The organism is Arthrobacter sp. NPDC080031 (assembly GCF_040702485.1).
In the GTDB taxonomy this organism is placed as follows: Bacteria; Actinomycetota; Actinomycetes; order Actinomycetales; family Micrococcaceae; genus Arthrobacter.
Genome location: NZ_JBFBLA010000013.1, coordinates 57,672 through 113,433, shown reverse-complemented (window position 1 = coordinate 113,433; position 55,762 = coordinate 57,672). Strand labels below are relative to the sequence as shown.

57 protein-coding genes, 1 tRNA gene and 1 pseudogene (2 of these 59 only partly in view) are annotated in these 55,762 nt (G+C 62.4%); 32 read left to right on the top strand and 27 right to left on the bottom strand.

Annotated features, from left to right (window positions below; translation table 11 throughout):
- The 3 genes in view from AB0323_RS13010 to AB0323_RS13000 are tightly spaced (at most 34 nt apart) and all read left to right on the top strand, a layout consistent with a single transcriptional unit that may run on beyond the window.
- Positions 1–282, top strand: the 3' portion of a protein-coding gene (locus AB0323_RS13010) for an SCP2 sterol-binding domain-containing protein (protein WP_366177695.1). Its footprint begins 129 nt before the window's first position; 282 of the gene's 411 nt are visible here — the last part of the coding sequence; its start codon lies off the left edge, out of view; the stop codon is at positions 280–282.
- A 34-nt stretch (positions 283–316) separates the two neighbouring features.
- Positions 317–640 (top strand): 2Fe-2S iron-sulfur cluster-binding protein, encoded by a 324-nt coding sequence (locus AB0323_RS13005; protein WP_366177694.1) that lies wholly within the window; start codon positions 317–319, stop codon positions 638–640.
- Positions 637–1,878 (top strand): FAD-dependent oxidoreductase, encoded by a 1,242-nt coding sequence (locus AB0323_RS13000; RefSeq protein WP_366177693.1) that lies wholly within the window; start codon positions 637–639, stop codon positions 1,876–1,878. Before AB0323_RS13005 ends, AB0323_RS13000 begins: the two co-directional genes overlap by 4 nt.
- A 149-nt stretch (positions 1,879–2,027) precedes the next feature.
- Here AB0323_RS13000 and AB0323_RS12995 read toward each other — a convergent pair whose 3' ends face one another.
- Positions 2,028–2,495: a MarR family transcriptional regulator gene (locus AB0323_RS12995; RefSeq protein WP_364537342.1), complete on the bottom strand. Its 468-nt coding sequence runs from the start codon at positions 2,493–2,495 to the stop codon at positions 2,028–2,030.
- Between the two features lie 373 nt (positions 2,496–2,868).
- Between AB0323_RS12995 and AB0323_RS12990 the strand changes: the two genes are divergently transcribed.
- The 4 genes from AB0323_RS12990 to AB0323_RS12975 all read left to right on the top strand — a co-directional run bounded on the left by AB0323_RS12990 (position 2,869) and on the right by AB0323_RS12975 (position 8,249).
- Positions 2,869–3,894: an AraC family transcriptional regulator gene (locus AB0323_RS12990; RefSeq protein WP_366177692.1), complete on the top strand. Its 1,026-nt coding sequence runs from the start codon at positions 2,869–2,871 to the stop codon at positions 3,892–3,894.
- A gap of 134 nt (positions 3,895–4,028) precedes the next feature.
- Positions 4,029–5,618: an FAD-binding oxidoreductase gene (locus AB0323_RS12985; protein ID WP_366177691.1), complete on the top strand. Its 1,590-nt coding sequence runs from the start codon at positions 4,029–4,031 to the stop codon at positions 5,616–5,618.
- A 31-nt stretch (positions 5,619–5,649) separates the two neighbouring features.
- Positions 5,650–7,134, top strand: coding sequence for an aldehyde dehydrogenase family protein (locus tag AB0323_RS12980; RefSeq protein ID WP_366177690.1), 1,485 nt, complete (start codon positions 5,650–5,652; stop codon positions 7,132–7,134).
- Between the two features lie 8 nt (positions 7,135–7,142).
- A complete protein-coding gene (locus tag AB0323_RS12975; RefSeq protein ID WP_366177689.1) occupies positions 7,143–8,249 on the top strand; it encodes an NAD(P)-dependent alcohol dehydrogenase in 1,107 nt (368 codons plus the stop codon).
- Between the two features lie 244 nt (positions 8,250–8,493).
- Here AB0323_RS12975 and AB0323_RS12970 read toward each other — a convergent pair whose 3' ends face one another.
- Both AB0323_RS12970 and AB0323_RS12965 read right to left on the bottom strand, forming a co-directional pair.
- Complete coding sequence (locus AB0323_RS12970) at positions 8,494–8,709, bottom strand: hypothetical protein (protein WP_366177688.1); 216 nt, start codon at positions 8,707–8,709, stop codon at positions 8,494–8,496.
- Between the two features lie 61 nt (positions 8,710–8,770).
- Positions 8,771–9,109: a carboxymuconolactone decarboxylase family protein gene (locus AB0323_RS12965; RefSeq protein ID WP_366177687.1), complete on the bottom strand. Its 339-nt coding sequence runs from the start codon at positions 9,107–9,109 to the stop codon at positions 8,771–8,773.
- A gap of 130 nt (positions 9,110–9,239) precedes the next feature.
- Between AB0323_RS12965 and AB0323_RS12960 the strand changes: the two genes are divergently transcribed.
- The 4 genes from AB0323_RS12960 to AB0323_RS12945 are packed head-to-tail and all read left to right on the top strand — an operon-like array spanning position 9,240 to position 11,757.
- Entirely contained in the window at positions 9,240–10,136 is an 897-nt protein-coding gene (locus AB0323_RS12960; protein ID WP_366177686.1) for a helix-turn-helix transcriptional regulator, read from the top strand.
- A 2-nt stretch (positions 10,137–10,138) separates the two neighbouring features.
- The gene (locus AB0323_RS12955; RefSeq protein WP_366177685.1) at positions 10,139–11,125 is read left to right on the top strand and encodes an aldo/keto reductase; all 987 of its coding nucleotides are present in this window, start codon (positions 10,139–10,141) and stop codon (positions 11,123–11,125) included.
- Positions 11,126–11,146: 21 nt separating this feature from the next.
- Positions 11,147–11,581, top strand: coding sequence for a cupin domain-containing protein (locus AB0323_RS12950; RefSeq protein ID WP_366177684.1), 435 nt, complete (start codon positions 11,147–11,149; stop codon positions 11,579–11,581).
- Positions 11,578–11,757 carry a hypothetical protein gene (locus tag AB0323_RS12945; RefSeq protein WP_366177683.1) on the top strand — a complete coding sequence of 60 codons (180 nt, stop codon included), beginning with the start codon at positions 11,578–11,580 and terminating at the stop codon, positions 11,755–11,757. Before AB0323_RS12950 ends, AB0323_RS12945 begins: the two co-directional genes overlap by 4 nt.
- 204 nt (positions 11,758–11,961) lie before the next feature.
- On the opposite strand, the gene AB0323_RS12940 is transcribed toward AB0323_RS12945, so the two are convergent.
- Positions 11,962–13,686, bottom strand: coding sequence for a BTAD domain-containing putative transcriptional regulator (locus tag AB0323_RS12940; RefSeq protein WP_366177682.1), 1,725 nt, complete (start codon positions 13,684–13,686; stop codon positions 11,962–11,964).
- A 107-nt stretch (positions 13,687–13,793) separates the two neighbouring features.
- On the opposite strand from AB0323_RS12940, the gene AB0323_RS12935 reads away from it, so the two are divergent.
- The gene (locus AB0323_RS12935) at positions 13,794–14,450 is read left to right on the top strand and encodes a peroxiredoxin (RefSeq protein WP_366177681.1); all 657 of its coding nucleotides are present in this window, start codon (positions 13,794–13,796) and stop codon (positions 14,448–14,450) included.
- A gap of 226 nt (positions 14,451–14,676) precedes the next feature.
- Here AB0323_RS12935 and AB0323_RS12930 read toward each other — a convergent pair whose 3' ends face one another.
- From AB0323_RS12930 to AB0323_RS12910, 5 genes are all read right to left on the bottom strand, one after another.
- Positions 14,677–15,426, bottom strand: coding sequence for a dienelactone hydrolase family protein (locus AB0323_RS12930; RefSeq protein WP_366177680.1), 750 nt, complete (start codon positions 15,424–15,426; stop codon positions 14,677–14,679).
- A gap of 114 nt (positions 15,427–15,540) precedes the next feature.
- The gene (locus AB0323_RS12925) at positions 15,541–15,894 is read right to left on the bottom strand and encodes a TraR/DksA C4-type zinc finger protein (protein WP_366177679.1); all 354 of its coding nucleotides are present in this window, start codon (positions 15,892–15,894) and stop codon (positions 15,541–15,543) included.
- Between the two features lie 165 nt (positions 15,895–16,059).
- On the bottom strand, positions 16,060–17,118 hold the full coding sequence (locus tag AB0323_RS12920; RefSeq protein WP_366177678.1) for an LLM class flavin-dependent oxidoreductase: 1,059 nt from the start codon (positions 17,116–17,118) through the stop codon (positions 16,060–16,062).
- Positions 17,119–17,363: 245 nt separating this feature from the next.
- Positions 17,364–17,831, bottom strand: coding sequence for a DUF6036 family nucleotidyltransferase (locus tag AB0323_RS12915; RefSeq protein ID WP_366177677.1), 468 nt, complete (start codon positions 17,829–17,831; stop codon positions 17,364–17,366).
- The gene (locus AB0323_RS12910) at positions 17,828–18,439 is read right to left on the bottom strand and encodes a type II toxin-antitoxin system Y4mF family antitoxin (RefSeq protein ID WP_366177676.1); all 612 of its coding nucleotides are present in this window, start codon (positions 18,437–18,439) and stop codon (positions 17,828–17,830) included. The genes AB0323_RS12915 and AB0323_RS12910 overlap by 4 nt, the downstream gene beginning before the upstream one ends.
- A gap of 370 nt (positions 18,440–18,809) precedes the next feature.
- On the opposite strand from AB0323_RS12910, the gene AB0323_RS12905 reads away from it, so the two are divergent.
- Positions 18,810–19,022: a helix-turn-helix transcriptional regulator gene (locus tag AB0323_RS12905; protein WP_366177675.1), complete on the top strand. Its 213-nt coding sequence runs from the start codon at positions 18,810–18,812 to the stop codon at positions 19,020–19,022.
- Positions 19,023–19,248: 226 nt separating this feature from the next.
- On the opposite strand, the gene AB0323_RS12900 is transcribed toward AB0323_RS12905, so the two are convergent.
- Positions 19,249–19,782 (bottom strand): hypothetical protein, encoded by a 534-nt coding sequence (locus AB0323_RS12900; protein WP_366177674.1) that lies wholly within the window; start codon positions 19,780–19,782, stop codon positions 19,249–19,251.
- Positions 19,783–20,111: 329 nt separating this feature from the next.
- Here AB0323_RS12900 and fdh point away from each other — a divergent pair, with 329 nt between their 5' ends.
- From fdh to nrfD, 3 genes are all read left to right on the top strand, one after another.
- Positions 20,112–23,447: a formate dehydrogenase gene (gene fdh / locus AB0323_RS12895; RefSeq protein ID WP_366177673.1), complete on the top strand. Its 3,336-nt coding sequence runs from the start codon at positions 20,112–20,114 to the stop codon at positions 23,445–23,447.
- A gap of 104 nt (positions 23,448–23,551) precedes the next feature.
- The gene (locus AB0323_RS12890; protein WP_366177672.1) at positions 23,552–24,562 is read left to right on the top strand and encodes a 4Fe-4S dicluster domain-containing protein; all 1,011 of its coding nucleotides are present in this window, start codon (positions 23,552–23,554) and stop codon (positions 24,560–24,562) included.
- Entirely contained in the window at positions 24,559–25,650 is a 1,092-nt protein-coding gene (gene nrfD, locus AB0323_RS12885; RefSeq protein ID WP_366177671.1) for an NrfD/PsrC family molybdoenzyme membrane anchor subunit, read from the top strand. Before AB0323_RS12890 ends, nrfD begins: the two co-directional genes overlap by 4 nt.
- A 15-nt stretch (positions 25,651–25,665) precedes the next feature.
- On the opposite strand, the gene selD is transcribed toward nrfD, so the two are convergent.
- A complete protein-coding gene (gene selD / locus AB0323_RS12880) occupies positions 25,666–26,679 on the bottom strand; it encodes a selenide, water dikinase SelD (protein ID WP_366177670.1) in 1,014 nt (337 codons plus the stop codon).
- Positions 26,680–26,723: 44 nt separating this feature from the next.
- Here selD and AB0323_RS12875 point away from each other — a divergent pair.
- From AB0323_RS12875 to AB0323_RS12860, 4 genes are all read left to right on the top strand, one after another.
- A tRNA-Sec gene (locus AB0323_RS12875) sits at positions 26,724–26,818 on the top strand.
- Between the two features lie 35 nt (positions 26,819–26,853).
- Positions 26,854–28,185, top strand: a complete 1,332-nt coding sequence (selA, locus tag AB0323_RS12870; protein ID WP_366177669.1) for an L-seryl-tRNA(Sec) selenium transferase — start codon at positions 26,854–26,856, stop codon at positions 28,183–28,185.
- 3 nt (positions 28,186–28,188) lie between these two features.
- Complete coding sequence (gene selB / locus AB0323_RS12865; RefSeq protein ID WP_366177668.1) at positions 28,189–29,985, top strand: selenocysteine-specific translation elongation factor; 1,797 nt, start codon at positions 28,189–28,191, stop codon at positions 29,983–29,985.
- Between the two features lie 122 nt (positions 29,986–30,107).
- A complete protein-coding gene (locus AB0323_RS12860; RefSeq protein WP_366177667.1) occupies positions 30,108–30,353 on the top strand; it encodes a DUF6480 family protein in 246 nt (81 codons plus the stop codon).
- 133 nt (positions 30,354–30,486) lie between these two features.
- On the opposite strand, the gene AB0323_RS12855 is transcribed toward AB0323_RS12860, so the two are convergent.
- The 6 genes from AB0323_RS12855 to AB0323_RS12830 form a co-directional block, all read right to left on the bottom strand.
- Complete coding sequence (locus AB0323_RS12855) at positions 30,487–31,614, bottom strand: Gfo/Idh/MocA family oxidoreductase (protein WP_366177719.1); 1,128 nt, start codon at positions 31,612–31,614, stop codon at positions 30,487–30,489.
- Positions 31,615–31,767: 153 nt separating this feature from the next.
- Positions 31,768–32,694, bottom strand: a complete 927-nt coding sequence (locus AB0323_RS12850) for a sugar phosphate isomerase/epimerase (protein ID WP_366177666.1) — start codon at positions 32,692–32,694, stop codon at positions 31,768–31,770.
- An 81-nt stretch (positions 32,695–32,775) separates the two neighbouring features.
- Complete coding sequence (locus AB0323_RS12845) at positions 32,776–33,696, bottom strand: ABC transporter substrate-binding protein (protein WP_366177665.1); 921 nt, start codon at positions 33,694–33,696, stop codon at positions 32,776–32,778.
- Between the two features lie 7 nt (positions 33,697–33,703).
- On the bottom strand, positions 33,704–34,465 hold the full coding sequence (locus AB0323_RS12840; RefSeq protein WP_366177664.1) for an ABC transporter permease: 762 nt from the start codon (positions 34,463–34,465) through the stop codon (positions 33,704–33,706).
- The gene (locus AB0323_RS12835; protein WP_366177663.1) at positions 34,462–35,082 is read right to left on the bottom strand and encodes an ABC transporter permease subunit; all 621 of its coding nucleotides are present in this window, start codon (positions 35,080–35,082) and stop codon (positions 34,462–34,464) included. The genes AB0323_RS12840 and AB0323_RS12835 overlap by 4 nt, the downstream gene beginning before the upstream one ends.
- A gap of 162 nt (positions 35,083–35,244) precedes the next feature.
- Positions 35,245–36,171: an ATP-binding cassette domain-containing protein gene (locus AB0323_RS12830; RefSeq protein WP_366177662.1), complete on the bottom strand. Its 927-nt coding sequence runs from the start codon at positions 36,169–36,171 to the stop codon at positions 35,245–35,247.
- Positions 36,172–36,654: 483 nt separating this feature from the next.
- Between AB0323_RS12830 and AB0323_RS12825 the strand changes: the two genes are divergently transcribed.
- Positions 36,655–37,830: an ROK family protein gene (locus AB0323_RS12825; protein WP_366177661.1), complete on the top strand. Its 1,176-nt coding sequence runs from the start codon at positions 36,655–36,657 to the stop codon at positions 37,828–37,830.
- An 8-nt stretch (positions 37,831–37,838) separates the two neighbouring features.
- Here AB0323_RS12825 and AB0323_RS12820 read toward each other — a convergent pair whose 3' ends face one another.
- Complete coding sequence (locus AB0323_RS12820) at positions 37,839–38,213, bottom strand: glycoside hydrolase family 2 TIM barrel-domain containing protein (protein ID WP_366177718.1); 375 nt, start codon at positions 38,211–38,213, stop codon at positions 37,839–37,841.
- On the opposite strand from AB0323_RS12820, the gene AB0323_RS12815 reads away from it, so the two are divergent.
- On the top strand, positions 38,142–38,471 hold the full coding sequence (locus tag AB0323_RS12815; RefSeq protein ID WP_366177660.1) for a hypothetical protein: 330 nt from the start codon (positions 38,142–38,144) through the stop codon (positions 38,469–38,471). The genes AB0323_RS12820 and AB0323_RS12815 overlap by 72 nt on opposite strands.
- 63 nt (positions 38,472–38,534) lie before the next feature.
- On the top strand, positions 38,535–38,837 hold the full coding sequence (locus tag AB0323_RS12810; RefSeq protein WP_366177659.1) for a hypothetical protein: 303 nt from the start codon (positions 38,535–38,537) through the stop codon (positions 38,835–38,837).
- A 597-nt stretch (positions 38,838–39,434) separates the two neighbouring features.
- Here the strand turns inward: AB0323_RS12810 and AB0323_RS12805 are convergent.
- From AB0323_RS12805 to eda, 6 genes and pseudogenes are all read right to left on the bottom strand, one after another.
- A pseudogene (locus AB0323_RS12805) lies at positions 39,435–39,637 on the bottom strand (transposase); the annotation flags it as partial.
- A gap of 92 nt (positions 39,638–39,729) precedes the next feature.
- Complete coding sequence (locus tag AB0323_RS12800; RefSeq protein WP_366177658.1) at positions 39,730–40,521, bottom strand: SDR family oxidoreductase; 792 nt, start codon at positions 40,519–40,521, stop codon at positions 39,730–39,732.
- Between the two features lie 173 nt (positions 40,522–40,694).
- Entirely contained in the window at positions 40,695–41,507 is an 813-nt protein-coding gene (locus tag AB0323_RS12795) for a sugar phosphate isomerase/epimerase family protein (RefSeq protein WP_366177657.1), read from the bottom strand.
- 184 nt (positions 41,508–41,691) lie between these two features.
- The gene (locus AB0323_RS12790) at positions 41,692–43,107 is read right to left on the bottom strand and encodes an MFS transporter (RefSeq protein ID WP_366177656.1); all 1,416 of its coding nucleotides are present in this window, start codon (positions 43,105–43,107) and stop codon (positions 41,692–41,694) included.
- A 251-nt stretch (positions 43,108–43,358) separates the two neighbouring features.
- A complete protein-coding gene (locus tag AB0323_RS12785; RefSeq protein ID WP_366177655.1) occupies positions 43,359–43,913 on the bottom strand; it encodes an ATP-binding protein in 555 nt (184 codons plus the stop codon).
- Positions 43,910–44,557: a bifunctional 4-hydroxy-2-oxoglutarate aldolase/2-dehydro-3-deoxy-phosphogluconate aldolase gene (eda, locus tag AB0323_RS12780; protein ID WP_366177654.1), complete on the bottom strand. Its 648-nt coding sequence runs from the start codon at positions 44,555–44,557 to the stop codon at positions 43,910–43,912. Before eda ends, AB0323_RS12785 begins: the two co-directional genes overlap by 4 nt.
- A 145-nt stretch (positions 44,558–44,702) precedes the next feature.
- Here eda and AB0323_RS12775 point away from each other — a divergent pair, with 145 nt between their 5' ends.
- The 9 genes from AB0323_RS12775 (at position 44,703) to AB0323_RS12735 (ending at position 52,995) form a co-directional block, all read left to right on the top strand.
- Positions 44,703–45,689, top strand: a complete 987-nt coding sequence (locus AB0323_RS12775; RefSeq protein WP_366177653.1) for a Gfo/Idh/MocA family oxidoreductase — start codon at positions 44,703–44,705, stop codon at positions 45,687–45,689.
- Positions 45,682–46,677 (top strand): LacI family DNA-binding transcriptional regulator, encoded by a 996-nt coding sequence (locus AB0323_RS12770; protein WP_366177652.1) that lies wholly within the window; start codon positions 45,682–45,684, stop codon positions 46,675–46,677. Before AB0323_RS12775 ends, AB0323_RS12770 begins: the two co-directional genes overlap by 8 nt.
- Complete coding sequence (locus AB0323_RS12765) at positions 46,674–47,240, top strand: VOC family protein (RefSeq protein WP_366177651.1); 567 nt, start codon at positions 46,674–46,676, stop codon at positions 47,238–47,240. Before AB0323_RS12770 ends, AB0323_RS12765 begins: the two co-directional genes overlap by 4 nt.
- 3 nt (positions 47,241–47,243) lie before the next feature.
- The gene (locus tag AB0323_RS12760; protein WP_366177650.1) at positions 47,244–48,143 is read left to right on the top strand and encodes a sugar phosphate isomerase/epimerase family protein; all 900 of its coding nucleotides are present in this window, start codon (positions 47,244–47,246) and stop codon (positions 48,141–48,143) included.
- Positions 48,143–49,135, top strand: coding sequence for a Gfo/Idh/MocA family oxidoreductase (locus AB0323_RS12755; RefSeq protein ID WP_366177649.1), 993 nt, complete (start codon positions 48,143–48,145; stop codon positions 49,133–49,135). Before AB0323_RS12760 ends, AB0323_RS12755 begins: the two co-directional genes overlap by 1 nt.
- A 95-nt stretch (positions 49,136–49,230) precedes the next feature.
- Entirely contained in the window at positions 49,231–50,457 is a 1,227-nt protein-coding gene (locus tag AB0323_RS12750; RefSeq protein ID WP_366177648.1) for an MFS transporter, read from the top strand.
- Positions 50,458–50,569: 112 nt separating this feature from the next.
- The gene (locus AB0323_RS12745; protein WP_366177647.1) at positions 50,570–51,574 is read left to right on the top strand and encodes a Gfo/Idh/MocA family oxidoreductase; all 1,005 of its coding nucleotides are present in this window, start codon (positions 50,570–50,572) and stop codon (positions 51,572–51,574) included.
- A 118-nt stretch (positions 51,575–51,692) separates the two neighbouring features.
- Positions 51,693–52,442, top strand: coding sequence for an SDR family oxidoreductase (locus tag AB0323_RS12740; RefSeq protein ID WP_366177646.1), 750 nt, complete (start codon positions 51,693–51,695; stop codon positions 52,440–52,442).
- Positions 52,443–52,530: 88 nt separating this feature from the next.
- Positions 52,531–52,995, top strand: coding sequence for a VOC family protein (locus AB0323_RS12735; RefSeq protein ID WP_366177645.1), 465 nt, complete (start codon positions 52,531–52,533; stop codon positions 52,993–52,995).
- 105 nt (positions 52,996–53,100) lie between these two features.
- Here the strand turns inward: AB0323_RS12735 and AB0323_RS12730 are convergent, their stop codons facing one another.
- The 3 genes in view from AB0323_RS12730 to AB0323_RS12720 are tightly spaced (at most 58 nt apart) and all read right to left on the bottom strand, a layout consistent with a single transcriptional unit that may run on beyond the window.
- Positions 53,101–53,961: a carbohydrate ABC transporter permease gene (locus AB0323_RS12730; protein ID WP_366177644.1), complete on the bottom strand. Its 861-nt coding sequence runs from the start codon at positions 53,959–53,961 to the stop codon at positions 53,101–53,103.
- Positions 53,958–54,887: a sugar ABC transporter permease gene (locus AB0323_RS12725; RefSeq protein WP_366177643.1), complete on the bottom strand. Its 930-nt coding sequence runs from the start codon at positions 54,885–54,887 to the stop codon at positions 53,958–53,960. The genes AB0323_RS12730 and AB0323_RS12725 overlap by 4 nt, the downstream gene beginning before the upstream one ends.
- 58 nt (positions 54,888–54,945) lie before the next feature.
- Positions 54,946–55,762: the 3' portion of an extracellular solute-binding protein gene (locus AB0323_RS12720; RefSeq protein ID WP_366177642.1), read on the bottom strand. It continues 341 nt past the right edge of the window; 817 of the gene's 1,158 nt are visible here — the last part of the coding sequence; the start codon falls outside the window, past its right edge; the stop codon is at positions 54,946–54,948.

The window sequence follows — 55,762 nt, the reverse complement described above, 5'->3', positions numbered from 1 at the left end:
GACCCGGAGAGCGAAGTGGTCCTGGACCTGCCCGCCCGAAAGGTCTACCCCAGCGTCAGCGAAGCACCTACAGCCCCCAATGCCACTCTGCGGATGTCCACAGACACGGCCAACCGGTTCTGGCAGGGAAAGGTCAACATGACAATCGCCATGGCAAAAGGCGACGTAAAAGCCGAAGGCTCAGTCATCAAGGTCTTGAAGCTGGTTCCCAGCACCAAGCACCTCTTCCCGCTGTACATCCAGAGCCTCAAGGACGATGGGCGCGAAGAGCTCATCGCCTGAAACCTGCCCATTGCATCGCCTGAAAGGACAGACCATGCCAACAATCCATTACATTAGCGCTGACGGAGACAAGACCTCGGTGGATGTCCTTCCGGGCAAGCGGGTCATGCAGACCGCGCAGGCCTCCGGCGTGGACGGCATCGTAGGGGAGTGCGGCGGGCAGGCAATGTGCGCAACTTGCCACGTGTACGTCGGGGCGCCCTGGCAGGACGCCCTCCAGCCCCTCAGTGACGCTGAGGATGTCATGCTCGAGGACACTGTCTGTGAACGGACAGACGAATCCAGGCTCAGTTGCCAAATTGTGGTGACCGAGGAACTCGACGGCATCACCATCAGGCTGCCGAAGGCCCAGATATGACCGGCACAGCTGGCGTCGTCATTGTCGGCGCCGGCCAGGCCGGATGTGAAACAGCGGTGACGCTGCGTGCGAAAGGCTTCGCCGGGCCGATTACGGTCATCGGAGACGAACACGGAGTCCCCTACCAGCGTCCTCCGCTGTCCAAAGCCTTCCTGGCTGCCGGCTACGACGATGACAGCATCATCCTGAGGCCTGCAGAGTTCTACGAATCACGTGGAATCACGCTGCTTTCCGGACACCTGGCAACGGCAATCGATCGTTCCAGACGGCATCTCGAACTTGAAGGCCGGAGCCCTTTGGCTTATGACACTCTTGTCCTTGCCACCGGTGCTCGGAATCGACGCCTGAGCATCCCGGGGGCCCATGCGCAGGGTGTTCACTATCTGCGGACCCTCACCGAAGCGCAGAAGCTCCAGGAAAAGCTCAAGTCTGCCGATGGCCGGCAAGTGGTGATTATCGGCGGCGGTTTTATTGGGCTCGAAGTAGCCGCCGCGGCACGGAAGCACGGCGCTGACGTAACGGTTCTGATGAGTCGTGACAGGCCTATGGCCAGGTCAGTTTCGCTACCGGTCGCCCGCTACTTTGAACAGCAACATCGGCGTCATGGCGTACGCCTCGTTGCCAACTCCGCTGTACGGTCCATCAGTGCTCCTTCCGGACAGGTGGACGGTGTAGTGACGGCCGACGGGAAACGCTATTCAGCCGGCATCATTGTGGTCGGTATCGGGGTTGATCCGAATGTGGAACTGGCGGTGTCTGCTGGTCTGGCAATAAACGGGGGGGTCGTCGTGGACTCCACGCTGCGGACCAGTGACTCCCGCATCTTCGCTATCGGAGATTGTGCTGCCTTCCCGACACAGTCAGGGCTGCGGCGGATTGAGTCCATTCAGACATGTGTGGAGCATGCGCGGGCGGTGGCTGCTGCCATCGTTGGTGCCGGCTGTGACTATGACAAGGTGCCGTGGTTCTGGACGGACCAGTTCGACAGCAAACTGCAAATGGCCGGGCTGATTGAGGGCTACGACAGCACTGTCGTGCGGGGGGACCCGCTTTCCGGCTCTTTCTCAGTTCTCTGCTTCGCCGATGGCGAGCTCATTGCCGTGGAGTCGGTGAATCGGCCCCGCGACCACATGGCCGCACGCAAACTGCTTGCCGCGCGAATACCTGTGAGCATTCTGGAGGCCGCCGACGAAGGCATTGAGCTCAAAGACCTGATCCGAGTTGTCGCGGTAGTCTAGTCGTTGCCCTTCATGGATGCGTGGAACTGCTCGGCTAGCCGCCCGGCTGGGAACTGAGCCGGTCCGGCAAAGTGCTGCGGCGTTGCTTTCATCGAAAGCCACGCCGCAGCCCGTCTCAGTCAGCCTCGATCCGGATGACTCTTTTGGGCCTAGTGGGGATGGCTGCCGCTTAGGCCTACTCTGCATCTGCGGAGCATGTTGGTGAACTGAACCACTTCCTGCTCGCCGAAGTCGGCGAGCATTGCCTGCTCGACCTCCGCAACGTCGGCGCGCAGACTATCGACGGCGTTCTGCCCCTGATCGCTAAGAAAAATCAAGTACTGCCTCTTGCTACGCGGATCCGCCTCCTTGCGGACCAGGCCACGGCTCTCTAGGAATGTGGTCATTTGGGCCATGGTCTGCGCTCTTACGAAGGAATTTCGCGCCAGTTCGGCCGACGTCATCCCCGGATGTCTCTCAAGGACGGTCAACGCCGTGTACTGCAGGGCCGTCAAGCCCATTCCTGAGACAGTCTCGTCCAGCCGATGTCGAACCGCCAGCTCGACCTGCTTAATCAAATACAGAACTGTGACATCAGCGGTTTTCAATGAAGCCGGCATCCCGTCTCGCGCACTCATGCGATTCATTATTGGCCAGATCGTCAGGTTTCTTGAACCCGGTGACTTTGCCCTGCTATGTAACTGGTGCAAACCAGCCCTGAGGGTATATCAAACGAGAAGCGTGGCACTGAGCTTGTTAGATGATCAGTAAACCTGATATTCTTGTTACATCTTATGGTAATCGGTGAGACCGCTCATGTGATGACGCAGGCCATGCTGGCGGCTCGAGGGCAGGAGGGCTGTCATCCTCATCAAACAAGACGGGCAGCGAGAGAAGTCTCCTCTTCGTCTTATGACAGACCGCCCCCAGAGGGTTACCCTGGCGGCCCGAGTTCTGTTCTGCACTCCGCCATCCTTGTCCTGCTGTCAGCCTCATCGCGTGGTGATGTAGATGCCAGAATCAGAATTATCTTCTGGCGATGGGCGAGCTGAGGAGTCATTTGTGCAGTACGTCGTTCGTAGCAGCACTCCGGAAGAAGCTTCGGAAATCGGCGGACGGGTTTACTATCCTCACCAACTGAGCGTGGGGCACTCAGCCGCCGGTTTTCAGATGCGCCTCAAAGCCGCTGAGATGGCTGGTGTCACTATTGGCCTCCTCGAGTATGGAACGCCGGTACGGATTGCCACCGGTGAGCTGACAAGCGCGTACCAGGTCAATTTCCCAGTGTTTGGCCGTCTCCGGTTCTCGTCGGGAAAAACCGTCGTTCTGGGCACTCCCGCTACGGCAAGTATTCATGGACCACTGAAAAGCACGGGCATTCAGGGGTGGTCCGAGCCGGCCCAAATGCTGGCGTTGAAAATTCCAACAGCACTGATGTACCGGGAGTTGGAGTCACTGCTGGGACGAACGGCGGCAGGACCTCTTGACTTTGACGGTTCATTTGACCTGACTTCTCAACGGGGGAAGGAGTGGCGCTCTGCGGTGGATCTGCTCATCGGAAGCCTACGCAACCCCGATTCGCTCCTGTCGACCCCTTTGATGGCCGAAGCTGCCGTGCAATATACCGTACGGGGGCTGTTGCTTGCCGCCCCGAACAACTACAGCGAAGAGCTCGCCAATAACGGAGAAGCTGTAGGGTCAGCGGCTGTCCGCCGCGCCGTTGACTTCATCGAATCCCATGCCCACCTGCCGATAACCCTCGAATCTGTCGCCGCCGACGCTTTCGTGAGCCCGCGGGCACTTCAACTGGGGTTCCGCAAATACTTTGACACGACCCCCATGGAATTCCTGCGCGGCGTCCGCATGAAGCGGGTGCGGACAGAGTTGCTCGCAGCGAACATATCCACACGTGTAAGCGAAGTTGCTGCGGGGTGGGGCTTCCCGCACGCCGGCCGCTTCGCTATCCAATATGCGAAGACCTTCGGTGAGTCCCCGTCACAAACCCTCAAGAAATCGGGCGCATTATCCCGGCAGTGACCAGCGTCTATCCACTAGGCGCACCAGGCCCTTGTGGCGGGCAACTTCGTCAAGAATCATGATCCGCATCACACAGGCACCTACGGCCGATGGGGCCGGGGTCTGCTGCTTCTCAGAACAAGGGAGTTCAAGTCATGAGCCGCATTCTGCCGCCAGACGTAACCGAATCCGAATTCAACACCGCCCTGGATAAGTTCCGCGCGGTCCTGGGCGCCGAGCATGTCCTCGCCACTGAGGAGGAACTGGCACCGTACCGGGACCCGTTCCCGACAAATAATGACGAGCGCTTCATCCCCGGCGCGGTTGTGTTCCCCTCCACCCCTGAAGAGATCCAGGAACTCGTCCGCATCGCCAACGAGTACAAGATCCCGCTCTCACCCGTCTCCACGGGCAAGAACCTCGGCTACGGCGGTGCGGCACCGCGCCTCTCCGGCGCAGTAGTCGTCGCCACCGGGCGGCGCATGAACAAGATCATTGAAGTCAACGAAAAGTACGCCTACGCCCTGATCGAACCGGGCGTCACTTACTTTGACCTCTACAACCACATTCAGGAAAAGGGCTACAAGCTCTGGGTTGACGTTCCCGATCTCGGCTGGGGCTCAGTCGTCGGAAATGCGCTCGACCGCGGCGTTGGCTACACCCCCTACGGCGACCACATCATGTGGCAGACAGGCCTGGAAGTTGTCCTGCCCGACGGCGACCTGCTGCGCACCGGCATGGGAGCCATCGAAGGAAGCGACACCTGGCAATTGTTCCCGTACGGATTCGGGCCCTACCCAGACGGATTGTTCACGCAGTCCAACTACGGGATCGTCACGAAGATGGGCATCGCCCTCATGCCTGAACCCCCGGGAGCGGAAAGCTTCCTCATCACTTTTGAGAACGAAGAAGACCTGAAATACGTCATCGACATCATGCTCCCGCTTCGCATCGGCATGGCCCCTCTTCAGAACGTACCCGTTCTGCGGAACATCTTCATGGACGCCGCCTCCGTCTCCCAGCGGACCGAGTGGTTTGACGGCGAAGGGCCCATGCCGAAAGAGGCCATCAAGAAGATGCAGAAAGACCTGAACCTGGGGTACTGGAACTTCTACGGCACCGTGTACGGCCCTCCGCCCCAGACCGACATGTTCCTCGGCATGATCCGCGACGCCTTCCTTCAGGTTCCCGGGTCAAGGTTCTTCACTACCACGGACCGCCCTGAAAAAGGCGACCGCGGCGCCCACGTCCTCCACGACCGGCACAAGATCAACCGTGGCATCCCGTCGATCGAAGAACGTCACCTCCTCGAATGGGTACCCAACGGCGGACACATCTGTTTCTCGCCCGTCTCGGCACCGGACGGTGCCGACGCCATGAAGCAGTTCACGATGGTCCGGGACCGCAGCATCGAATACAACCAGGACTACGCCGCCCAGTTCATCGTTGGCCTGCGGGAAATGCACCACATCTGCTTGTTTGTCTACGACACGGCCCGGCCCGAGACGCGCGACCAGCTGCTCGCCATGACTGAGGTCTTGATCGATGAAGCCGCGGCCGAAGGCTACGGCGAGTACCGGACCCACCTTGCCCTGATGGACCAGGTCGCCGGCACCTTCAACTACAACGACGGCGCACTGCTCCGCTTCCAGGAGCGCATCAAGGACGCGCTGGACCCCAACGGCATCATAGCCCCCGGCAAATCCGGCATCTGGGGCAAGCGCCTCAAAGGCCGCGGATTCTAGTCCGCGCCAACTACACGACGAGGAATTAATCATGACAATTCAAGAGTCGCAGGCACCATCAGACCTGCCCGCCACCGCCGCCAGGGGACAGCTGTTCATCAACGGAGAATGGCGCCCCTCTGCGGACGGAGCAACAACCGCGGTCATCAATCCCGGGACCGGGGAACAAGTAGAAACCGTCGCTGCAGCAACAACACAGGACATTGATGCCGCAGTTGCCGCCGCGAAGGCGGCGTTTGAGGACGGCCGGTGGTCCCGGCTCAGCGGCCGTGAACGCTCGCGCGTCCTCAACAAAGCGTCCGCCCTCATGCGTGAACGGTCGGAAGAACTGGCACTGGCCGAAAGTACCGACGTCGGAAAGCCCATCACTTTCGCCCGCGTTGTCGACGTGGCCACCGCCGCTGACCAGTATGAGTACGTTGCTGCCCTGGCACAGCAACTCGATGGTTCCGTACGTGAAACCCCGCTGAAAGCTCACGCCTACACCAAGAAAGAAGCACTCGGAGTTGTTGCTGCGATTACGCCCTTCAACTTCCCGTTGATTCTCTCCAGCACCAAAATTGCCGCCGCCCTGGCGGCCGGTAACTCGGTGGTGCACAAGCCCGCCAGTGACACCCCCCTCAGCGCCCTCCTGATGGCAGAAATCCTCACTGAAGCCGGAGTGCCCGCCGGTGTTATCAACGTTGTCACCGGCTCAGGCGGAGCGCTGGGCGATCACCTGGTTGCGCACCCTGATGTCAACAAGGTGGCATTCACAGGATCCACCGAAATAGGGCGGCACGTGGCGGCGCTGGCTGGCCAGCACCTTCGCCCCGTCACCGCGGAACTGGGCGGAAACGCCGCCAACATCGTCTTCGCCGACGCAGATCTCGAAAAAGCCATCGGCACCGTCATCGGCGCCTTTGTTTTCAATTCCGGCCAGTTCTGCATGGGCGGACCCCGGCTTCTGGTCGAACGTCCCATCTACGATACGGTCCTGGGAATCCTGAAAGATGCTGTCGCCGGGGTCCCTGTCGGCGATCCGACCAACCCGGAAACCGTGATGGGGCCCCTGGCCAGCCGCAAGCAGCTGGAAAAGGTAGCCGGCTACGTCGAGGCCGCCCGGGCTGCGGGCGGCCAGATCATCACCGGGGGAGAGGAGCTGAACATCAACGGCGGCTTCTTCTATGCCCCGACGGTCATTGCCGGGCTGGACAATTCATCCCCCGCAGTCAGAGAAGAAATTTTCGGCCCCGTCCTCACAGTGCAGCCGTTTGACACCGAGGAGGAAGCGATCGAGATGGCCAACAGCACCCCGTACGGCCTGGCTTCGGGTGTACAGACTTCCAGCATCTCCCGGGCGCACCGGGTGTCGTCACGGCTTGAAGCGGGAATCGTGTGGGTGAACTCCTGGGCGCTGCTGGATCCGGCTGTCCCGTTCGGTGGAGTGAAAGACTCCGGCTGGGGCCGCGAGTACGGGCCCGAGGCACTGGAGTCCTACACCCGCACCAAGTCCATCATCATAGCCACCGACTAGGAATCGCCATGTCAATCACCACTGAAGCGGCAGTCGTCGAATCGGCCGGAGCAGAGTTCGTTTTCCAGTCTGTGCAGCTTGACGCCCTGCGGCCCAACGAAGTTCTGGTCGATATCAAGGCCGCCGGTCTTTGCCATACTGACTTATCCGTCGCCGGTGGCGGTCTCCCGTTCCCCCTGCCCGGTGTGCTGGGACACGAGGGCGCCGGCATCGTGGCTGAAGTCGGTACAGCTGTTACACGCGTCCAGCCGGGGGACCGGGTGGTGCTGTCATTCACCTCCTGTGGCGGATGCACGAACTGCCGCGGCGGCCACCCGGCCTACTGCGACACCTGGCTTCCCGACAACCTCATCGGAGGGGCGCGGAGCGACGGAACGTCTCCGATCTCGCGGGACGGCGAACGCCTTGGCGGTCACTTCTTCGGCCAGTCCTCGTTCGCCCGTCAAGCCGTGGCGGATGAGCGCAGCGTCGTCAAAGTGACCACAGAGCTTCCGCTTGAACATCTGTCACCGCTGGCCTGCGGTGTGCAGACTGGTGCGGGCGCAGTGTGGAATGCCATCCAGCCCAGACCTGGCTCAAGCCTTGTCGTCTTCGGCGTCGGAGCTGTGGGGCTGTCAGCCATCATGGCTGCCGCGCTCACGCCTGCCGTGACCATTATCGCCGTGGACAGGGTGTCATCGCGACTGGAACTGGCCCGGGAACTCGGCGCCACCCACACGATAGACGCCTCAGCCATCCAGGATGCTCCAGCAGAGATTCAAAGGATCACCGGCGGGGGAGCTGACGCTGCCATCGAGGCGACCGGCAGCACCAGGGTCCTGGAACAGGCCGTTTTCTCAACATCGGCGCGGGGCCATGTCGTCGCAGTCGGGGCACCCGCTTTCGGTGCGACGGCAGCAGTTGACGTGAACTTCATTATGCCGGGCCGCAGGATTCAGGGCATCACCCTCGGCGACAGCGAGATTGAAACTCTCATCCCGGCCATTGTCGCTCTGATGGAAGCTGGGCGGTTCCCGGTAGAGCGCCTGGTTACGACCTACAAACTGGACGACATCAATCAGGCTGTTCGGGACATGAAGTCGGGCAAATCCATCAAACCCGTCTTGATCAACTAAAGAAAGGGCAGGACGGGCAGACGTGCAGCTGACAGAAGTCCTCTGCTCTCCCCGTCCTGACGCTCACAAGTTTCATCACTACAAAAAAGTTACACAGGTGCAGACCGGCATTCGTGTCCAAGCATCAGGATGCATTGGCAGCTCGGAGGCGGCCAAGGCACTTGTCGATGGTGCGCTTGAGTCGTTTGGGTGTCTGGATTTCAGGGCCGTACATGTCGGCACGCTGCAGTGATCATTGTCCGATTCAGTGACCAGTATCCCGTCGAGTCGGGGGGACACCTGCTGCCTGAAGCGGGAAGTCGATGAGCACGGGCATGTCGAAGTCCTGGAGCAGTGGGTCGACGGCCAGCAGGGTCCCACGGGAGCTGATCAGAAAGCCCGCCATGCCGAGCCAGTACAGGACGGTAAGGTCCGGATTGCCGAACGCTCGGGCTGGAAGTGGAACGGTCCGCGGAGCCATGGCCTGGCAGATCCCCACCGAACGCGTCCAGCCTCTGGTCCTACCAAGCAGCGGTAAATCCTCAGTTCTCTTCCTCAATAGTGCCCTTCAATACGTTCATCGCGCCCATACCGTTGGGCCAACCGGAGTAGAACGCCAGGTGCAGGAGGGCCTCCTTCAGTTCGTCCGCGGTGACTCCGTTCTGGCGGGCGAAGCCCAGGTGGAATTTCAGCTGGTCCATCTTGCCCAGGGCGGTCAGCGCCGCGACGGTGATCAGGCTGCGATCGCGCTTGTTCAGGTCCGTGCGTTCCCAGACCTCGTCGAAGAGGACTTTGTCGGTGTAGTGGACCATTCCGGGGGCGAAGTCGCCGAAGGCGTTCTTCCCACCACTCCAGCCAGTGTTCTGCTCTTCGGTGCTCATGGTTTTACTCCTTCGTGGTTGATTGGACGAGTCCAGTCCATCGCAAAAGGCGGCGGGGGAGGGAGTCTCCAGCGAAGGGTGTACCAGTGGGGACTCCCTCCGAAGCGGTCGCCGAAATAGCGTTGTCGGCATGGATACCAGAGACGAAGCACGGGAGTTCCTCATGTCCCGTCGGGCCAATCTCAGCCCCGAGAAGGCCGGACTTGCGGTCTCGGGGTACCGTCGAGTGGCGGGCTTGAGGCGGGGCGAGGTCGCGATGCTCGCGGACGTGAGCCCGGAGTACTACGCAAAGATCGAGCGGGGGAACCTCGTAGGAGTGTCAGACTCTGTGCTGGAGTCGGTGGCACGGGCTCTGCAGCTCGACGATGCCGAGCGCGAGCACCTTTTTGATCTTGCGCGAGCGGCAAAAGGGGGCGCGCAGCCCGTGCGCCGGCGCAAGCCGAAGACGTGGGTGGCCCGGGATAGCCTGACACGAGCGCTGGACGTCATCGTGAACGGCCCGGCATTCGTACGCAACGGGCGGTTGGACATCCTGGCTACCAATGCCCTGGGCCGCGCATTCTACGATGAAGTCTTTGACGGGCCCGGGGAGGGGAACCTCGCCCGGTACTGCTTCCTGGACGAGCGCGCCAAGTCCTTCTACCCGGACTGGGAGGCGGCCGCAGACGTCACCGTGGCGATCTTGCGCACGGAGGCCGGTCATGATCCTCGTGACAAGCAGTTGCATGACCTTGTCGGTGAACTCTCCACTTGCAGCGATGCGTTCCGTACGCGGTGGGGTGCGCACAACGTCCGCCGCCACGGCTCGGGTACAAAGGATTTTCGCCACCACGAGGTCGGCGACCTCACCCTGACGTACGAGGGTTTGGAGCTTACTGCCGAGCCGGGGCTTTCGTTCCTCATTTACACCGCAGAATCCGGTTCGCCGAGCGAGCAACGGCTCCAGCTGTTGGCGAGCCTCGCCGCCACTGTGACCTCGTGGCCGTCGCGCCACGTGCTTGATGACACCACTACTACGAAGGACTGATCATGCACATCAGAACACTTGGCCAGGGCCTTGAGGTCTCCGCGATCGGGCTCGGCGCAATGGGTATGTCCCAGAGCTACGGACCCAACCCCGGCGATCGCGACGAGATGATTTCTGTGCTGCGCTCGGCCGTCGATGAGGGCGTGACGTTTTTCGACACGGCCGAGGTCTACGGGCCGTACGTCAACGAGGAGCTCGTCGGTGAGGCGCTTGAGCCGATCCGCGACCGGGTCGTGATTGCCACCAAGTTCGGCTGGGACATCGAGGACGGACAGAGTGTCGGGCTGGACAGTCGGCCCGAGCAGATCCGACGCGTCGCCGAGGCGTCGCTGAAACGGTTGCGTACGGATGTGATCGACTTGTTCTATCAGCATCGCGTCGATCCCGACGTGCCGATTGAGGATGTCGCCGGTGCTGTTGGCGAGCTGATCGCCGAAGGCAAGGTGAAGCACTTCGGCCTCTCCGAGGCCTCGGCCGCCACGATCCGCCGCGCTCATGCCGTGCACCCGGTCACCGCGGTCCAGAGCGAGTACTCGCTCTGGACACGGGATCCCGAGGCTGAGGTGCTTCCGACCCTGGCGGAGCTCGGCATCGGCTTCGTACCGTTCAGCCCGCTCGGCAAGGGCTTCCTTACCGGCACCGTGGACGCATCCACCGCCTTCGCCGAGGGCGACATCCGTCGGCGTGTTCCGCGGTTCGAGGCCGAGAATCTCGCCGCGAACCAGAAACTCGTTGACCACGTCAAGAGCGTGGCCGAGGCAAAGGGTTCGACGCCGGGCCAGATCGCCTTGGCCTGGTTGCTGGCTCAGCAGCCGTGGATCGTACCGATTCCTGGCACTCGACGTACCGAGCGCATCCGGGAGAATGCGACGGCCACGCAGCTCGCCCTCTCCGCGGACGAGCGCGCCGACCTCGACAGCCTCGCCCAGCGCATCGGAATACGCGGCGACCGCTACAACGCCGAGCACATGGCGTACGTCAACCACTGATCAAGACCAAAGGAAAGAAGAATGACTGACAACAACTTCAAGCAGATCTTCCCGCTCGGAGCTCCCAACGACGCCTTCGCGCAGTACTTCATCGGCCAGAGCTACCTGGCCCCGCTGGCTGGCGGGAAGGTTCCCGTCAGCAACGTCTCCTTCGAGCCAGGATGCCGCAACAACTGGCACATCCACCACGGCACCGATGGCGGCGGTGACCAGATCCTGCTCTGCACGGCGGGCAGCGGCTGGTACCAGGCCGAGGGCCAGGACCCCGTCAGCTTGGAGCCGGGAACGGTGATCCACGTCCCGGCCGGGACGAAACACTGGCACGGCGCGAAGGTCGACTCGTGGTTCTCCCACCTGGCCTTCATCACCCCGGGCGAGAACGTCAGCAACGAATGGCTCGAGCCCGTCACTGACGAGGTGTACGGAGAACTGCAGAAGAACGGAGAGAAGGCATGAGCATCCTGAACGAGAGTTACAACCTGGCCAACGGCGTCGAGATTCCCAAGCTCGGCCTGGGCACCTGGTTCATCGACGACAACAAGGCAGCCGCCGCGGTCAGCGCCGCGGTGGAGATCGGTTACCGGAACATCGGCACCGCTCAGGCGGGGCCGTGGCAAATGTCTGTCGGGTGAGCGCAAGGATTTGAAGTGGGGCGCCCTCGCTGACCGATGCCTGCAAGGGCAACGTTCTTTTGGACATGGTGCGTCGGAACGACAAAACAATGAAGGTCGTCCGGGCCGCCCATGAATGGCCGGGCTCAGGGCTCCCGCCTCCCGAACACCTCTTGGAGGCGGTAGGCCTCGCCTAACAGTTGGATACGTTGCACTGAATACCGCCTAGCCGGCAAGAGATTTCCCGGTCGTCGTTAGCGATCTCTGTGCTGCTCGCGCGAGGCAGCGTTGCTCGTCTTGGCGCCTGCCGAGTTGGGCGAAACTATCCGCCGCCTCCCGAAACAGGGCGATGGCCTGATTCTCGTGACCCTCCGCGCGTCGCAGGACGGCTCGTGCTTCCCAGAGTGCGGCGTGCCATGGTCCGCCAGGCCACATGCCGGCGAGCTGTTCGGCCTGGGCGAGACGGCGGCGGCTGGCGTCCAGCTTACCCGCCAGCGCGTAACTCCTCGTTGCGGCGACTTGATAACCCATAGAGCACGGCGGACAGACGCTCCTACCGGCCAGAGCAGCGTCGGCTCGCTCGATGATGTGGACCGCTTGCGCCGGAGAACTGGCTGCCTCAGCGAGCACCCCGTACAGGCGTACAACCAGGTGTGGCTCAAGCCACGTGGACGCGGCGGCAGGCAAAGCGCGACTGGCTGCCCGAGCGGCCTCCTCGGTCCGATCCTGCGTGAGGTCAACCTCAGCCAGTCGTTGCAGTGTCACGATCTCGCCGGACCGGGCCCCGGCCCGCCGGTGCAGCTCGAGCGCCGACTGGAGCAGGCTGCGCGCGTCGCCGAGTTCACCGGAGAACAGTGCCGCTTCGCCCAGTAACAGGTCGGCGATGGCCTGACCGCGCACCGAGCCTGCTCGCTCGGCGATGGTGCGCAGGCGCTTTACTCGCCGCGCAATGTTCCGATGCCCGTCCGGCCCGCACAGGCAGAACTCAGCGAGACACACCTGAGCGTCGAGAATGTAGCCTGAGCGCTCGGAATCGTGTCGTGTGAATTCCACGAACTCGGCCTCGAACATCTCGGGCCATCGGTTCTGCATGTTCGCCGCGATCGCCAGCACTGCGCTGGCCTCGCCGATCTCTCGGCCTAGGTTCGCTACCATGGCCAGCTCGCGCGCATGCCGGGCGTATGAGGTGGCTTCGGAGAGGTCGCCGCTGTTCAGGGCGATGAGTGCTCGCGCCAACGTCGCCCGCGTACGATTCTCCGCACGCCGGCTGTCCTCGGCGATGGCCTTCTCGTAGATCGCGACCGTCGCCGCCCCTGGGCCGACGCCCAAGTCTGCCCGCAAATGCCGACAGAGTCGCTCGAACTGGCGGATCGCGCCCTGACGATCACCGGCGCCGAGTGCGCGAACCATGATCGCCCGGTGGGCGTCCTCGTCTGTTGGCTCGGCCTGCACCACCTCGTCCCACCGAGCTGCGGCCTTGAGCAAACTCAGGTACAGCGTGCGCAGCCGATCGCGGGGATCCTCGGCCCATACGGCGAATCGATCATCAGGAAGCAAGTCTCCTCCATACAAGGCGAGCGCCTTGGACGTCCCTGCAGATGAGGCGAGCGCGTCACGCGCGCTCGCTTCGAACCGTTCCGCGTCAATGGAGACCTCGGCGTCGGGCAGTAGAAACAGCAAGTCGCCGCGCGCTTGCACAGCCTCGGACGAGCCGAGGGCAGCGCGAGCAAAATATATTGCCTTGCGTAGGTTCGAAGCAGCAGCTTGTGCGCTGAGATCGGGCCAGAGCAGATCGGCGACGACATCCCTATGCAGCCGGTGCCCTTCGGCGAGTGCGAGGATCTTGACCAGCCCTGCGGCCTTGGTGCGATTCCATGCCTCCGCTGGAACAGTCCGGCCGTCAACAACGACACGGAAGGTGCCCAGCATGACGACGGCGCACGTCTTCATGCCCTCATGGTAGTCGGGGGAACGGTGGGGGAACAGGGTCGCCTTAGCGTGAGAAGTGACGGGGAGCCAATTGGCCGTCGTCACATCACAATACTCAGGAGGACACGATGGGACTGCAACTCGGTGAGATCGCACCCGATTTCTCCGCCAAGACGACAGCCGGAGACATCCGCTTCCATGACTGGCTCGGTGACGCGTGGGGGGTGCTGTTCTCGCACCCGAAGGACTTCACCCCGGTCTGCACGACCGAGCTCGGCTACATGGCCAAGATCAAGCCCGAGTTCGACCGGCGCGGAGTCAAGATCATCGGCTTGTCCGTGGACTCGACAGCTGATCACGAACGGTGGGGCGCCGATATCGAAGAAACGCAGGGGACTCGCCCCAATTACCCCGTGATCGGCGACGAGGACTACACGGTGGCGAAGCTTTACGGCATGCTCCCGGCAACCACGTCAGGGGACGCCAAGAGCCGCACGCCCGCGGACAACCAGACCGTCCGCAACGTGTTCGTCATCGGGCCGGACAAGAAGATCAAGCTGATCCTCGTCTACCCCATGACGACCGGACGCAACTTCGAAGAAGTACTTCGCGTCGTTGACTCGCTTCAGCTCACTGCGAAGCACCGGGTGGCGACGCCGGTCAACTGGAAGCAGGGCGAGGACGTGATCATCGCCGGCTCCGTCCCGAACAACGAGGCCCGGGAGATCTTTGGCGATTGGAAGGAGCCCAAGCCGTACATTCGAATTGTTCCGCAGCCGGTGTGATCGCGCATAAGACAGGACACTGACTTGACCTTGGACCAGTCTCCGCTGGCTGGCCGGTCGAACGCCGTTGGGGGACCGCTTGCCGTCAGTGTATTGTTTCGTCTTCATGGATGCTGCTCGATCAGCGTTGGACCGGGAAGGCGCCGTGACTTGTGCCCAAGCGGTGAGAAACTTGTGCCGCCGAACGTCCGCAAAGTGGCAATCCGGCTTCGGGCGGCGACCGGGGTCAGCCTTTCAGCGTTGTGTCGAGTAGCGCCTGCAGCTCCTGGAAGTGCCGCTCGGTGGCCGCCGGGTTGAAGGCGGAGGTGTCTGCCATGGTGTAGCCGTGCGGCGCCCCTGCATAGATCTCGTTAGACGCCTCAAGCCCTGCGGCCTGTAAGGCTTCGCCGAGCCGAGCGACGGCGTCCGGTGCCATGCTGCGGTCATTGTCCGCGTGGCCGAATACGAACCGGGCCCGCGCATTGCCAAGCTTCAGATGCGGGCTGTCTGGCCCGTCGGTGGCGAGGCCGCCGCCGTGGAAGCCGCCGCACGCTGCCACCACGTCCGCGTGGGACGTGGCGGTCCGGACGGCCAGCCGGGCGCCCATGCAGTAACCGGTGGTCCCGATGGGGCCGGGAGCTACGCCGTCGAGCCCGCCAAGCGCGGACACCCACGCATTGATGTCCGGCAGCGCCTTTTCCGGTGTCAGGCGGCCAACCCGGGGGAAGGCAGCCTTGCCTGCCGCTTCCCTGCCTTCCTGGGCGGACATGTCCACGGCCGGGGCGAGCTCGGCCATTGATCCTTCACGGTAGAAAACGTTCGGCGCCAGCACGACGTAGCCCCAGTCGGCGATGCGCTGGGCCATCTCCTGGATTCGGGGACGCAGGCCGAAGGCGTCCATGTAGAGAATGACGCCGGGAAGAGGGCCGATTGCAGTCGAAGGGCGGGCCACGAGGGCCTCAGCGGTGCCTTCGGCGGCAACGATTTCGATTGGCATAGGCCCACACTATCGGAGCTCAGGAGGAAAGCCGGGTCACGGTCCCCGCCGGGAGTGCCGGCGAGGTCGCAGCGGTGATTGGCAACGAGTGGCGGGAGGGGTATTCGCCTTGGCTTAGCTCCGACCGGATGCGTGCTCTATGCAATACGGAGTCCAAGGCCTTGCCTCCAGGCGACCCTCCGCGATGGGCTTGCCGCACACGGCGCACAGTCCGTAATTCCCGTTGGCAATCCGCAGCAAAGCGGCCTCGATCTGTTCCAGGCCCACCCGGCTCTGCTCCATGAGTGCGGAAGCCTGGGAAAGTTCGAAGGCGATCGTGCTCCCTTCCGGATCGTGTTCGTCATCGACGTTCGCGTCCTGCCTGGCGACGTTTACCGAAGTGATGTCCCCACGGAGGGCTCTCAAGAGCGCAACCTTGCGGTCACGTTCCTCCTCAAGGAGTACTTGGAATCGCTTCGCATCGACCATGGGACGAAAGGCTACCGCACAGTTGAGCTCCTAGGTGGTTGTCGTAGTTCGGGTCCGTAGTGCTTAAGATCCGGCGCGGGGTGTCGATGTTTGGGATCCGGTGTCGGGCAGGGGTGGTTTCACATGCACCCTGCCCAACGTGTGGCCGATTGTAGGCCGTGACGGCTACTGCGGGTCGCGTCGGACTTCAGCTGGAGCCCATCCCAGGGCTGGACCGAGTTTGCTGGCTATGTCGGTGAGGATCTGGATGTAATCCTCATGATCGAAGCTGAAGGGCAGCGCAAACGCCACCTCGTCGACTTCCTGAAATCCTGCGTGTGCGTATAGCTGTTCGGCGATCTCGTCGCTGGTACCGATCAGGTCCGCGGCGAACAGCATGCCCCTTGCCCCCTGCGGCGCCCGTGTGCGGGGAGTGCGTTCTTCAACATACCGCTGGTATTTCTCCCGCTGACCCGGCGAAGCCGAATCAGTTGGGATCACCACCAGGCCCTGCGACACACGGGCCTGTCCGTGCGCCTGGGCTGACGTTTCAGCGGCTTCACGGAAGGCACGAATCTGCGACTGCTGGATTCGGGCAAAGTCGGGTTCCTGATCCGCTTCCGGAAAGATGACGCTGCTGGAGAGCAGATTGAAGCCGTTTGCCCCGGCCCAGACGGCCGACTTCCTGCTGGCCGCCCCATACCAAAGGCGATCCCGGAGCCCGGAAGAGTGCGGTTCGACCCGGTTGGAGAATTCTTCGACTACACCCTGCCTGCCGGAAAAGTCCCGCACCTTTTCCCCCGCGATCAGACGGGCAAATCGGTTCAGGCGCCCGTAGCTGAAATCCTCCAACTCGGAGGAATCCGGGTACAGCTCGTGTTTCACTGTGTCGTAGTGCATTGGTTCGCCCACGCTCAGCCCCGGATTGATGCGTCCCCCGGCGAGCAGATCCACGGTGGCCAGGTCTTCGGCGAGGCGCAGGGGGTTTTCCCAGCCCAGCGGGGTTACGGCGGTTCCAAGCTCGATCCGTGAGGTGCGCTGGCTGGCGGCCGCCATCATCGCGATGGGGGAGGAGATTCCGAACTGCAGATGACGGTGCCGCAGCCACGCGCTGTCGAATCCGAGGCCCTCACCAAGTTCGATGATCTGCAAAGTGGATTCGTGGCCCGAGGCGGGATCCGCCGGATCGAACAGGCCGATAGTGAGGAATCCAAGTTTGCGTAACGGACGTGAGGTGTCGGGCATGGCTTCCTTCAGGATCGGATACGGCTGATCTCAGAATATGCGCCGGGACCTGCAGGTTCTTCTGACAATGGCGGGAGGTTACCCTTCGTGTCGGCTGAGGTGAGGGGTGCCACGTCGCCGGCATCGAACGCCTGCCGGAGATGGAGCTCCCTCCACAGGGGTGCCCGAGAAGCGTCTCCGGACGAAACCGGCCGGTCATGATTCGTGAATGCAGGATGCAACAACTCGTGGAACTTGCTGGGCATCTATTCGTCGGGTTCGAGGGTGGTGACGGCGTCGAGGGCGTCGTTCGCGTTCGTGATGTTGAGCCTGCGGAGGAGCCGGGCGATGTCGGGGGAGTCCTTGTCCCGTTCGGCGGCGATCTTCATTGCTAGGAGCGTTTCGGTGTCCGCTGCCTGGATGGTGAGACCGCCCAGTTCTTCCAGGGTCACCCAGGTGGCGTTGTCGGGGACGAACGCCGCTGCGTTGGAATTCAGCCAATCGGGCGCAAGATCGTAGTCAGCTGCCATTTCCGTGACGACGGCGTTGACAGCGGCGGGGTCGGCGTAGCTGGCGTCGATGTCGGCGGTGGGGCGGTTGCCGATTCCTTGCAGGATCAGCGCGGCACCACCGACGAGCTTGATGTCACTTTGAACACCTTGGGCCTGCAGGCGCCGGCCGAGTTCATGGAGGAGTGCGCGGATTTGATCAGCGCTGAGTTCCCCGCCGCTCATGCGGTGGCCAGGCTGCGTTCGCGGATGAAGACGTTGAGGGCGGCGAGTTCGGCCGGTGTTTCGGACATGGTGAGTTTCTTCATGGGTTCCCTGACGGTCCGGTAGGACTCGGCAGGCATCCATGCTTCGTTGAGGGCTTTGACGCGTCTGGTCCAGGACGGGGCGGGTTGACCGAGCCGGTGCGCGGTGTAGTTGGTGATCCCGGCCAGTGCGGCGGACCAGTGCGGGTCCTTGAGCCGGGGGCTGCGCTGGAGCAACGGCCGTCCCGCTTTGAGGGATGCTGTGGCGTAGTCGGCGAGCATCTTGATGGCGAACTCGAAATCCCGTGCGCCGATCAGCTGGGTAAACGTTTCGGCGTAGTCCCGCCGTGCCGGGTCGTAGTCGCTGCCGCGGGGCATAGGGGCGGAGGCGGTTAGCGAGAGCCCGAGGGTGTGTAGGACGGCCATGGTCTTGCCGAGTTCGGCCCGTTCGTGGCCGGCTTCGAGATCAACGATGAACTTCCGTGAAACCCCGGCGGACTCCGCGAGTGACTGTTGCGAAAGCCCGCGCTCCTGGCGCCGCGCGCGGATGATCGCGCCGGCAGCTGCGGGCGTGTCGATGCTGGCCATGTTCGTCAAACGTCCTCCTTCGCCATTTCATTATGTCACCGAGTGGTGACAGCAATGGCCTGTCGGACTTGTCCGTCAACGAAATTTGTTGCTTGATGCGTTGGTACTATCGGGCATGGACAGGACCCGGCCTCTTTCAGAAGACAGCGTCCGTCGGCTGGGTCAGTCGGCCGATGTAGCGCACACCTCCAAACCGGACGGTGCCCGGCAATGGCCCGAGTTGGACCCCCATCGTCACGGCCTCCGTCCTGATGTCAGGGCTGGCTTGAACTTCGCGCTCCGCCACGATGCTGGGTTGTTGAAGCGCCTTGAGGAGGCCTGAGTTCGCGGCTTGGTCCGACTCCGGAACGGAATAGTGAAAGGAGGCATCGTGGCGGCGGAGTCATTAGAGGAGCTCTTGGCCAAGCGGCCTGTTGACCGGGTTGCTGTGGACGCCCGCAAGAAGCTCAGGCTAGATGAGGTCCGGGCTTACCGGTTTCGGGAGCTCCGCGAGGCATCGGAGTTGACGGTGGTCGAGTTGGCTGCGCGTCTGCGTGTGAGCCAGAACAGGGTGTCCCGGATCGAGCTCGGTGACATTGATTGATCGTGCCCAGGTCGATACGCTGCGGAAATACGTCGAAGTGGCCGGCTTCGCGTCGAGGCTGAACTCGGCGGCGAACGGATCCAGATCGCCTGATCCGGCAAACCGTTCCTGTACGTTTGAACAACTCCGGTTTTCGTTCGTCCAGCATTGAGCGCCCGTGCGGATGGCGGCCCGAGCACTCGCATTTTCCCGCACTTGAATCCACGCGCGGCAGCGCTTCAAGACGTCAGCGGAAACCTTTGAGCACGTTTTTGGGCCGCTGCATCTCGCCGTGCTTCGCTCCGAGCACAATGACCCACGCGGCGAATGCCGGAATGGCGAACTGCAGCAACTTCAACTGTTTCTGCGCTGTCCGAAGCTCCTCCGAGGCCCCCGCCCTGGGCTCGGTGGCACCGCGGGCGCCTTCGTTCGCCATTTTCTCGACTTTCTTGCCGAGGGTGCCCGCATACAGCGTCACGGCCGCGCCAGCCAGAGTGACTGCGGTCTTGTATATGGTATTGACGCCCACGCCGTCTTGCTTGGCAATCCGGCCCTTGTTCTCCCATGCGATGGCCAGGTCGGCAATTAGATGCGTGGCAAAGGCTGCCGTTTGAACCGGTGCCCATTTCATCCAGCCGAGGCTCGATAGCCTGGTGCGTTCGGCAGGATCCCTGGCTTCAGCGGCAGCTCCGTTCAGGCCAATGGCACCCATCAGAGAGCCGCCGAACCAGGCGGCCGCGGACAGATCGTGAACAGAGCGGGCCAGTAGATTTCCTGCCATGACGTGCTTCCTAACGTGAGGATCGAACATGAAGTGGGGATCGGACGGAGCTGAAGGGCGGAACCTGCGCCTCCGGTGTAGCGGACTGGAGGGAGTGCAGCCTCACGACTGAGAATATAGTAAGCACACTTATAAATTAAGGGGTAGTCCCGACCGTGGCGGCGCATCTGCTACCGCCGTCGTCTGGTTTCGTTTTCTCCGGACGGCCACGCCTGCTTCGCCCCTCCAGCGTGAACCTTGCTACTGAATCGCGGCGCTACTGAATCGCGGCGATGACGCGTCCGACTTTGTACTGTCACTCCCGCCGTGCTTTGGGTTATGCTCCTGAAATGGCACCGCGAAGTTTTCTTCAATGGCCGGTCATCCGGCAGGTGGGCACGGGCGACCTGCTGGGCCGCGGGCCGTCGGTAACCTCCGCCAAGACAAGAGCAATAGCGCCGCGGACGGCCACTGCCGACCGCGTTGTGCAGAGCGTGTGCCCTTACTGTGCCGTTGGTTGTGGGCAGCGTGTTTACGTCAAGGACGAGAAGGTTGTCCAGATCGAGGGCGATCCGGATTCACCCATTTCCCGCGGCCGGCTCTGCCCCAAGGGGTCTGCCAGCGAACAGTTGGTCAACTCGCCGGGCCGGCAGACAAAAGTTCTCTACCGTGCGCCGCGTTCCACCGAGTGGCAGCACCTCGACCTGGCTACTGCAGTCGAAATGGTCGCGGACCGGTTCATCGATACGCGCCGCAGGACGTGGCAGCAGGAAGACGACCAGGGGCGGCAGCTGCGCCGCACGATGGGCATAGCTTCCTTGGGCGGCGCCACCTTGGACAACGAAGAGAACTACCTGATAAAGAAGCTCTTCACGGCCGCGGGGGCAGTGCAGACCGAGAATCAGGCCCGTATATGACACTCCGCCACGGTTCCCAGTTTGGGAGCCTCGTTTGGACGCGGTGGTGCTACGCAGTCACTGCAGGATATGGCCAACGCCGACTGCATCGTCATTCAGGGTTCCAACATGGCCGAGTGCCATCCCGTGGGGTACCAGTGGGTGGCGGAGGCTAAGGCCCGCGGGGCGAAGGTCATCCACATCGACCCCCGGTTCACGCGTACGTCAGCGGTCGCGGATAAGCACATTCCCATTCGGGCGGGCTCTGACGTTGTGCTCCTGGGCGCGCTCATCAACTACGTGATCACCCACGACCTCTGGTTCAAGGAGTACGTCGGCGCGTACACCAACGCTGCCACGCTGGTCCATGACGATTTCCGCGACGCCGAGGATCTGGGCGGCCTGTTCTCCGGCTTCGATCCGGAGAAGGGCGCCTATGACACGTCCTCGTGGGCCTATGCGGCGAAAGATGACGGTGCCATCGATGAGCCGGGGCCCGGTTCGGAACACGGCGCAGATGCAACGGGCCGTGCCGCTGGCGACCAGTTCGGCAGCGGCGGTCCGGCCTTGGAGCATGCGGAAGTGCAGCGTGACGATACGCTGCAGGACCCCCGGACCGTTTTCCAAATCGTGAAGCGGCATTACGCTCGCTACACCGCGGAGATGGTCCAGGACATGTGCGGCATCGACGTCGCGGACTTCGAGTATCTGGCCCGTACCATTACGGAAAACTCCGGGCGCGACCGGACAACCTGTTTCGCCTACGCTGTCGGCTGGACCCAGCACTCTTTGGGAGCGCAGTTCATCCGGGCGGCCGCCATTCTGCAGCTTCTGCTTGGAAACGTGGGACGCCCCGGCGGCGGAATCATGGCTCTGCGCGGCCACGCCAGCATCCAGGGTTCCACGGACATTCCGACCCTGTTCAACCTGCTGCCCGGGTATCTGCCAATGCCCAGCGCCGGCCGCCATGACACCCTCGATGAATATCTGGCAGCAATTGGGTCTAAGAAGCAGAAGGGTTATTGGGCTGACGCCGACGCTTACACCATCAGCCTGCTCAAGGCCTGGTGGGGTGACGCTGCGTGCCCGGAAAACGACTGGGCCTACGACTACCTTCCGAGGTTGACCGGCGCGCACGGTACATACGAGACGGTGATGGGCATGCTTGCGGACGAAGTCGAGGGCTACTTCCTTCTCGGACAGAATCCTGCAGTGGGTTCGGCTAACGGACGGATGCAACGTCTGGCCATGTCGCATCTGAAATGGCTGGTAGTGCGTGACTTGAACCTCATCGAATCGGCCACCTGGTGGAAGGACGGTCCGGAGATCGAATCCGGCGAGCTGCGCACCGAGGACATCGAGACCGAGGTGTTCTTCCTGCCGGCGGCAACCCACGTGGAAAAAGCCGGCTCGTTCACGCAGACGCAACGCCTGCTGCAGTGGCGCCACCAGGCGGTCGCGCCGCCAGGGGAGTGCCAAAGCGAATTGCAGTTCTTCTTTGAACTGGGTCAGCGGATCCGGGAGAAGCTGGCCGGTTCCGAGGACGAGCGCGACCGTCCGCTGCTCGACCTGACCTGGGACTATCCCACGGACCAACACGGCGAGCCCGATGGCGAGGCGGTGCTTGCCGAGATCAACGGACGTCGCCTCGCAGGCCCGGATGCCGGCAAACCACTCTCCGCCTATACGGAGCTGCGCGCTGACGGCTCCACGTCGGCCGGCTGCTGGATCTACACCGGTGTGTACGCTGACGGCATCAACCATGCCGCCGACCGTAAGCCGGGCCGTGAGCAGGGACCGACGGCTTCGGAGTGGGGCTGGGCCTGGCCGGCCAACCGCCGGATCCTCTATAACCGGGCGTCGGCCGACCCGGCCGGTAAACCATGGAGCGAGCGGAAGAAATATGTCTGGTGGGACGGGGAGCAGGGGCGATGGGTCGGAGACGATGTGCCGGACTTCCCGGTTGATCGGGCACCTGGCAGCCATCCCGACCTTTCTCTCGGTGGTGCGGCCGCGCTCAGCGGAGATGATCCATTCATCATGCAGGCAGACGGTAAGGGCTGGTTGTTCGCGCCGAAGGGACTCGTGGACGGGCCCCTTCCCACCCACTACGAGCCTCAGGAATCTCCGGTGGCAAACGCGCTCTACCCACAGCAGCAGAGCCCGGCGCGGCTGTTCTTCGCCCGCGCGGACAACCTGAGCGCACCAAGCGCCGGTACCAGTGGCGTAGACGTCTATCCGTATGTCTTCACCACGTACCGGCTCACAGAGCACCATACGGCGGGAGGGATGAGCCGCTGGTTGCCCTACCTGTCGGAGCTGCAACCGGAAATGTTCTGCGAGGTCTCGCCCGAATTGGCTGCTGAGCGCGGCCTTGAACCCTACGGGTGGGCAACGATCATTTCGGCCCGGTCCGCCATCGAAGCGAAGGTGCTTGTCACTGAACGGATGACGCCTTTGGCGATCGGCGGTCACACGGTGCACCAGATCGGGCTGCCATACCACTGGGGAGTGGGGAGCAATGCCGTCGTCAGCGGCGACGCTGCCAACGATTTGCTGGGTGTGACGCTGGACCCCAACGTTCAAATCCAGGAATCCAAGGTGGCCTCCTGCGACATTCGTCCAGGCCGCCGGCCGCGCGGGAAGGAGCTGCTTGCGTTGGTTGCCGACTACCAGGCGCGCGCCGGAGTGACCATCGAGACCGGGAACCGCGCAGTCACCGATCCGGGAGCCGAAGGCATTGATCCCGACGCCGGTATGCGCGGCCGGGGCGATGGTGAGCCACGCTGATGAACCCGGCCGCTACCGCCACCGCCGAAGCATGTATTGCCCCGTCCGGACTGCAGCTGCCTAACGGCAGTGTTCCGGGTATCGACACAATGTTGGAGGACTAGATGGGCCAGTTGTCCGGACCGACCGATCCCACCGCCGATGCCCACTGGGAGCACAGCCATCCGCGCAAGGGGTTCTTCACCGACACGTCCATCTGCATCGGTTGCAAGGCCTGCGAAGTCGCCTGCAAGGAGTGGAACCACAATCCGCAGGACGGAAACCTGGAGTTACTGGGGTCCTCCTACGACAACACCGGAGAGCTAGGGGCCAACACCTGGCGGCATGTCGCATTCATCGAGCAGGGTCAGGACCGCATTGCCGAGGCGCGGGAATCAGGGCGGGCCCTGGTTAACCTGGGCATGCCCCGCATCGGTCCTCCCGCCCCCGCAGCGCCGGCTGCCACCGACCTGGCGGGGGCCGACACCACTCCGCCCGATACGGCAGACTTCCGGTGGTTGATGTCCTCGGATGTGTGCAAGCATTGCACGCACGCCGGATGCCTTGACGTCTGCCCCACCGGAGCGCTCTTCCGCACCGAATTCGGCACGGTGGTGGTCCAGGACGACGTCTGCAACGGCTGCGGTACCTGCGTGGCCGGATGCCCGTTCGGCGTGATCGAGCGCCGCAGCGACGGCAGGGTCGCAGTCGCCACTCAGAGGGACGAGCAGCACGACAGTCATCCCGCTGTCCCCAGCGTCGGCATAGCCCAGAAGTGCACGCTCTGCTACGACCGGCTCGTGGCCGATGAGACGCCCGCTTGCGCCAAGGCATGCCCGACGACGTCCATCAAGTTCGGTAATCACGACGACATGGTGGAGACGGCCCGGGAAAGGGTCGCAGACCTGCACGCACAGGGCCTGACGGAAGCGAGGCTCTACGGTGCGAATGAAAACGACGGCGTCGGCGGAACCGGATCGGTCTTCCTGCTGCTCGATGAGCCTGAGGTGTATGGGCTCCCGCCGGACCCGCGCGTACCCACAGCCGATCTGCCCCGGATGTACCGGCGGGCAGGCATGGCCGTAGCGGGTATGGCAGCAGCAGCTGCTGTGGCTTTCCTAGGAGGACGGGCGTGACCCTTTCGGAATTCGACAGCTTCCGACCAGCCGAGCCAGCCCGCCGTCCCCGGCAGGACGGCAAGCGCGGCGCCCGCCGCCGCCGGGACAACAGCGATGGCTCGCGCGAAATACCCATGGTCCCGGAGCCGGAATTCACCTCGTACTACGGCCGGCCCGTGGTCAAGCCGGCGCCGTGGGGTGATGACGTTGCCATCTACCTGTTTCTGGGCGGCGTGGCCGCCGGTTCGGCACTGCTTGGCCTCGGCGGGCAGCTGACCGGACGGCCGACCCTGCGCCGGAATGCCCGGCTGGGCGCCCTGGCAGCGGCGGGCGCCGGCGCTGTTGCCCTGGTGAAGGACCTGGGCCGCCCGGAACGTTTTCTGCATATGCTGCGGACCTTCAAGGTGACCTCGCCGATGAGTGTGGGCTCGTGGATCCTCAGCGCTTTCAGCGTAGGCGCGGGCGTCTCGGCGGTAGCGGAAATCGACCGGATGAGCGGGGCACGGCTGCCGCTGGGTCCCTTGCGCAAGGTGCTGCACGCTGTCGAAGGACCGGCGGCCGTTGAGGCTGCGCTATTTGCCGGACCATTGGCGGCATACTCTGCGGTACTGCTTGGCGACACCGCCACACCCACATGGAACGCCGCGCACGAGGACCTGCCTTTTGTCTTCGTGAGTTCCGCATGCCTCGCTTCCGCCGGGCTCGCCATGGTCACCACGCCAGTACGGGAGACCGGTCCTGCACGGAACCTGGCAGTGCTCGGCGTCGTGGGCGACGTGCTTGCCATGAAGGTCATGGAGCGCCGGATGGACCCGGTGGCGGCCGAGCCCCTGCATCAGGGCAAGGCAGGCACCATGCTGAAATGGAGCGAGCGGCTGGCAGTGGCCGGCGGCTTGGGCACACTCCTGGGCGGCCGCAACCGCGTCGCAGCTGCGGCTTCAGGGGTGGCTTTGCTGGCCGCTTCGGCACTGACCCGGTTCGGCGTGTTCGAGGCGGGACTTGCCTCCGCCAAGAACCCGCGGTACACCATCGAACCGCAGAAGAACCGGCTCGCGGCCCGTCGTGCGGCCGGCGTGACCGGCGACGCGATCACTACCAGCAGCTGACTGGCCCGCCGGGGGTCAGCGGATCTCGATGCCCCGGCCGGTAGTGGTGTGGCCGATTACAGGGTGGCCGGGCAGCTCGCCGACCACCAGCAGGCCGCCGGAGGTCTGGGCATCGGCCAGAAGCAGCAGGTCGTCTTCGGTGATGCCCGGCGCGGTCGCCAGGTGCGGCCGCACCCAGTCGAGGTTGCGCCGCGTCCCGCCGGAGACAAAGCCGTCGCGGAGCGCCTCGCGGGCTCCGTCAATCAGCGGTACGGCCTTCAGATCGATCACTGCGCCCACTTCCGATGCCCGGACCATCTTGTAAAGATGGCCAAGCAGGCCAAAACCCGTGACGTCAGTCGCTGCCCGGACCCCAGCGGCCACTGCCGCTTCGGACGCGTCGCGATTGAGGCTCGCCATTGTCTCTATCGCCTCAGCGAACACCTCACCGGTCGTTTTGTGCCGGTTGTTGAGAAGCCCGACGCCGATCGGCTTGGTAAGCGTGATGGGCAAGCCCGGCTTGGCGGCGTCGTTGCGCAGCAACCGGTCGGGGTGCGCGACGCCCGTGACCGCCATGCCGTACTTGGGCTCCGGATCGTCGATGGAGTGGCCACCAAGTACAGGGCAGGACGCCTCCGACGCCACACTCAGGCCGCCGCTGAGGACTTCGGTCATCAGCTCCAGCGGCAGGACACCGCGGGGCCAGCCGACGAGATTGATCGCCGTGACCGGCCGGCCGCCCATCGCGTAGATGTCCGAGAGGGCATTGGCGGCGGCGATGCGGCCCCAGTCAAACGCATCATTGACGACCGGAGTGAAGAAGTCCGCAGTGGTAAGGACCGCCAGGTCGTCGCGCACCAGGACCGCTGCCGCGTCGTCGCCACTGTCAAGACCGACAAGCACCTCCGCGCCCGGTTGACCGATCAGCCCGCGGACGGCGTCTTCGAGTTCGCCGGGCGGAATCTTGCAGGCGCAGCCCCCGCCGTGGGCATAGTCGGTGAGCCGGATTGCGCCGGCACCATCATCTAGTTGCTGGACTGACGTCTTCACCCGCCTAGCGTACCCCTGGAAGGCAACCTGCTATATTGGGGCGCGGTGGCGTCCGGGTCCTGGTGGGCCCCCCGGTCTTCAAAACCGGTGTGGCTGAGCATCTCGGCCTGGCGGGTTCGATTCCCGTCCGCCACCGCCAATGTTCGGCATATATGCCGCCAAAGGAGGAGGGCTGTGGACCACGTCGATCCCCGGCGCCTGATTCCCCGCACGAATGACCTGCTGGCATTGCAGCCCGTCCGTGAGGCCCGGGGCCGCCTTCATGAGCGTGTGATCCGCGAACTCGTCCGGGAAATCCAAGAGCGGGCCCGGCGAGGGGAGCTCCCTCCCGGCCAAGTGGAACCAGCCCTGCTGGCCGCCATCGCTACGCGCAAGGCAAGAACCATGCGCCCGGTCCTGAACGCAACCGGCGTCATTGTCCATACGAACCTCGGACGGGCCCCCCTTTCTGCCGGTGCAGTCGAAGCTGTTGTCGCCGCCTGCGGCTACGTGGACGTGGAGCTGGACCTGGCGGACGGAAGCCGTTCCCGCCGGGGTGCCGGGGCCCGGGCAGCACTGCTCGCAGCCTGTCCCGCCGCCGAAGACGTTCTGGTGGTCAACAACGGCGCTGCGGCGCTGGTGTTGGCCACTACAGCCCTCTCCTCCGGCCGGGAGGTGGTGGTAAGCCGCGGCGAACTCGTTGAGATCGGTGCCGGCTTCAGGTTGACGGATTTGATGGAGTCGACAGGCGCAAGGCTACGCGAGGTGGGTACCACCAATCGGACGCACCTGCATGACTACGCCGAAGCTCTCGGGACGGATACGGGCTGCGTACTGAAGGTCCACCCGAGCAACTTCCGGGTGGATGGATTCACCTCCGCTGTGCCGCTCCACGAACTGAGCCCGCTGACACACGCAAACGGGGTACCACTCGTGGCCGACCTGGGCAGTGGTCTGCTGGCACCGGACCCATACCTCCCTGATGAACCTGATGTTGCCTCAGCTTTGGCGAGCGGGGCCGACGTCGTCATTGCCAGCGGTGACAAACTGCTGGGCGGCCCGCAGGCAGGTTTGCTGCTTGGCCGCAAGGAGATCATCACGCGGTTGGCACGCCACCCGCTTGCCCGTGCCGTCCGGGCTGACAAGCTAGCCCTCGCCGCGCTCGAGGCGACCGTTGCAGGCGGACCAACGCCGGTTGTGCAGGCGCTGCATGCCGACGTCCGGGAGTTGCGGCGCCGTACCGACCGGCTCGCCCAAGCACTCGGAGTGCCCGTCGTACCGCATGACGGCAGGGTAGGCGGCGGGGGTGCCCCCGGTGTTCCCCTGCCGGGGTGGGCGCTCCGGCTCCCTGAGGGACTCGCGCGTCTATTGCGTACCGGCGTCCCGGCCGTGCTGCCGCGCGTTCACGACGGCTCGTGCCTGATAGATCTGCGTTGCGTGCCCGTAGCGGACGACGACCGGATACTCGAGGCGGTGCGGCGGGCGCTGGCAAACCTCGAGGTTGCGGACGCGGGCAGGACGGGCTGAGCGGTGCACGTCGTTGCCACGGCCGGACATGTCGATTCCGGCAAAAGCACCCTTGTCCGCGCCCTTACCGGAATGGAGCCGGACCGTTGGGAGGAAGAACGGCGCCGCGGGCTGACCATTGACCTGGGTTATGCCTGGACAACGCTGCCGTCCGGACAGGATGTTGCGTTCGTGGACGTCCCCGGCCACGAACGCTTCCTGGGCAACATGCTGGCTGGAATTGGACCCGCTCCCGTGGTCTGCTTCGTCGTCGCCGCTGATGAGGGCTGGCAGGCGCAGTCAAGCGACCACCGGGACGCTGTCGCCGCGTTGGCGATTGAACACGGCGTCGTGGTGCTCAGCCGCACGGACCGGGCATCGGGGCAGCGGATCGCCGATGTGCTGGCCCGGACCCGCAGAGAGCTGGCCGGGACTGGCCTGGAGGCTGCCCCCGCAGTCGCTGTGTCTGCCATCGACGGTACCGGGCTGGCTGAGCTGCGTGCCGCACTCGACGGCGTCCTGGCCAACGTGCCTCACCCCACCATGGATGGGCGGGTCCGGTTGTGGGTGGATCGCTCGTTCACCATCACTGGCTCCGGAACGGTGGTGACCGGAACGTTGGGATCAGGAACGATCGTCCACGGGGACCGGCTGCAGTTGTCGGGCCACGTTGATTCCCGGCCCGTCGTCGTCCGCGGCCTGCAAAGCCGCGACACCTCGTACACGTCGGTGGGGCCCGTCAGCCGTGTGGCGTTGAACCTGCGTGACGTTTCCGCCCAGGACATCCGGCGCGGGGACGCCCTGCTTACCCCCGATGCGTGGCCCACCACGGGCGTCGTAGGCATCCAGCGGACGACTGGCGTGGCGTATACGGACGTGCCGGAGCAACTGATGGTGCATGTTGGCACCGCGGCCGTGGCAGCCCGGCTGCGTCCTTTCGGCGCCGACCACGCCCGGCTCGTCCTTGACCGGCGGTTGCCGCTCGTTGTCGGTGACAGGCTGGTGCTGCGTGACCCGGGGAGCCGCTCAGTGTTGGGCGGCGCACGCATCCTTGACGCCGATCCTCCGGCCTTGCGGCGGCGAGGCGATGGTGCCCACTGGGCAGAGCGGCTTGCCGGCATGGACCCCTCGGGTGACGTCCTCGGTGAAGTAGCAGCGCGCGGAGCGGTGCAGGTAGAACATCTCCGCCGGCTCGGGTTACTGTCCGGGCATGATGCGGAGGCGCCCGACGGCGTGAAGGTTCTCGATGACTGGTGGGTCCACGCTCCTGTGCTGGAGGCATGGCAGCACCGGCTGCGCACCGCAGTCCAGTCGCTGCAAGAGCGCGACCCTCTCTCCCAAGGCCTCTCCATGGGGGCGGCACGGGACCTGCTGGAGTTGCCCGATGAGAGGCTGCTGTCCCACGTTGTCCGCGGGGCAGCCGTCGAACAGGATGGTGGCCACTTCCGGCTGCCTGGCAGCGCGGGCAACCTGGGTGCCATCGAGCCTGCGATTGCGGAGTTGGAGCGCAGGCTGGGTGCCCATCCCTTCCATGCCCCGGACGCCGACGAGCTGTCGGCGCTGGGCTTGGGCGCGAGGGAGCTGGCTGCTGCCGAACGCACGGGCCGTTTGCTGCGGTTGCGTGACGGGGTGGTGCTGCTACCCACGGCACCGGCGCTTGCGATGCGCTCTCTCGCCCGTTTGGAGCAGCCATTCACCACGAGTCAGGCACGTCAGGCGCTCGACGCGACACGCCGGATCGCGGTTCCGTTGCTGGAGCATCTCGATTCCCGTGGTTGGACCCAGCGCCAGGATGCCGGCCACCGTAGCGTGGTGCGTTGACCCAGGGGTGGGGGAGTAGCGCCTTCGGCGATTTCCGTGAGTCGAGACGGTGGCTTGTTGGAGCCGGGGGCTCGGACTAGGCTGGCAAAAAATACTCAGGGTGCTGACGAAGGGGACCGACCATGACCAGGTATGACCCGGAAGACGATCCGAGGACGTTTGGAGCATCTGATAGTGATCCGTCTGCCGCTACGGACCAGCCAGGAGACGCCAAGGTCGATGACAAGGATCGGGACCCCGCCACGTCGGCCAACCCGGATCCGCGTGAGGGAAACATCACCGGGCTGGAGCCCGGGGGCGGCGTGCCGCCGGGCGAGACTCCACCCGCAGAGGACCAGATGAGCGGCGACCAAGGACACGACGAGTAAGCAGTCCGGGCACCCCGGCCCGCGAGGACCTTCTGCTCGAAGGCCGGGACGTCAAAAGAAACTGGCCACGTTCCGCCACGCGGTGCGGTCATGATGCATTCCTAGTTGCTTCTTGCTTGACCTGTTTGCCGGGTCAGGTGGTTGCGGTTTCCGGCGCCCAGTCCTCGGGTAGAGCGGGGGACTTCGGGGCGGAGCTTTCAACGTCGACGAACGTGCAGGAATCAACGGACTCCGAGATGGAGACCATCGTGTCCAGGACGTGGTACGCCAGCTCACCCGTGGCGCGGTGCCTGACGCCGGCGCGGAGGGAGCGGGCCATGTCCAGCACGCCCATGCCGCGGCCGTTGGCGGGTCCGGTGGCGGGAATGGTGGTCCGGTCTTCGTCGCCGGCGCGCCAGAGCTTGATATCACCGCTGAAGTAGTTGGGGTCCGGCAGCGAGATTGTGGCTTCGGTGCCGGTGATTTCCACGAATCCCGTCCGGGTGCGGGAGGATTCGAAGGAGAACACGCTGTGCGAGGACGCTCCGGATTCGAACTGCGCCACCGCGGAGACGTGCGTGGGCACCTCGACCGTGAATTCCTCGCCTGCATTGGGCCCCGAACCGATGACCCGGACGTCCTTGGCCTTGGAGCCGACGGCGGCAACTTTGCGTATAGAGCCGAACGTCTGGACCAGCGTGGTGAGGTAATACGGGCCCATGTCGAACAGCGGGCCCGCGCCGTGTTGGAAGAGAAAAGCGGGGTTGGGGTGCCAGGATTCCGGGCCGGGGGTCTGGTACGTGGTCATTGCCGTCAGGGGAGTGCCGATATCGCCCCGCCGGATCAGGCGCAAAGCCGTTTGGATACCGGCACCGAGGAAGGTGTCCGGGGCACAGCCTAGGCGGACGCCTGCGGCGTCGGCAGTCTTGAGCAGGCCCAGCCCGGATTCACGGTCCAGGGAGAACGGCTTTTCCGTCCAGACGTGCTTGCCCGCGTTGACGGCGGCGGTGGCCACTTCCACGTGCGCGGCGGGGATGGTGAGGTTGACGATGATTTCGACGTCGGGGTGGTTCAGGGCCTTGTCCACGCCACCCCATTCAGGGATGCCGTATTCCCTGGCGCGGGCCTCGGCGGCGTCCTCGAAGAGGTCGGCGATGACGTGGACCTTCAGGTCAGGGAAGACCGTGAGGTTGTCCAAGTACTGCTTGGAAATGTTGCCAGCGCCGATGACTGCGACGCCGACGGGACCGCTATTGATGGAAGGGGTAGATGGGGTGCTCATGCGTTGGCTCTCAGACTGTGTGTTGATTTCGGTGATGCTTTCAAAGACGTCGCCGGAGTAGCCGAGTTCCACGACGCCCACTTCGAGGGACTTGGTGGCGGCGGTGACCGTCAAGGACCGGGATCGTGGCATGGCCGGCGGGTTTTGAATGGTCTAGATGCCGCTGAGTTTCAGGAAGGAGATGGCAGCTTTCATCTCGGCAACCGGCGATGCGACGGCATCAAGCTCCAAGAGGCGAACAGCCCGGCCCGCGGTCTGGTCGTACAGTTTTGCCCAACTCGCCCAGTCCACGACACCGGATCCGAGTGCACACATGTAGTCCTGATGCTGGTCGTGGATGGTCGAATGGTTGATCGGGAAACCTTCCGGCATCGGTCCGACGGCATCCTTCCAGTGGGCGATGACAACCCGACCGGCGTGTGGGGCCACGACATCGATGGCGTTGCCGCCCGCGAGTGTGATGTGCGCGGTATCGGGGCAGAAATACACATACTCGGGGTCGGTGAGCGTGAGAACGAGATCGATATCCCGTCGGGTGCAGAACGTCGAATGCGCCTCCGTGTGAAGGGCGGTTTTGACGCCCATTCGCAGGGTGGCGTCTCCTACGATGTGCGCGATGTCTGCCACGGCGCCAGCAAATTTGGCATCGACGAATAATGGCGGAGTGGAGTCCCGGGAGTTTCGCATGGGGAGTCCGACGACGAGTGTGTCACCGCCGGCATCGGCAATGAACTCTGCAAGTTCTTCCGCTTTGTCCCGTTCGGCGCCGAAGTCTGCTCCCGGCCCCCAACCTGATCCGGAGTGGTAGCTGCTCTTGAGTTTCAACCCGCGGGCCGTGAGTTCGTCACGGAAGCCTTTGACGGATCCGAAAGCCTCGACAGCCGAGGACTTGTCAGCCGGGGGAAACGTCATTTCGAACGAAGACATCCGTGCCTCGGTCAAGGCGTCAAGGATCTTTGTCCAGAGCGCGGCCGGGTCCTTGCGACGAAGAGCCATGATGTCGTCGTAGCTGTTCACGCCCCAGAAAGAGGGGTGATAGAAGGTAATGAGGTCGACGGCGTATTCGGGGGTCGTTTCCATTGAAGTCCAATCTTGTGGGGGGAGGGGTTTCGCGGAGGCGTCGCTGCACTGTTGGCGTGCCGGGCAGCGACGCAACGGCAGTTAGTGTTTGATGCCTGTATCGGCGAGGAACTTGGCCGCGACCGAAGCGGTGTCTTTTTTGTTGACAGTGACCTCGGCTAGGTAGCTGGTCAGGTTTTCGGTGGTGAGAGCCTTTGAGACGGCGTTGAGCGCCTCGGAAACGGTTGGGTTCGCCTTGTCTTTACGAATCAGGGGGACGATGTTCTCCGCTTGGAATAGGTGCTTGGGGTCATCAAGGACTACGAGTTTCTCTGACTGGATAGCCGCATCCGTCGAGTAGATGTTGGCGACCTGGATCTGGTCCTGCTGCAGTGCTCCAAGAGTGAGGGGACCGCCGGAGTCGAGGCCCTTGAACGCCTTGAAATCGATGCCGTAGACCTTCTTCAGGCCGACAAGGCCCACATAGGTTTCATCCCATCCGGCGCCCGCGCCGACAGTTAGTTCCTTGCTTACCGGGGCGAGGTCGGTGAGCGATTTGAGGTTGTATTTCTGGGCTGTCCCGGGTGTCACGGCGAGGGTGTCTTTGTCTTCGGCCGCGGACATGGGCAGCGTCTGGGTGCCGGCGGGAAGCACGCCTTGCAGCGCTCCGTAGACCTGTTCAGGTGTGGATGCTCCTTCGGGTGCACCACCCTTGACCAGGGACGAGTAGAGCGCCCCCGTGTATTCGGGCATAAGGTCGATGGAGCCGTCCTTGAGCGCGGCGAGATAGATATCGCGGGCGCCGATGTTAAAGTTTCGCTTGACTGTCAGGCCTTTGGATTCCAGAGCCTGGGCGTAGATTTCGGCGAGTAGCTCATTTTCGGGAAAAGCGGCCGAACCGATCGCGATGGTGGATGAAGAAGCATTTGCGGTGTCCGCCGCTAACGGATTCCCCGCGCAGCCTGCCAGCACGGTCGCGACCAGAACGGCAACACCGGTTACGGTGATTTTCTTGATTGACATGTCTTTGTTACCTCTCGGTTTTCGTCGCGGGTACAAGGTCCCGGACGGATGCTTCGTTGGGGATGGATTGTTTCTTCTGTTTTGTTGAGCGGCGTATCGCTCGTCCGGTTACGCCGGGCGAGACCAGGTACTTTTGGATTGCTTCGAAGGCCAGGTCGATGACGATCGCCAGTGCCGCGACAAGGACGCCTCCGGCGATCACGCGATCGTATTGGTTCAGACTCAGTCCGTAGATGAGTGGTTGTCCCAGTCCGCTCAGGCCCACATAGGCCGCCACGGTCGCTGTGGCTATGACCTGCAGCGCAGCACTCCTGATCCCGCCGACAATCAGCGGCAGGGCGATGGGCACCTCAACTCGAAAAAGGACTTGCGTGCTTCGCATCCCCACACCGCGGGCCGCGTCGACAGTTGCGCGGTCGACGGCCTGAAGGCCCGCGAATGTCGATGTCAGGATGGGTGGTATCGCCAGGACCACAAGAGCGACCATGACGGGCGTTTCACCAAGCCCCAGGATGATGACCAGCAGGCTGATGAGCCCAAACGTCGGGAGTGCGCGCCCGGCGTTGCCAAGGTTGATGGCCAGGAAAGCGAACCTGTTGGTGTGGCCGATGTACAAGCCGACAGGGATTGCCACGATCGCGGCTATCGCGAGTGCGGCAAATGTGTAGAAAAGATGTGCTCCGATGAGGGCCGGGAAGGCCCCCGCGGGACCGATGGCCCAGTTGGCGGCATCGAACAGCCACGGAACGTTGTTTCCTTTGCCGTTCATTTTGTCTTGCCTCCGAGCCGGGTCCAGGGTGTGAGGCGTCGTTGGAGCGCCACGATTGTCAGGTCACAGACGGCGGCCAGGGCGATCGAAAGGACGATTCCAACGATGACGGGTTCCAGATAGTGCAACTGCAGGCCCCGGGTGAACAGGCCGCCGAGGCCGCCGACTCCGATCAGGGCCCCGACGCTGACGATGCTGATGTTGGCCACGGTTGCCACCCTCAGACCGGCCAAGGTCACCGGCAGCGACATAGGGAGTTCAACGCTGAACAGGCGCTTTAGCCTCTTGTAGCCCATCGCAGTGGCCGCTTGGGCTACGGTTTGGTCCACGGATCGAAGCCCGTCCGCCACAACCCGTGCCATCAGGGCCACGGTGTAGATGGCAAGGGCCACCACAATGTTGATCGGATCCAGGATCTTCGTACCGATGATCCCGGGCAGGACAACAAACAGGGCCAGAGAAGGAATCGCATAGACCACGCCGGTCAGGTTTGACATGGGCCGGTAGAGCCAATTGAACCTGACCGCCAGGTATCCCAAGGGCAACGCGGCTGCGACGCCGATGATGAGGGGGACGAGCGACAGGATCACGTGCTGGAGCAGGGCTTGGAGGACCACGGCCTGATTGTTTTGGAGATACTGGATCACAGGACTGCCCTTGCCTTTTGTAGACGACGGTCGCGCAGTTGCTCAAACAACGCCTCATGAGACAGCACTCCGTCGGCGATACCGGCCTCGTTGACGCGGACCGCGACACCCACGGGTGAGCTGATAACTACGTCAGTTGCCTGACGGAGGGAAATCATCGCGTGTAAAGGTGCCGCCGATGGCAGCCGGATGACTCATCGATCCGATTCCCGGCCCGGCCCACCCCACAGGTCTCCGATGCTCGTCGACGACCAGTGTCATCCCGCTGTCCTTGAGCGAATCAAGGGAATTGACCAGGAGGGCCCCGGCCTTTTCAAAGGACAAGCTCCGGAAGCCTCTGTCCCGTCCGACAAAGTTGGCGACAAATTCATTAGCCGGGTTTTCGAGCAGCTGCTGCGGTGTGGCGAGTTGGGCGAGGTGGCCTTGCTCCCGGAAGATCGCGACGTAATCGGCCAACCTGATAGCCTCGTCGATGTCGTGCGTCACCAGCGCAATGGTCTTGCCGATCTCTCGCTGGAGCCGCAGGAATTCAGCCTGCAACTCTCCCCTCACGATCGGGTCGACGGCGCTGAACGGCTCGTCCATGAGCAGCACGGGAGGATCGGCGGCTAATGCCCGTGCTACGCCGACCCGTTGCTGCTGCCCACCGGAAAGCTGGACAGGGTACCGGTCGGCGAAACTGCTTGGGAGACCTACTGTGCCCATCAACTCAATCGCACGGCGCATGGCGTCGCTCTTGTTTACCCCCAGCAACCTCGGCACCGTTGCGATGTTCTCTGCGATCGTCTTGTGGGGAAACAGCCCGGCGTGCTGGATGACATAGCCGATGGAGCGGCGCATTACGTCAGCATCCTGGGACATGACGTCTGAACCGTCGATCAGGATCCGGCCAGAAGTTGGCTCAACCATGCGGTTGATCATCCGAAGCGAAGTGGTCTTGCCGCACCCGGAAGGTCCAACAAACACGGTGATCTTCCCGGTCGGCAGTGTCAGATGCAGATTATCCACCGCCGTGGTTCCGTCCGGGAAAACCTTGGACACTCCATCAAACTCAATCATTCTGGACTCCAGGTCCGGCGTCAGCGTGAACCGCAACGTTCGCGATTTCCCCCAGGGGATCGAGGACGGCAGGCCCTATCGGGCGCCCAGTCGACACGTGTGGGAAGTTGATCATTTTGACTTTCCTGCTCTCTAGATCTCATGGCTGCGGTCTTGAACGAGGCGACCGTTGGACCTCGCGCCCCCGGAACCCGTCGCATGGGGTCCCTGAGGCTTTTGGCCTGGACGTCCTCCCCGGGGCGGGACCGCAGAAGCTGAGTTTGAACGGGTGGCCAGCTCTAGCCGAATAGTCGGAGGTCAGTTACAGGCACGATGCTCCTTGCCGGGTTCCGGTCCGGAGCGTACGCAAGCCCGCACGATGGGCTACGGAGCCTTCCGACGGCGGTGCTTTTCGGTGTGAGACAAGACACTACCAATTATGCTGAGTTATAGCAATATTATTTTTTGGCCGGTAAGATCAGTCCCAGACCAAAGGAGCAGGACATGGATCACGGCGAAATGCACCACCACAACACAGCCCGGACTCTCGACATCCTTTACCGGAGCAGTCCCATTACCATGGCGAAGCTGAGGAAGGAGTCCGGGTTGGCCCGGCGGACGATTGAGGTAATCCTCGAGAATCTGATCGCCAAGGGGTGGGCGAAGGATAGTGAAGCCTCCGCGAAGGGCGTTCGATCAGTGGGCCGGCCCGCACGCACCTTCAGCTTCAGCTACGATGCGGCATGTATCCTCGCGATCCAGCTTGAGGCCGGACATATCAGCGCAACGGTCGCGGACCTTGCGGCCAATCCGCTCGCCGCGAGACGGCAGGTCCTTCCCATCGCAACTAGCCGCCAAGAGCGATTCCGCCTCCTCGGCGAGTGCATCGAGGTCCTGCTGACTGAGGTCGGAAGAACGCGTTCGTCCGTGCTCGCCGTCACTGTCTCGACACCGGGAATCGTCCAAGACGACGGCACCGTGGAACTGCCGTTCACGATGCCCGAGTGGTCTGGTTTCTCCCTGTCTGAGGCCGTTGGGCAGTTGTTCGACTGCCCCGTCCAGGTGGAGAACGATGCGAAATTGGCCGCTCTGGGGGAAAAGAACATCGGCGGACTGGACACGCAGGACTTCGTTTACTTGTACTCCGATAGTGAAAGGCTCGGCATCGGCCTTGTCTTGCGCAACGAGCTCCGCCGTGGTGTAGACGGCGCGGCTGGCGAGATCTCATGGGCACCAGCGCTCGGGCTGCGAAGCCTGACCAGCCCCCTGCTGGTGGACTTCGACGACGAAGGTTCCCCGAACTACCAGCCAGCGAGGGACCTGGTGGCTCGTGCGCGGGAGGGCGATGCAAGGGCGCTGGCGGAGGTGGACAAACTTGCCCAGACCCTGGCGCCGGGTATCACGGCTATCGCTTGGCTCCTGGCTCCGCAGGAGATCATCTTGGGCGGTGGTCTGGGCGAAATTCAAGACCTACTGGTGCCTGCCCTGGAGCGGATACTTCAGCGCAACGAGCGGCCGATCACGACGCTCATCCGGGGGTCGAAGTTCGGCCAGGAGTGCATCCTCAACGGGTGCCTCAGGATGTGCATCGAATCTCTCGGCGAGATCCTGTTCGAGGCCTCGGAGCTATCGACTCTGAGCGCTGACCCGGTCGTCTCGGCTGAAGCTGCACATGTTTGACGTGCCGCTCAGAGCAGGGCCCAGCATGGATTTCGGCCCCGAGCTATTGCGCGCTGGGATTGGGGAACACCGAATTGAGGGAAGCCTGCGTCCTGGTTGGATCCCCTGAGAGGGTCTAACCAGGACGCAGGGGTGGTTCGTGTCCCGGGCAATGAGTTCGGTAGTGGCCTGGCGGTGGCTGGAGGCGGTCTCCTCATTGACGAAGTCCTCTGCGTAGGTGCGTTTGCCGCCTTCGCCGAAGAAGCCGGCAAACGCGGCGTTGAGCCCCACGGCCGCAGAAGCTCGAAGTCGTTTACCATCTGGGCGTCGCTGTGGCCTTTGCCGATGGTGACATGGTCCTTGTGCATGCCGAAGCCAGTGAAGTAGAAGGGCTCGCCGTTGATGAGGAACTGAGTGCCGCGGACCTCGACGGTACGTACCCCGAAGGGCTGACTGTACGAGTCGAGCAGAACGTCGTTGTCGTGGACTTCGCGAGCCTGATGCTGTACTCCACCGATCCCGTGGTGCCTTCAAAGCCGGTGACGACAGTGACATCGTCCACCCGCGCTGACGGGTGCTGTGCAGCCAGACGCTGCGGTGCAGGCCGGCGTAGTTGTAGAAGTCGTGAAGATACCGTTGTTGGAGGCGGCCGTCCTCCGTGACCGTGAGGCTGCCTGGCGGGATGGTTGCCTGCGTGAGCCCGTTGTTCACAGACGGAACACGTGGTGTGGGGTGCGATAGCGCGCTTCCACGTACGCGACGACCTGTACCTGGAACGCGGACGCATCGATACCGCCGCGCTCTCGCCGGTAGGCCGGCTCGCCGCCGAATACACTTACGTTGAAAACGCGTTCACCACGCCACTTCCCGAAGAGACCCTCGCAGTGCTCAACGGCAAACGAATGCGGCGCATCGACGGACTCGACACCGACTTTCCCCAATCGACACACCGCTCTGGTCCCCGTCAGGATCCACCAAGCGCTCTGAGTAGCGGCATTGGCGATGTCCATCGCAACCACGGATGCTGACGGTCGTCGCCAGAACGGAATAGTCCAACGTGCCGCGGACTGCGGGTGGTCTTTTTGGTGACACTGGAACCACGCCGAGGTGTGGGACCAGCAGCCAACCCGCAGTGTGGACGCGAGATGGGAAACCAGGCGGCGCTGAGGCGCGGGTAGCTGGACCCGTTCTCTTCCAGAAATTGCACGGAGGCAAGCGCGCACGGCTCCGTGCAGGTCCACGTTCCGCTCCTGCCACAAAGCCGGGCATGCTCCCCGACAATGATGCGGAGGCTTCTTGGGCGAACCGATCGTGAACACCACAAGCGACCCTGTAACTGGACATGGGATCGAGGTCCGAGCGGTGCATGGGTGTGCCGTGACGGAGAAGTTCAACGGAGGGCTGGTGTTTCTGGCGAAGATGACGCGGATCCTCGGGCCGTGGATCGTGCTGACCCCGGGCGCATCCCGTCTCGAATCTCGGATGAGATGGGCTTGGCTGGGGCGCTTCGCCGGTCCGTGGCGGGTCGAGTGTTCCGCTGTACGGCCCTACGGTGTGCGGCTTCGCACACGAGAAAGGGCAGCGATGAGGTGACCACTGCCGGGGTGGTCTGCGCCTCGAGCATTGACCGGGCAAGTCGTCTCCGTCAGTACGGTCCTGTAGCGGATGCCGTTGCGCGCCTTGGCGATGTCCTCGGCCGCCGTGTCGCCCGTTCATAACGGAGATGCCCGGTCGATTCCTCGTCCAGCGTGGTCTCGATGACGGTCTTGGTCAGCTGTTTGAGCAGCCCATCCGGGCCGGTCAGCGCCAGGCCCTCCTCACCAACACGCGGGCGGCGCCAACCTGCCGCAGCAGGGCTGCCGCTATTCCCGGGGGCAACGGCTACGTCACTGCTTTAGGAGAACGGATACAGCTCGGCCTTCAGGATTTGGAGCTAGGGCGACCGGGAATATGGCTAAGAATGGACTTAGAGAAGCCACCGTCAACACAGATGTCTTGTCCGGTGACATAACCCGAAAGTGGGCCTACCAGAAATTCGATGACGTTCGCAATATCCAGAGGGTCCCCGATCCTTGCCAGCGGGATAATATCTTCCCTTGCTTTCTTGATTTGGGGATCGGCGTACATCTTTTCCGTCATTCCTGTATGAGTCATACCGGGTGATACAACATTCACCCTGATACCGTCAGGTGCCCATTCCAACGCGAGCGTTTGGGCCAGCATGGTCAGTGCCGCCTTGCTGGGGCTGTAAGCACCTGATCCGGCGTGTGGTAGCTGTCCAGACATTGAAGAGGTGAAGCACGCGGCACCGTGGCTGTCCCTCAAATGCGGGTAGCTTGCTTTGGCGAGCAGCCACGCGCCGCGGAGGTTGACGGAGAACATGTGGTCCCAGTCCTCAAGTGACACGTCGCAGATCGCGCCCGGGTTTGCGATACCGGCATTCGCGACCATTGCATCCAGACCGCCGAATTCGGCGACCGCAGCTCCTACAAGCTGACTTGGCACATCGGGATCCCCGAGGTCCCCCTCCAATGCTATGGCAGTGCCTCCCATTGATTGGATTGAACGAACCACCTGCTCTTGGCTGGAGTTCGATTCCTGTCCACAAACCGCAATCATCGGGTGTACGCCCCGGGCAAGAGCCGCCTCGGCGAGTCTCACGCATGCAGCCGCGCCTATGCCGCTACTTCCACCACTGACCAAAGCTCTCATTTCAACACTCCATACTAGAAGGGATTCACATAGGAATCGTTATCACCGAAAATCTCGATAGGAGAGACTAGGGCTGCAGATGTCGTTTGACACTTTCGATTCGCAGGGTGAATCTGCCATTTTACTTTCTTCAATACCCTGGCTGATTGTACAGCCGTGATTTCCGTCAGGGATTAGTTCTCTAGCTCCCAGCCTTGATCTTGGAGGTCCCGCATTGCTTTTTTGAATTCGTGCACGGGGTTCTCTTCGCGAATGATCTCAAGAACAACATTATTGACGCCGCAGGTTGCCTTGACGGCTTTGCCTAATCCGTTCCAGTCGATCACTCCGGTACCGATTGGATCATGCCCCCAGGTCTCCATGCCGGTGTCGGAAATATGCACAAGGCCAATGTATTCGTGGTGGGAGAGCAGGCTATCAACGGGGTCCTCACCTATGTATGCTGCATTGGCGACGTCGTATACGATCTTGACTGAATCGTCGTTTACAGTATTTACGATGCCCGCCAGGTCCTGGATGGTGGGGGTGAAGCAGTATGGGGTATTTTCGAAAAGCAACCTCGCGCCGGCCTGTTTGGCGAGCGGAATGAGGTTTTCCAGACTCTCGTACATCCACCCGTAGGTCTTTTCGAGTGAGGGTGAGATCATGGGGCGTCGTGTGCCGGGGGATATCACGACCTCGCGGACGTCCCAAGCTGCAGCCAGGTCGATCACCGACTTGATGTGCTCGATGCTCTTGCGGCGCATGTTGGCGCCAGGGCTGGCCAAATTGATGTCATATCCGCCGGCATTCAGGGACCGGATTCTTGCGCCGTAGTCGTTGAGCCTTGCATGGATTGCAGAACGCTCCGAGTCCGATAATTCATCAGGCCAACAATGTGGAGAGCTCACCGGAACTTCAAAAGTTCGATAGCCATTCTCGACTAGTTCGCCGATCGCATCAATTGCCGTAGATGACCATAGATAGGAAAATGTATTAATAATCATAAAGTGCTCCTTCTCAGTTCTGCGCCTATGGAAAGGGCTGTTACGTCCCAATTCAAATGTGAATTTCGAGTCTGACTCAGGGGGATCGTCCGCTGGATGCGCGGGCGGCTCGAAGGGCCCCGGAGCTGAATGCCGCCTTTTTTGCCCGATCGAGCCGCCACGGATTTATTGGGACTAAGCGGACCTAGCGGGAGCGCTTTTCCTCGGTTGCCGGCGATGGGGCCGCCAGTAGGTGCTCGCCTTCAAGTACCTCGGCGTCAGCAAGCGCAACGGTGGCGCGGCCGGCCCGGCTGCCAGTCTCCGGGAGAGTGAAGTAGACGATGAGGCACAGGGCGACGACGACAATCATGTAGACCGCGACAAGCATGGGCTGTCCGGCGCCCACGAACGCAGCGGCGATCAGTGGCGCGGTGCCACCGAAGACGGCGATGACGATCTGGTGTGCAAACCCGATGCCGGAGACCCGTACCGCGGCGGGAAACAGCTCGGCCTGAATGGTCGGGTAGACGGCCTGCCAGATACCGAGAACCACCCACCCGGACGCCGATACCAGAACGTAGACGCCAAAGCCTGGCTGGTTCAAAAGGAGGAGGAGGGGGTAGAAGAGCACGATCATGCCAATGGCACCGACGATTGGAAAGATCTTTCGTCGGCCGAGGCGATCTGAGAGCGCACCGCAGATTGGCACGATCACAACGAGCAAAGCCAGCCCAATGACGTTCCCGGTCAGCGTGGACGCAAGGTCCCGGCCGCTGGTCAGCTTGGCGTAGGTGGGGAGGAAGGTGGCCCAGGTGTAGTAGGCCACGGCCGGGGCGGAGAGGGCTGCTGCCTGCAGCAGCGCCTTGGGGTGTTCGCGAAGCAGGTCCATCAGGCGGGCCGCCGCGGACTTTTGATCGACGAGGGCGGTTGCCTCGAACTCGGGGGTCTCTTCTGCGCGGGCCCTCAAGATGAGGCCGACGACGCCGAGGATGCCGCCCGCGACGAACGGGATGCGCCAACCCCAGGCGGCAAGGTCCGCCGGGGCAAAGACTGATGTCACCATGGCCGCGGCGCCGGTCGCCGCAAGAGTCGCGAGACCGCTCGCCGTGTTGGAAAAGGAACCGAACAGGCCTCTCCGGTTCGCGGGAGCGTGTTCGACCATGAAGGCGATGGCGCTCTGCGCTTCACTGCCGGCCGAGATTCCCTGGAGGATGCGTGCCACCAGGAAAAGAATCGGAGCTGCATAGCCGATGGTCGCAAACGAGGGTGTGAGGCCGATGATTAGAGCACCGAGCGCCATTCCGGAGATGGACAGCGTCAGGATACGCCGCCGGCCGAAACGGTCGGCCAGCGGAGAGATGATGACTCCGCTGAGCGGGCGCACAACAAACCCGACCGCATATGTGAGCAGAGCCGCGATGAGGGAGGCAAACGAGGAACCGCTTGGAAATATCTGGGTTGAGAACACCGCTGCGAGCAGCCCGTAGATGTACCAGTCGTACCACTCGACGAAGTGGCCGATCGTTCCGGCCACCATATTCACGTTGCGGCGAGGGCGGGCGGACACTTCCGCAAATCCCGAAGCGCCAGGACTGCCGAAGGCTTGTTGTGAGGTCTTCATTGAACTCTCCATGCTTTGAAGTTTATTGAGGGGATGCCGGGAGGAGCCCGGCGCAATTGATGATCCTTGCGGCTGCCCTTACAACAGCGTCTCCAGCGAGCCGCGGCGATGAGATCGATTGCTGAGATCGGTTGCAACAAGAATACGGACGGTAAAAGTGCCTGTCAACGTCTTGTCGCTGGGTTTAAGGTTTCTTGGCATTGCCTGCATTCGTCCGGGAGGACAACGAGGCCAATACGGGAAGCGGCGGTCTAGATTTCACCCGCTGCAAGGAGTGGTGATTCGTTATTGAAGTCGAGGAACCGCACTCCGGACCAGGCGCACTCCAGACTCCCGTACACCGACCAGTAGTCATCCCAATGGGAAAGTTTCCATTGGTCCCGTTCCAGGCCCCGCCGGGTGAGCCTGGCGCGGAGAACGTCTTGAGGAACGCGGACCCGTATTACGGTTATCTCGGCCGAGGGCCAGTGGAAGTCCTCCGCCGCACGGGTTATGTAGCCCGCCTCTCCGAAGTAGGCCCCGAAGGGAGCGTCAAGGACCACTGATCGGCCAAGGCGCAGATTTATCCCGGCCACATCCATGAGAGTCTCGTACTCCAGCGGCAGCAGGTTGTCGCGGTAGTAGTCGTTGGATTCGCGGTCCGTGGGATCATGCCCGGTGACGGTCAGCGCGAACTCGACGAATCGGCCGCTGACCCGATCCTTGTCCAGGTACGCAGCCCCATGCTCTCTTGCTGTTCGCTGGGCAACCGTCGTCTTTCCGGATCCGGCAGGCCCGATGACGATGAAGACCTTGGGAGTCGTCACTTTCGGGCCTCTGCCACCGCCGATAGAAATGCCCGGGCTGCCCCAGTGACACGGGAGAAATCGCCGTCCGGTTGCCATGCTTTCGTCACGTAGCTGCCGACGCCGACGCTTGCCACGCCTGCCGCAAACCATTCGCCCACATTGTCCAGGGTTACGCCACCTGCCGGCATGATAGGCAGATGTGCCAGCGGTGCGAGCACGGCCTTCGCGTAGGCGACGCCGCCCGCCTCGGTCGGGAAGAGTTTGAGGATGTCGGCGCCTGCCTCGGCGGACTCAACGAGCTCGGTCGGGGTGTAGGCCCCGCTGATAGTTGGTATCTGGTACCGGTTAGCGGTACGGATCATCGCGGGGTTCAGTTGCGGACTGACCAGGAAACGAGCGCCGGCGCGGATGCACTCGTACGCCGAGTGCTCGTCCAGCACGGTTCCGGCGCCGATTGCCACGCCGCTGGGCCCATGTTTCGCGGCGAGCCGACGGATCACCTCTACGGCGCCGGGAATTGAAAGCGTGATCTCAAGTGCCCGGAACCCTCCTTCGATGGCGGCTTCCGCAACATTTTCGGCAAGCTCTGCGTTCTCAAGGCGGACGATGAGTACCGCCCCCGACTCGTCGATTGTTTGCAGGGTGCGCAGTTTGTTATACATGCTGTCCTCTCTCCGGCCGGGTGCCACTAACGCCTAGAGCGGCCCGGCCCTTGTTGTGTTTGGTTCCGTTGACAAACTCTCCCACCATCCATAGTGTTATTGCAACCGATCTCAGCAACCGATCTCATACGAGGGGGTATCGCGGTTGACTAATGTACGCACAATCGTTCTGGGAGCTTCCCATTGGCATGTTCCGCTCTGCGCGCCGGCTATTGCCGAAGAGCACGAGGTCATAGGAGTCGGTGACGACGATGTTTCCCTCATGCAGGTTCAGGAGCTGGCTAGGGTCTGGGAGGCGCCGGTTGAAGGCGACTGGCAGAAGCTGGTTAGTCTCCCCGACGTCGGACTCGCATACGTTTTTGGTCCCCATGACGGAATGGCTGAAAAGTGCCTCGCCCTGATCGAGCGCGGCATTCCATTCGTCGTGGAAAAGCCGCTGGGCACTTCCCTTGAAGAGCTTTCTGCAGTGCGTCAAGCCGCCGAGGCGGCCGGCGTGCCTGCCACCGTCCCGCTGGTCCAGCGCGGCGGACCCACCGACGAATGGCTTGCCAAGGCAGGGCGCCCAACGTATCAGCGGACCTCGTTTATCGCTGGCCCACCATCCCGGTATTTCGACAATGCGAACCCCTGGATGCTCGACCCGGTCAAGGCGGGCGGGGGTTGCCTGGCCAACCTGGCACCGCATTTTGTTGATCTGTTCCTGCGGGGCAGCAATGAGTCCGCTGCACACGTGGACTCCCGGCTGTCATCGGTTCTTCACAACCAGGCTGTCGAGGATCATGCCAGCCTCATCATCACGACACCGGAGGGACGGGAGGCCATTGTGGAGGTTGGCTACGCATTCCCTGGCTCGCCGCTTAAGCGCTACTGCAGCTTCACCTCAGCCGGTGAGGCAGGGTTCGCCTCCGTTGATTCGGACGGCACGGCTACCTTCACGGCACTGGACGGCACCACGGAGGTCGAGAAGATCAATGTGGACAGCGACCCGCTTTATGATGCGTTCGTGCGCAGCGTCGCCCGGACGCTGGATGATGGGTTCCGGGGCCTGACTACGCTGGCCCAGCTCGAAAATGTCATGCGCCCCATTTGGCAGGCGTACGACAACCAGCACGGAGGAAGAGAACATGCCTGACTTGAGTATCGACGTCGTTGCAAAAGCCGCCGGTGTCCACCGGTCAACGGTCTCCCGGGCGTTCTCGCGCCCCGAGGCGGTGAAGAGTGAGACGCGGGAGCACATCCTCCGGGTTGCCGAAGGACTCGGCTATACGATGAGTCCACTTGCCCAGGCGCTCCGTCGTAAGACCAGCACCTTCATTCCGCTGATCGTCCCTGACATCACAAACCCGTTCTTTGCAGAACTTGCCAAGACGATGACACAGGCAGCTGACGACCGTGGCTACCAGTTGCTGCTCTGCGTCACCAATGGCGACCCTGCCAAGACCGACGGGTACTTCACTGCCATGCAGGCGATGTATGCCCCCTTCGGGATCGTGGCGCCGTCAACAAAGGTCGATACCGAGGCGCTTAAACGTTTCGACTTCGGGCATAAGGTTGTCGTAATCGACCGCGTGGAAGGGGACGATACCGTTCCCACCGTCACCGTCGACAGCCGCCGCGGCATCAAGCTGGCTCTGGATCACCTGCACTCTCTGGGACACACCTCCATCGGCTACGTTTCCGGCATTGCCGGGACGCACACCGCCCAGGACCGGATGGACGCGTATCTGGAGCTAACGGCCCAGAGCGGCAGTATGCCTGTCGTGCTGGACAGCGGATCGGATCTTGACGCGGGCACTCGCGGTGCAGAGCACTTCCTGGAAATGGAGAACCCCCCAACGGCCATCATTGCAGCCAATGACATGGTGGCCTTTGCGGTGATTTCGGCCCTCGGCCGAAGCGGTATCCGGGTACCGGAAGACGTATCCGTCATCGGGTTCGACGGTCTCGCTCTTGGTGCCCGGTTCAACCCTGCGTTGACGACCATCCGGCAGCCGATCGCCGACATGGGACATATTGCCATCGAACTCGCCGAGAAGCAGATCGCGGATGGCTCGGTAGACCATATCGTCCTCGAACCTGAGCTCCTGGTGCGCCGCTCCACGTCGGGACCACGCAAATGACCGGGGGACAGGGCTCGGTGCTCCGGCGTCTGCCAGGACTCCAGCACACGGACCATGTCGGCCTGACGGTGCCAAACCTTGAAGACGGCATCCGGTTCTTCGTCGAAGTCCTCGGGGCTGAAGAACTGTACCGCTCCGAACGCGGGCCCGATGAAGGATTCATGCCCGCCAACTTCGAAGTGCCGGCAGATGCCAAGCTCACGCTTGCCATGCTGCGCTTGCCGCCGAACCTCAATATCGAGCTTTTCGAGTGGAGCAGCGCTGAGCGGCGGGAGACGCCACCGCGTCATTGCGACGCCGGAGGGCACCACTTGTGCTTCGTCGTCGACGACGTCGACGAAGCCATCGCTGTACTGCAGGAAACACCTGGGGTGCGGGTGCTCGGTGAGCGCAAGGAAGTCGCCGGCGACAGCCCGCGCGTAGCTGGCAACCGCTGGACCTACTTCGTCACCCCCTGGGGACTGCAGATGGAAATCGTGGACCGATCCCGCGTCGCAGCCCCGCCCCGGCTGGTCGGTCCCGCGGACTGGACGGCAGCTCCAAACACTTCAGAAAGGACATGAACAATGCGGCTAGCGGGTCACACACTAGGTACCCCGAACCACACGGTTCCTCAAGCACTTGGTCTCTTCCGGGCCGCAGGGCTCGATGCCGCCGAGGTCATCTACCAGGATGACTACAAGTCCGGCTTGCCCTTGGGGGACCGGCGCTCGGCCATGGAAGCGCTGAAAGCGGCCGAAGGCGAAGGCGTACCAATCGTCGGTCTGACGCCTTACACCACCGCTATCAACTCACTCGACGACGCCGAATGGCACAAAGCTGTCGACGAATTCCGTGGGGCCATAGACACCGCACAACTGCTCGGCGCCGACCGCGTCCGTGTCTACGCTGGTTCCTGGCACCCCGGAGACACCGATCACGCCGGGCGGTGGGGACAGTTGCGGAAGGCGCTGGAGACCCTTGCCCCCGAAGCCCAGCAGGCCGGCGTCCGCCTTTGCGTGGAGAACCATTTCGGCACCATGACCCAGACGGCAGCGGACACAGCGGCCCTGGTCCGGGAAATTGCCCAGCCGTCCGTCCGGGTGCTCTATGACCAGGCGAACCTGACGTTCACGCACGACGAAAACTACGAAGAAGCCTTCGCTGTTCAAGGAGACCTGATCGGTCACGTCCACGTGAAAGACCTTGTTTTCACGGATCCCAACGCGGCCTTCCGTGCCACGGAAACGGCCAGGGTCAACGCCTCAGAGCGGGCCGTACGGTCCCGCGTTGTTGGAAGCGGCGTCGTTCCGTGGTCCCAGATCCTCGCCGCTCTGCTTCAGCACGGCTACGACGACGTACTGAGCATCGAGCTTGAATACCGTTGGCACCCGCAAGACCTCCCCGCACCCGAGGACGGATTCAAGGAATCCGTCGCCGTTCTGCGCTCAATGCTCACTGATCCGGCCAAAGTAAGGAACGCCTGATGAACGCCAACCGCCTCCGCGTCGGCGTTATCGGCGCCGGAAACATCGCCACCATTGCCCAGCTTCCCACCCTCGTGCAACGCGATGACGTTGAACTGGCTGCCTTGGTTTCCCGGCGCGAGGATCCAAGCAGCCTGGTCCGGCGCTGGGGCTTCAACGCTGCGTACAAAACGGTGGAGGACATGCTGGCCGCACAGGAGCTGGATGCGGTTTTCGTTTTGACCCCGCGTTCCGAGCACGCCCACGCCGTCCAGCTATGCCTCAGCCGTGACGTCGACGTGTTCTGCGAGAAGCCCCTGGCTCCGGCAACCGATGAAGCGGAACGTCTGGCCGATCTCGCCGACGAGCGGGGACGGATACTGATGGTTGATTTCAACCGCCGGTATGCACCCGTCTACACAGCCGGGCGGGAAGTCTTTGGCACCAACGGCGCCACTTTCTGCGTCGCCCAGAAGAACCGACCTGGATCGGAATACCGCGCGACATTCGAGAACGCCATTCACATGGTCGATCTGCTCCGCTGGTATTGCGGCGGGGAACCCGTGGATGTCGCCGCGCATGCAGCTGGCAATGACCAGTGGGAAGAAGACGGGGTCGCGGCCGTCATCCGCTTCAGCACGGGCAACACCGGAGTGCTGATGGCAGCTCGAACCGCCGGTGCCTGGAATGAAAAACTGGACGCCTACGGCGACGGGAAGACCGTCGAGGTCAGGGCACCGGAGACGGTTTCGACGACTGTCAAGGGAGTCACCACATCCCGGGAACTCAGCGCCGAGGCGTTTGGCTGGGCCACTGCGACAGACACTCTGGGCTTTTCTGCCGCCGTTCACCATTTCCTCGACCGGGTCGCCGACCGGGCGCAGCCGCTGACCTCAGGCCGCGAAGCTGTCTACACCCAGCGCCTGCTCGACCAGATCCTCGCTGCCTCCGGCTTGCCGACAGAGGAGCAAGCCGGTCGGGAATGGGCCAGCCATGCGGTAAACGCAAGCTAAGTCCAACCGAGCTTGAACAAACCTGCTGAAAATAGGGAGGTGCCGACATAGCTCAACTACGCCTCCGTCAGGGCAGATCACAAACCGGGGGAGCGGTGAGCCAACCGCTGCGCGGCGGGCTCACCGCTCTTGCTGGCATCCTGCTGGTCGCATTCAGCGCCAGAGAAGCGGTTTCGGCGGTGTCCCCACTCCTTCGTCCAATAAGCGAGGACATTCCCCTCGACGCCGTGACGACAGGGACCCTGGGCATGCTGCCGACCGCCGGCTTCGCCGTGATGGGGTTCGTGGCCCTTCCACTCCTGCGGCGTATCCAGCTCGAACACCTGCTGCTGGCCTCGATCCTGCTTACAACACTGGGCCAGGTCGGCCGCGCACTGGCAGGTAACGTCCCGGCCTTTTTGGCCTTTACCGGGATCGCAATGCTGGGGATCGGGGTGGCTAATGTCCTCACTCCGCCTCTGCTGATGAAGTATTTTCCCGACCACATGTGGATCGTCGCGGGGCTCCACGTAACACTCCTAGGGGCAAGCACGGCCGTGGCCGCCCAAGGTGCCATACCCTTGTCCAACCTCTATGACTGGCGGTTCTCCATTGGCATTTGGGCTGTGTTCAGCGCGGTCGCCGCCGTGCCTTGGCTGGTTATTCTTGCAGGCAAGCAGGATGGTGCCCGGTCCGAGTCACCGCCGGTCAGGCCACATCCCGCTACAAGCGCGGTCAAACCCTGGGGATCATCAATTGGCTGGGGTGCTGCACTGATCTTCGCAGGGTTCTCAAGCAATACTTTTGCGGCACTCACGTGGCTTCCGGCCGTTCTTGTCGACAGGGGAATGAGTCAGGAAACGGCGGGATCCATGCTGGCGGTCTATTCAATCCTCGCCCTGCCTGTCGCCCTGGTTGTGCCACTGGTAGTAGTGAAAATGCCCCGCCCGCTACCCGTGGCAATCCTCTTTGTCATCGCATTCGCTGTAGGTTACGGAGGCATCATCTTTGCTCCACCCGCCACCGCGCTGCTGTGGGTCGTCATCGCCGGGCTCGGACAAGGCGTGTACTCGTACGCGTTCACGATGATCAATAAGCGAACACGAACGCAAGACGGTTCAGGGGTGCTGTCCGGGTTCGCCCAGGGAGCCGGCTATGCACTCGCGAGCGGCGGCCCGTTCCTTTTCGGTCTGCTGCATGATCCGGGGGACGGGTGGCTGCCTTCGTTCGGCATGCTCGGAGCCTGGCTCCTGGTGCTTTTGGCAGGAGCCCTGATGGTGAACAAGCCGCGCCTGCTTGAAGACGAACGCGGCCAGGAAAGCCCCGCCCAGAGACATCCTTGACAGACGCTTTTCACGACCATATGTTTGTTGCAATCGATCTCAGCAACCGATCTCAAAGGAGAGGTTCGATGTTTAACTGGTTCATTTCCGGCCTGACCTTCGGCGTCAAACTATGACCCCGCTGGCCCGTGCCCCCCGCGTCGCCGTCGTCGGAGCGGCCGGCTGGGCGGGATCACGGCACGCGCGGGCATTGGCCGCGGCAGGTGCCAAGGTCACCATTCTGGTGGAGAAGGACGATCGCGGCTTCGACCTCGCTCAGGAGCTGGACGCACAGTTGGTGGCCAGTCCTGCCGAACTCCACCCAGAAGACTTGGACCTGGTGGTCGTAGCGCTGCCGACGACGATTCAGCCGGGCATTTGCGCAGATCTGCTGCACAGGGGATTCCGCGTGCTGATGGAAAAGCCGGTGGCACCAGATGCCGAAGGTGGTGCCGTCCTGGCTGCCGCTTCAGGGCTGAACGAGAGACTCATGGTCGGATATACGCTTCATCAGCATCCTGCCGCGTCCCTGGTCGCTCAATGGGTCAAAAGCCAGGACGTGATCGCCGTGGCAATTCGTTCCGTGGCGCACAAACAAAGCATCAACTCATGGCGCGCTGACCCGAAGGAAGGCGGCGTCGCTGTTGTGAATGGCATTCACGCCATTGAATTGGTCTCATCATGGTTCGGCGGCGACCCGAAGGTACTGGCCACCAGTGCCAGCAGCAGCATGTATGGATCCCCTGTGGCGGAGCACGTTATTTCCACCCTCGAGTTTCCTGAGGGTGTAGTGGTCACGTTGCAGAGCTATTGGTGTCCCTGGCAGGAGCCTCAAGGTCTCAATCAGGGTGACTGGAGCCTCACTATCGATGTCCTGGCCACTGACGGCCGGATGTTATGGTCCAACGATTCCCTCCACGTGTGGGAGCGTGACGGTGCCCATTATGAAACAGCCTTCGAGCCCTCCGACCTCTTCCTTCGCCAGGCGAAGACGGCCCTGAAGTTCTGCGTGGGCGGAACCCCTCCGGTTTCCTTCGCCCAAGCACTCCGTGCTACAGAAATCGCCGATGCGGTCCTGGCAGCGGCACCATTCCGGGCCAAGGGCATCGGTCGCACCCTCACATCATCCAAAACCTAATCCACAGCCGACCGTTGACTGAACAACCTCAACTAAGGAATTTAGCCATGAAGCGAGCAAGCCACGCCATGACCGCAGGAGAACTGCGGTGCTCCCGCGCCCGGAGCGGAGAGAACCGATGAGCCTCAAAGACCAGGTGGTCCTGGTAACCGGGTCCAGCGGGGGAATCGGGGACGCAGCTGTCAGCGCGTTCACAGCTGCCGGTGCCACCGTCATTGGCGCTGATCGTTCCCCTAAAAAGGACCAGACCTTAGGGGCCTTCTATCCCCTCGACATCACCTCGGAAGAACAGTGCGCAACGGTTGTGCAGGACATCGCGGCCCAATATGGCCGCATCGATGTCCTCGTCCATGCGGCAGGAGTGCTCGGCACCACCCCCGACATCATGGAGACAACCACCGATGAGTTCGACTCCATTCTGCGGATCAACGCCTCTGCGACATTCTCGATGGTACGAGAAACAGCCAAGTCCATGCTTGAGTCCGGCACGGCCGGCGCCATCGTGGTCTTATCCTCCGTGGCGGCCAAAGAAGCACGCCTCAACTATCTGCCCTACAACGCAAGCAAGCTCGCCGTCCTGCACATCATGTGGTCCTTCGCCGAATTGCTTGGACCTCAGGGCATCTCTGTCAACGCCATCGCGCCAGGTCCGGTGAACACGCCCATGTGGGCACAGTTCGCCAAAGATTCCGGCCCCGATGCAGCCGCCAACCGGGCGAAGAGGGCGGCACAACTGCCGATGCGCCGGTTTGCCGAACCCGATGAAGTTGCCCGCGCCGTCCTTTTCCTGGCTGATCCCGACAACCGCTACATCACGGGCGTGTCCCTCGACGTGGCAGGCGGAGCACATCTGGGAATTGGAACCTGACCCCCTGCGCCTTGCCTCGCAATCATGGAGGCTCCTTCACTCATCTTTGAGCAGATATTTCGATCCAGCCAGGAACTAGGGGTAAAAAATGCATACAGCAATCCGTCATCATCACACTGCTCTGCACGTTGCAGACCTGGAACGCAGCGCCCGGTTTTACGTCGAAGGGCTCGGCTTTACCCGTTTGAATGAATGGACGTCAGGCCCGTATGTCGGCGAGCTGTACGGCCGTCCCAACGTCAAGGTCAAAGCAATGATGCTCACCGCCGGTGACGGGACTTTCTGTCTGGAACTGGTCCAAGTTGAGGATCCTCCGCCCGCCGTTGATCCGTCGGAAGCGCAGCCTGGCACGGCACATCTTGCCTTCACGGATGTCGACTTGCGCAAGGTCTACGCGAGAACGACGGAGCTCGGGTATAGGGCCTTGTCCGAACCGGTCGCACCAGCGTCCGGACCGGTTGCAGGGGGTCTGCTGATCTACCTTCTCGATCCAGATGGAAATCGCGTAGAGCTTATTCAGTCGCCCGACTGGCGCTCGAGCGAAGACTCGTAGGTCACTCGCTCCTCCGTAGCCTATTGGCGGGCAGGGTGCACCCTGCCCGCCAATTTTGCTGCCTTCTGAGGTTCTTTGGAAAGTGCGGCTGAACGGCGGCTTCAGCTACCCCTTGACACCACCGGATGTCATTCCCGCGACGAACCAGCGTTGAAAAGCCAGGAAGATTGAGAGTACGGGGATGAAAGCAATGACGATGAACGCGGCGAAGAGTCCCCAGAAGCTACCGAAGCCGGTGGTGATGTATCGCACTATGCCGTTCTGGACCGTCTTCATGTCTTCCGTGGTGGCGAGGACGGTGCCCACAAGGAAGTCGTTCCAAACGAATACAAAGATGAAGATTGCCACGGCCGCGATACCGGGCCGGATGAGTGGGAGGATGATGCGCCACAAAATCTGCATACGGGAGCAGCCATCAATTGCCGCTGCTTCCTCGATTTCAACGGGTATGTTCTCGATGAAATTCCGCAGAAACAGGATGGTTTGTCCACAGATGATTGCCGTGTAGACGATGATCAGCATTGGGTAGGTGTTGATCAAGGCGGTCTTGACAAACATTGAGTACAGCGCGATGAAAACCACGATCGCCGGGACCATGGACAGGACCAGAATCCCGGTCATCAAAGTTTCCATGCGGCGGCTCCGGTACCGCGTGGCCACATACGCTGCCGGGATGCAAATGGCCAGGGCAAGGACAATAGAGCCGCCCGCATAGATGAGGGAGTTTGCGAAAAAGCGGATGTTGGTCGACGTCAGGAGACCAACATAGCCCTCGGAAGAGAATGGGGCCGGTATCCACCTTGGCGGGAATTCAAGGGTGCTCGAAGCGGTCTTGAGCGATGTGGATACAATCCATGCGACCGGAGGAAGCACGACCGCGGCGGACAGAATGATGTACGCCCAGACCGGGACTGCGCGAATGAAATTGCCCAGGCGTCGCTGGCGGCGCGGGGTTGTGATGCTCACAGGCTTTCCTTCCGTCGGAAGCGAATGGCGACGAGAGTCAGGACGATATTGACGGCGAAAAGCAGGATTGCCGTTGCAGATGCTCCGGAGAGATCAAACTTGTCGAACATCTGGTTGTAGACACGCATGGACAACGTCTCTGTAGACCCGATGGGGCCCCCTCTCGTGGTGACCAGGATTATGGTGACCATCTGCACGTACAGCATGAGAAGAACGACGACGACGGAGACGATGGTGTTGCGTAAGTAGGGGAGTGTGATGTTCACAAACCCGTGCCAGACACCTCCACCATCTACTCTGAGGCTTTCGCGGAGCTCTTCAGGAATCGTTTGAAGGGCGCCCAGGAAGAGGAGCATGGCTTGCGGGTAGGACCACCAGGCAGTCATCAGGGTTACTGCAACTAGCGCACTGGTCGGTGATGAGAACACATCAGTAGGACCGAATCCGAGGGATCTGGTAATCGCAGAAGCAGGACCGTAATTGGGATTGAGGAACCAAAGCCAGATTGTTCCTGCAGTGGCCTGGGACATCAGCCAAGGCAGCAGGAAGAGGCTCCGGACGGAACGCTTGAAGCGGTGAAGATTGTTGAGCACGATCGCCGACAGAAGTCCTGCCGGCAGTGCGATAACCAAGGAGCCGATCGAGAAAACCAAGGTTGTCCATATGCGGCTCGGCAGGTCGGAGTCTGAGAACAATCGGACAAATGAATTCAGCCCCGAGAACTTGCCTATCTGGTAATAGGTTGTCTCGTGGAGGGCCGTCCACGCTGTGTAGATGAGCGGCCCCACAAAAACAAAGAGGAAGACGGCGCTGACGGGGGCGACGTAGAGCCATACAATTCGATCCCTCCGGACCCGGCGAATAGTTTCGACGCCTGAAGGGGAAGACACGGTCCTGCGTGGGCGTGTGGGGCTTTTTGTTGACATTATCTATGTTCCTTCCGAGGGGAGCCTGATTTCGTCAGGCTCCCCTGATATCGGGCGGCTACTTCTTGTTGGCCGCATCCTGCGCGGAACGGATAAAGTCGTCGCCTGAAAAACCTTTGAGGGTCAGTTTCTGCCCGGCTTGGGAGAGGCCAGTGGCAAGCGCGGTCCATGTGTTGGAATAAGTGCGTGGTTTACTGTTGGCCTTGACGTAGGCTGCGATGTCGTTGACGGTCTTTGCCTCGGGAGTGGAGAAAAACGGTTGCTGGTAGGTGGCTGCCCTGGTGGGTACCTCACCGCCCGTTGCCATTAGGGCACCGGCCTCCGGCCCGGTCATGTACTCAATAAACTTCCAGGCGGCCTCGGGGTTCTTGCTGCCATTGCCTATGCCCAAGGTCCACCCAATGGTGGTACCTGTCGTGTCGCCAGTACTGGCTTTAGGCAAGGCCGTCCACTTAAGGTCTTTGTTCTGCGAGCTGAAGGAAACCGCTCGCTCCGTGCCCAAAACTGCCATGGCGACCGTGCCGCTCGCCATGCCGTCAGCTACGGTGCCGTAAGTGTCTGAAACGACGTTGCTACCCAGAGCCTTTGCGTCCCTGAGCTTTGCAAGGAAGTTGCCAAATTCGATTCCTTTGGCCGTCGCGAAATCCGCTTGTCCATCTTTGTTCCAGATTTCTTGGTCAACCTGTGTCATGAAGCAGTTGAAGAAGGTGCTGATAATAGCCGAGTTGTCCGTGTCCGAGAAGCCGGTCCCGAAGCCGGTGAATCCTGCGGCGGCAGCTTTCTGAGCCACGTCGACAACCTGGTCGTACGTGGTGGGAACGGTCGCGCCGATCTGGTTAAGGATCTTTTGGTTGTAGTAGAGGGCGCAGGTTCGA

Excerpts from the sequence above, each read along its gene's own strand:
- AB0323_RS13000 (WP_366177693.1), top strand. The coding sequence starts at position 637 with ATGACCGGCACAGCTGGCGTCGTCATTGTCGGCGCCGGCCAGGCCGGA.
- AB0323_RS12925 (WP_366177679.1), bottom strand. The coding sequence starts at position 15,894 with ATGGTCGATGCGAAGCGATTCCAAGTACTCCTTGAGGAGGAACGTGAC.
- AB0323_RS12830 (WP_366177662.1), bottom strand. The coding sequence starts at position 36,171 with ATGATTGAGTTTGATGGAGTGTCCAAGGTTTTCCCGGACGGAACCACG.
- AB0323_RS12755 (WP_366177649.1), top strand. The coding sequence starts at position 48,143 with ATGAACGCCAACCGCCTCCGCGTCGGCGTTATCGGCGCCGGAAACATC.
- AB0323_RS12745 (WP_366177647.1), top strand. The coding sequence starts at position 50,570 with ATGACCCCGCTGGCCCGTGCCCCCCGCGTCGCCGTCGTCGGAGCGGCC.
- AB0323_RS12825 (WP_366177661.1), top strand. The coding sequence starts at position 36,655 with ATGGATCACGGCGAAATGCACCACCACAACACAGCCCGGACTCTCGAC.
- AB0323_RS12900 (WP_366177674.1), bottom strand. The coding sequence starts at position 19,782 with ATGGCAGGAAATCTACTGGCCCGCTCTGTTCACGATCTGTCCGCGGCC.
- AB0323_RS12840 (WP_366177664.1), bottom strand. The coding sequence starts at position 34,465 with ATGAACGGCAAAGGAAACAACGTTCCGTGGCTGTTCGATGCCGCCAAC.
- AB0323_RS12890 (WP_366177672.1), top strand. The coding sequence starts at position 23,552 with ATGGGCCAGTTGTCCGGACCGACCGATCCCACCGCCGATGCCCACTGG.
- AB0323_RS12965 (WP_366177687.1), bottom strand. The coding sequence starts at position 9,109 with ATGAGCACCGAAGAGCAGAACACTGGCTGGAGTGGTGGGAAGAACGCC.
- AB0323_RS12970 (WP_366177688.1), bottom strand. The coding sequence starts at position 8,709 with ATGGCTCCGCGGACCGTTCCACTTCCAGCCCGAGCGTTCGGCAATCCG.
- AB0323_RS12735 (WP_366177645.1), top strand. The coding sequence starts at position 52,531 with ATGCATACAGCAATCCGTCATCATCACACTGCTCTGCACGTTGCAGAC.
- AB0323_RS12960 (WP_366177686.1), top strand. The coding sequence starts at position 9,240 with ATGGATACCAGAGACGAAGCACGGGAGTTCCTCATGTCCCGTCGGGCC.
- AB0323_RS12985 (WP_366177691.1), top strand. The coding sequence starts at position 4,029 with ATGAGCCGCATTCTGCCGCCAGACGTAACCGAATCCGAATTCAACACC.
- AB0323_RS12935 (WP_366177681.1), top strand. The coding sequence starts at position 13,794 with ATGGGACTGCAACTCGGTGAGATCGCACCCGATTTCTCCGCCAAGACG.
- AB0323_RS12920 (WP_366177678.1), bottom strand. The coding sequence starts at position 17,118 with ATGCCCGACACCTCACGTCCGTTACGCAAACTTGGATTCCTCACTATC.
- AB0323_RS12790 (WP_366177656.1), bottom strand. The coding sequence starts at position 43,107 with ATGAAGACCTCACAACAAGCCTTCGGCAGTCCTGGCGCTTCGGGATTT.
- AB0323_RS12945 (WP_366177683.1), top strand. The coding sequence starts at position 11,578 with ATGAGCATCCTGAACGAGAGTTACAACCTGGCCAACGGCGTCGAGATT.
- AB0323_RS12800 (WP_366177658.1), bottom strand. The coding sequence starts at position 40,521 with ATGAGAGCTTTGGTCAGTGGTGGAAGTAGCGGCATAGGCGCGGCTGCA.
- AB0323_RS13005 (WP_366177694.1), top strand. The coding sequence starts at position 317 with ATGCCAACAATCCATTACATTAGCGCTGACGGAGACAAGACCTCGGTG.
- AB0323_RS12860 (WP_366177667.1), top strand. The coding sequence starts at position 30,108 with ATGACCAGGTATGACCCGGAAGACGATCCGAGGACGTTTGGAGCATCT.
- AB0323_RS12795 (WP_366177657.1), bottom strand. The coding sequence starts at position 41,507 with ATGATTATTAATACATTTTCCTATCTATGGTCATCTACGGCAATTGAT.
- AB0323_RS12940 (WP_366177682.1), bottom strand. The coding sequence starts at position 13,686 with ATGAAGACGTGCGCCGTCGTCATGCTGGGCACCTTCCGTGTCGTTGTT.
- AB0323_RS12995 (WP_364537342.1), bottom strand. The coding sequence starts at position 2,495 with ATGAGTGCGCGAGACGGGATGCCGGCTTCATTGAAAACCGCTGATGTC.
- AB0323_RS12930 (WP_366177680.1), bottom strand. The coding sequence starts at position 15,426 with ATGCCAATCGAAATCGTTGCCGCCGAAGGCACCGCTGAGGCCCTCGTG.
- AB0323_RS12955 (WP_366177685.1), top strand. The coding sequence starts at position 10,139 with ATGCACATCAGAACACTTGGCCAGGGCCTTGAGGTCTCCGCGATCGGG.
- AB0323_RS12740 (WP_366177646.1), top strand. The coding sequence starts at position 51,693 with ATGAGCCTCAAAGACCAGGTGGTCCTGGTAACCGGGTCCAGCGGGGGA.
- AB0323_RS12770 (WP_366177652.1), top strand. The coding sequence starts at position 45,682 with ATGCCTGACTTGAGTATCGACGTCGTTGCAAAAGCCGCCGGTGTCCAC.
- eda (WP_366177654.1), bottom strand. The coding sequence starts at position 44,557 with ATGTATAACAAACTGCGCACCCTGCAAACAATCGACGAGTCGGGGGCG.
- AB0323_RS12760 (WP_366177650.1), top strand. The coding sequence starts at position 47,244 with ATGCGGCTAGCGGGTCACACACTAGGTACCCCGAACCACACGGTTCCT.
- AB0323_RS12915 (WP_366177677.1), bottom strand. The coding sequence starts at position 17,831 with ATGAGCGGCGGGGAACTCAGCGCTGATCAAATCCGCGCACTCCTCCAT.
- AB0323_RS12855 (WP_366177719.1), bottom strand. The coding sequence starts at position 31,614 with ATGAGCACCCCATCTACCCCTTCCATCAATAGCGGTCCCGTCGGCGTC.
- AB0323_RS12975 (WP_366177689.1), top strand. The coding sequence starts at position 7,143 with ATGTCAATCACCACTGAAGCGGCAGTCGTCGAATCGGCCGGAGCAGAG.
- AB0323_RS12990 (WP_366177692.1), top strand. The coding sequence starts at position 2,869 with ATGCCAGAATCAGAATTATCTTCTGGCGATGGGCGAGCTGAGGAGTCA.
- AB0323_RS12950 (WP_366177684.1), top strand. The coding sequence starts at position 11,147 with ATGACTGACAACAACTTCAAGCAGATCTTCCCGCTCGGAGCTCCCAAC.
- AB0323_RS12850 (WP_366177666.1), bottom strand. The coding sequence starts at position 32,694 with ATGGAAACGACCCCCGAATACGCCGTCGACCTCATTACCTTCTATCAC.
- AB0323_RS12725 (WP_366177643.1), bottom strand. The coding sequence starts at position 54,887 with ATGTCAACAAAAAGCCCCACACGCCCACGCAGGACCGTGTCTTCCCCT.
- AB0323_RS12910 (WP_366177676.1), bottom strand. The coding sequence starts at position 18,439 with ATGGCCAGCATCGACACGCCCGCAGCTGCCGGCGCGATCATCCGCGCG.
- AB0323_RS12980 (WP_366177690.1), top strand. The coding sequence starts at position 5,650 with ATGACAATTCAAGAGTCGCAGGCACCATCAGACCTGCCCGCCACCGCC.
- AB0323_RS12765 (WP_366177651.1), top strand. The coding sequence starts at position 46,674 with ATGACCGGGGGACAGGGCTCGGTGCTCCGGCGTCTGCCAGGACTCCAG.
- AB0323_RS12845 (WP_366177665.1), bottom strand. The coding sequence starts at position 33,696 with ATGTCAATCAAGAAAATCACCGTAACCGGTGTTGCCGTTCTGGTCGCG.